The sequence below is a fragment of the Amycolatopsis sp. NPDC023774 genome (assembly GCF_040639695.1).
Taxonomy (GTDB): domain Bacteria; phylum Actinomycetota; class Actinomycetes; order Mycobacteriales; family Pseudonocardiaceae; genus Amycolatopsis.
In genome coordinates, this window is the sequence record NZ_JBFAAJ010000015.1 from 114156 (window position 1) to 171404 (window position 57249).

The 57249-nt window shown below is 71.9% G+C and carries 51 protein-coding genes, 1 pseudogene and 1 riboswitch (2 of these 53 running past the window's edge); of the genes and pseudogenes, 27 read left to right on the top strand and 25 right to left on the bottom strand.

Features of this window, described 5'->3' with window-relative positions; all coding sequences use genetic code 11:
• Window positions 1-409 carry the 5' end (the start) of an MSMEG_0569 family flavin-dependent oxidoreductase gene (locus AB0F91_RS27690; RefSeq protein ID WP_360601964.1) on the bottom strand. It extends 911 nt beyond the left edge of the window, so only the first 409 of its 1320 coding nucleotides appear in the window; its start codon is at window positions 407-409; its stop codon lies off the left edge, out of view.
• Between the two features lie 590 nt (window positions 410-999).
• On the opposite strand from AB0F91_RS27690, the gene AB0F91_RS27695 reads away from it, so the two are divergent.
• A complete protein-coding gene (locus AB0F91_RS27695; RefSeq protein WP_360601966.1) occupies window positions 1000-1260 on the top strand; it encodes a hypothetical protein in 261 nt (86 codons plus the stop codon).
• A 47-nt stretch (window positions 1261-1307) separates the two neighbouring features.
• Here AB0F91_RS27695 and AB0F91_RS27700 read toward each other — a convergent pair whose 3' ends face one another.
• The 5 genes and pseudogenes from AB0F91_RS27700 to AB0F91_RS27720 all read right to left on the bottom strand — a co-directional run.
• Window positions 1308-1523: a ferredoxin gene (locus AB0F91_RS27700; protein ID WP_360601968.1), complete on the bottom strand. Its 216-nt coding sequence runs from the start codon at window positions 1521-1523 to the stop codon at window positions 1308-1310.
• A gap of 2 nt (window positions 1524-1525) precedes the next feature.
• Entirely contained in the window at window positions 1526-2716 is a 1191-nt protein-coding gene (locus tag AB0F91_RS27705) for a cytochrome P450 (protein WP_360601970.1), read from the bottom strand.
• Between the two features lie 165 nt (window positions 2717-2881).
• Entirely contained in the window at window positions 2882-3316 is a 435-nt protein-coding gene (locus tag AB0F91_RS27710; protein ID WP_360601972.1) for a YrhB domain-containing protein, read from the bottom strand.
• A gap of 18 nt (window positions 3317-3334) precedes the next feature.
• Window positions 3335-4063 carry a toxin glutamine deamidase domain-containing protein gene (locus AB0F91_RS27715; protein WP_360602084.1) on the bottom strand — a complete coding sequence of 243 codons (729 nt, stop codon included), beginning with the start codon at window positions 4061-4063 and terminating at the stop codon, window positions 3335-3337.
• Between the two features lie 183 nt (window positions 4064-4246).
• Window positions 4247-5242 (bottom strand): annotated as a pseudogene (locus AB0F91_RS27720) (hypothetical protein); the annotation flags it as partial.
• Window positions 5243-5442: 200 nt separating this feature from the next.
• On the opposite strand from AB0F91_RS27720, the gene AB0F91_RS27725 reads away from it, so the two are divergent.
• Complete coding sequence (locus tag AB0F91_RS27725; RefSeq protein ID WP_360601974.1) at window positions 5443-6111, top strand: TetR family transcriptional regulator; 669 nt, start codon at window positions 5443-5445, stop codon at window positions 6109-6111.
• Here the strand turns inward: AB0F91_RS27725 and AB0F91_RS27730 are convergent.
• Window positions 6026-8821 (bottom strand): FAD-binding and (Fe-S)-binding domain-containing protein, encoded by a 2796-nt coding sequence (locus AB0F91_RS27730; RefSeq protein ID WP_360601976.1) that lies wholly within the window; start codon window positions 8819-8821, stop codon window positions 6026-6028. The genes AB0F91_RS27725 and AB0F91_RS27730 overlap by 86 nt on opposite strands.
• 164 nt (window positions 8822-8985) lie before the next feature.
• Here AB0F91_RS27730 and AB0F91_RS27735 point away from each other — a divergent pair, with 164 nt between their 5' ends.
• Window positions 8986-9267, top strand: coding sequence for a hypothetical protein (locus AB0F91_RS27735; protein WP_360601978.1), 282 nt, complete (start codon window positions 8986-8988; stop codon window positions 9265-9267).
• Window positions 9268-9328: 61 nt separating this feature from the next.
• On the opposite strand, the gene AB0F91_RS27740 is transcribed toward AB0F91_RS27735, so the two are convergent.
• Window positions 9329-9955 carry a YigZ family protein gene (locus tag AB0F91_RS27740; RefSeq protein ID WP_360601980.1) on the bottom strand — a complete coding sequence of 209 codons (627 nt, stop codon included), beginning with the start codon at window positions 9953-9955 and terminating at the stop codon, window positions 9329-9331.
• A gap of 605 nt (window positions 9956-10560) precedes the next feature.
• Between AB0F91_RS27740 and gltB the strand changes: the two genes are divergently transcribed.
• Entirely contained in the window at window positions 10561-15090 is a 4530-nt protein-coding gene (gene gltB / locus AB0F91_RS27745) for a glutamate synthase large subunit (RefSeq protein ID WP_360601982.1), read from the top strand.
• Window positions 15083-16534, top strand: coding sequence for a glutamate synthase subunit beta (locus AB0F91_RS27750; RefSeq protein ID WP_360601984.1), 1452 nt, complete (start codon window positions 15083-15085; stop codon window positions 16532-16534). The genes gltB and AB0F91_RS27750 overlap by 8 nt, the downstream gene beginning before the upstream one ends.
• 161 nt (window positions 16535-16695) lie before the next feature.
• On the opposite strand, the gene AB0F91_RS27755 is transcribed toward AB0F91_RS27750, so the two are convergent.
• A complete protein-coding gene (locus AB0F91_RS27755) occupies window positions 16696-17604 on the bottom strand; it encodes an ROK family protein (RefSeq protein WP_360601986.1) in 909 nt (302 codons plus the stop codon).
• Between the two features lie 213 nt (window positions 17605-17817).
• Here AB0F91_RS27755 and AB0F91_RS27760 point away from each other — a divergent pair, with 213 nt between their 5' ends.
• The 5 genes from AB0F91_RS27760 to AB0F91_RS27780 all read left to right on the top strand — a co-directional run bounded on the left by AB0F91_RS27760 (window position 17818) and on the right by AB0F91_RS27780 (window position 21563).
• Window positions 17818-18033, top strand: coding sequence for a CbtB-domain containing protein (locus AB0F91_RS27760; protein WP_360601988.1), 216 nt, complete (start codon window positions 17818-17820; stop codon window positions 18031-18033).
• Window positions 18034-18048: 15 nt separating this feature from the next.
• On the top strand, window positions 18049-18834 hold the full coding sequence (locus AB0F91_RS27765; RefSeq protein ID WP_360601990.1) for a CbtA family protein: 786 nt from the start codon (window positions 18049-18051) through the stop codon (window positions 18832-18834).
• 215 nt (window positions 18835-19049) lie between these two features.
• Window positions 19050-20150 carry a histidine kinase gene (locus tag AB0F91_RS27770; protein ID WP_360601992.1) on the top strand — a complete coding sequence of 367 codons (1101 nt, stop codon included), beginning with the start codon at window positions 19050-19052 and terminating at the stop codon, window positions 20148-20150.
• A gap of 18 nt (window positions 20151-20168) precedes the next feature.
• Window positions 20169-20810, top strand: coding sequence for a response regulator transcription factor (locus AB0F91_RS27775; protein ID WP_360601994.1), 642 nt, complete (start codon window positions 20169-20171; stop codon window positions 20808-20810).
• A gap of 81 nt (window positions 20811-20891) precedes the next feature.
• The gene (locus tag AB0F91_RS27780) at window positions 20892-21563 is read left to right on the top strand and encodes a DUF4190 domain-containing protein (RefSeq protein WP_360601996.1); all 672 of its coding nucleotides are present in this window, start codon (window positions 20892-20894) and stop codon (window positions 21561-21563) included.
• Window positions 21564-21567: 4 nt separating this feature from the next.
• Here AB0F91_RS27780 and AB0F91_RS27785 read toward each other — a convergent pair whose 3' ends face one another.
• The gene (locus AB0F91_RS27785) at window positions 21568-23049 is read right to left on the bottom strand and encodes a cobyric acid synthase (protein WP_360601998.1); all 1482 of its coding nucleotides are present in this window, start codon (window positions 23047-23049) and stop codon (window positions 21568-21570) included.
• Window positions 23046-23984, bottom strand: a complete 939-nt coding sequence (locus AB0F91_RS27790; RefSeq protein ID WP_360602000.1) for a cobalamin biosynthesis protein — start codon at window positions 23982-23984, stop codon at window positions 23046-23048. The genes AB0F91_RS27785 and AB0F91_RS27790 overlap by 4 nt, the downstream gene beginning before the upstream one ends.
• Window positions 23985-24020: 36 nt before the next feature.
• Between AB0F91_RS27790 and AB0F91_RS27795 the strand changes: the two genes are divergently transcribed.
• From AB0F91_RS27795 to AB0F91_RS27805, 3 genes are all read left to right on the top strand, one after another.
• Complete coding sequence (locus AB0F91_RS27795; RefSeq protein ID WP_360602002.1) at window positions 24021-24626, top strand: bifunctional adenosylcobinamide kinase/adenosylcobinamide-phosphate guanylyltransferase; 606 nt, start codon at window positions 24021-24023, stop codon at window positions 24624-24626.
• Between the two features lie 10 nt (window positions 24627-24636).
• Window positions 24637-25656 carry a nicotinate-nucleotide--dimethylbenzimidazole phosphoribosyltransferase gene (gene cobT, locus AB0F91_RS27800; protein ID WP_360602004.1) on the top strand — a complete coding sequence of 340 codons (1020 nt, stop codon included), beginning with the start codon at window positions 24637-24639 and terminating at the stop codon, window positions 25654-25656.
• A gap of 142 nt (window positions 25657-25798) precedes the next feature.
• The gene (locus AB0F91_RS27805; RefSeq protein ID WP_360602006.1) at window positions 25799-26554 is read left to right on the top strand and encodes an adenosylcobinamide-GDP ribazoletransferase; all 756 of its coding nucleotides are present in this window, start codon (window positions 25799-25801) and stop codon (window positions 26552-26554) included.
• 32 nt (window positions 26555-26586) lie between these two features.
• Here the strand turns inward: AB0F91_RS27805 and AB0F91_RS27810 are convergent, their stop codons facing one another.
• From AB0F91_RS27810 to AB0F91_RS27835, 6 genes are all read right to left on the bottom strand, one after another.
• A complete protein-coding gene (locus AB0F91_RS27810) occupies window positions 26587-27540 on the bottom strand; it encodes a redoxin domain-containing protein (RefSeq protein WP_360602008.1) in 954 nt (317 codons plus the stop codon).
• A complete protein-coding gene (locus AB0F91_RS27815) occupies window positions 27541-28746 on the bottom strand; it encodes an epoxide hydrolase family protein (protein ID WP_360602010.1) in 1206 nt (401 codons plus the stop codon).
• 139 nt (window positions 28747-28885) lie between these two features.
• The gene (cobC, locus tag AB0F91_RS27820; RefSeq protein WP_360602012.1) at window positions 28886-29911 is read right to left on the bottom strand and encodes an Rv2231c family pyridoxal phosphate-dependent protein CobC; all 1026 of its coding nucleotides are present in this window, start codon (window positions 29909-29911) and stop codon (window positions 28886-28888) included.
• Window positions 29904-31244: a cobyrinate a,c-diamide synthase gene (locus tag AB0F91_RS27825; protein ID WP_360602014.1), complete on the bottom strand. Its 1341-nt coding sequence runs from the start codon at window positions 31242-31244 to the stop codon at window positions 29904-29906. Before AB0F91_RS27825 ends, cobC begins: the two co-directional genes overlap by 8 nt.
• A 5-nt stretch (window positions 31245-31249) precedes the next feature.
• Entirely contained in the window at window positions 31250-31864 is a 615-nt protein-coding gene (cobO, locus tag AB0F91_RS27830) for a cob(I)yrinic acid a,c-diamide adenosyltransferase (RefSeq protein WP_360602016.1), read from the bottom strand.
• On the bottom strand, window positions 31864-33840 hold the full coding sequence (locus AB0F91_RS27835; protein WP_360602018.1) for a putative cobaltochelatase: 1977 nt from the start codon (window positions 33838-33840) through the stop codon (window positions 31864-31866). The genes cobO and AB0F91_RS27835 overlap by 1 nt, the downstream gene beginning before the upstream one ends.
• Before the next feature lie 68 nt (window positions 33841-33908).
• On the opposite strand from AB0F91_RS27835, the gene cbiE reads away from it, so the two are divergent.
• Genes cbiE through AB0F91_RS27865 form a run of 6 tightly spaced genes read left to right on the top strand, consistent with a single transcriptional unit; the run spans window position 33909 to window position 41302 of the window.
• Complete coding sequence (gene cbiE / locus AB0F91_RS27840) at window positions 33909-35060, top strand: precorrin-6y C5,15-methyltransferase (decarboxylating) subunit CbiE (RefSeq protein ID WP_360602020.1); 1152 nt, start codon at window positions 33909-33911, stop codon at window positions 35058-35060.
• A complete protein-coding gene (locus tag AB0F91_RS27845) occupies window positions 35057-35818 on the top strand; it encodes an SAM-dependent methyltransferase (protein ID WP_360602022.1) in 762 nt (253 codons plus the stop codon). Before cbiE ends, AB0F91_RS27845 begins: the two co-directional genes overlap by 4 nt.
• Window positions 35815-36825, top strand: a complete 1011-nt coding sequence (locus tag AB0F91_RS27850) for a Gfo/Idh/MocA family oxidoreductase (protein WP_360602024.1) — start codon at window positions 35815-35817, stop codon at window positions 36823-36825. The genes AB0F91_RS27845 and AB0F91_RS27850 overlap by 4 nt, the downstream gene beginning before the upstream one ends.
• On the top strand, window positions 36822-37550 hold the full coding sequence (locus AB0F91_RS27855) for a cobalt-precorrin-6A reductase (protein WP_360602026.1): 729 nt from the start codon (window positions 36822-36824) through the stop codon (window positions 37548-37550). Before AB0F91_RS27850 ends, AB0F91_RS27855 begins: the two co-directional genes overlap by 4 nt.
• On the top strand, window positions 37547-38191 hold the full coding sequence (gene bluB, locus AB0F91_RS27860) for a 5,6-dimethylbenzimidazole synthase (protein ID WP_360602028.1): 645 nt from the start codon (window positions 37547-37549) through the stop codon (window positions 38189-38191). The genes AB0F91_RS27855 and bluB overlap by 4 nt, the downstream gene beginning before the upstream one ends.
• A 30-nt stretch (window positions 38192-38221) precedes the next feature.
• A complete protein-coding gene (locus AB0F91_RS27865; protein ID WP_360602030.1) occupies window positions 38222-41302 on the top strand; it encodes an arabinosyltransferase domain-containing protein in 3081 nt (1026 codons plus the stop codon).
• Window positions 41303-41535: 233 nt separating this feature from the next.
• On the opposite strand, the gene AB0F91_RS27870 is transcribed toward AB0F91_RS27865, so the two are convergent.
• Both AB0F91_RS27870 and AB0F91_RS27875 read right to left on the bottom strand, forming a co-directional pair.
• On the bottom strand, window positions 41536-41778 hold the full coding sequence (locus AB0F91_RS27870) for a hypothetical protein (RefSeq protein ID WP_360602032.1): 243 nt from the start codon (window positions 41776-41778) through the stop codon (window positions 41536-41538).
• Between the two features lie 25 nt (window positions 41779-41803).
• On the bottom strand, window positions 41804-42190 hold the full coding sequence (locus AB0F91_RS27875; protein WP_360602090.1) for a hypothetical protein: 387 nt from the start codon (window positions 42188-42190) through the stop codon (window positions 41804-41806).
• Between AB0F91_RS27875 and AB0F91_RS27880 the strand changes: the two genes are divergently transcribed.
• A complete protein-coding gene (locus AB0F91_RS27880; RefSeq protein ID WP_360602034.1) occupies window positions 42113-42295 on the top strand; it encodes a hypothetical protein in 183 nt (60 codons plus the stop codon). The genes AB0F91_RS27875 and AB0F91_RS27880 overlap by 78 nt on opposite strands.
• On the top strand, window positions 42265-42690 hold the full coding sequence (locus AB0F91_RS27885) for a heme-binding protein (RefSeq protein WP_360602036.1): 426 nt from the start codon (window positions 42265-42267) through the stop codon (window positions 42688-42690). The genes AB0F91_RS27880 and AB0F91_RS27885 overlap by 31 nt, the downstream gene beginning before the upstream one ends.
• Here the strand turns inward: AB0F91_RS27885 and AB0F91_RS27890 are convergent.
• From AB0F91_RS27890 to AB0F91_RS27900, 3 genes are read right to left on the bottom strand one after another with little or no spacing between them, the layout of a single operon-like run.
• The gene (locus tag AB0F91_RS27890) at window positions 42681-44201 is read right to left on the bottom strand and encodes a precorrin-2 C(20)-methyltransferase (RefSeq protein ID WP_360602038.1); all 1521 of its coding nucleotides are present in this window, start codon (window positions 44199-44201) and stop codon (window positions 42681-42683) included. The two genes, AB0F91_RS27885 and AB0F91_RS27890, sit on opposite strands and share 10 nt — an antisense overlap.
• The gene (locus AB0F91_RS27895) at window positions 44198-44821 is read right to left on the bottom strand and encodes a precorrin-8X methylmutase (RefSeq protein ID WP_360602040.1); all 624 of its coding nucleotides are present in this window, start codon (window positions 44819-44821) and stop codon (window positions 44198-44200) included. The genes AB0F91_RS27890 and AB0F91_RS27895 overlap by 4 nt, the downstream gene beginning before the upstream one ends.
• On the bottom strand, window positions 44818-45972 hold the full coding sequence (locus AB0F91_RS27900; RefSeq protein ID WP_360602042.1) for a precorrin-3B synthase: 1155 nt from the start codon (window positions 45970-45972) through the stop codon (window positions 44818-44820). The genes AB0F91_RS27895 and AB0F91_RS27900 overlap by 4 nt, the downstream gene beginning before the upstream one ends.
• 142 nt (window positions 45973-46114) lie before the next feature.
• On the opposite strand from AB0F91_RS27900, the gene AB0F91_RS27905 reads away from it, so the two are divergent.
• The 6 genes from AB0F91_RS27905 to AB0F91_RS27930 all read left to right on the top strand — a co-directional run bounded on the left by AB0F91_RS27905 (window position 46115) and on the right by AB0F91_RS27930 (window position 54345).
• On the top strand, window positions 46115-46975 hold the full coding sequence (locus AB0F91_RS27905; RefSeq protein ID WP_360602086.1) for an ABC transporter ATP-binding protein: 861 nt from the start codon (window positions 46115-46117) through the stop codon (window positions 46973-46975).
• Complete coding sequence (locus tag AB0F91_RS27910; protein WP_360602044.1) at window positions 46975-47856, top strand: ABC transporter permease; 882 nt, start codon at window positions 46975-46977, stop codon at window positions 47854-47856. Before AB0F91_RS27905 ends, AB0F91_RS27910 begins: the two co-directional genes overlap by 1 nt.
• A 6-nt stretch (window positions 47857-47862) precedes the next feature.
• Entirely contained in the window at window positions 47863-48096 is a 234-nt protein-coding gene (locus AB0F91_RS27915; RefSeq protein WP_360602046.1) for a helix-turn-helix transcriptional regulator, read from the top strand.
• A gap of 10 nt (window positions 48097-48106) precedes the next feature.
• On the top strand, window positions 48107-48724 hold the full coding sequence (locus tag AB0F91_RS27920; protein WP_360602048.1) for a hypothetical protein: 618 nt from the start codon (window positions 48107-48109) through the stop codon (window positions 48722-48724).
• Window positions 48725-48789: 65 nt separating this feature from the next.
• A riboswitch (cobalamin riboswitch) is annotated at window positions 48790-48859 on the top strand.
• Window positions 48860-48911: 52 nt separating this feature from the next.
• Complete coding sequence (gene cobN / locus AB0F91_RS27925; protein ID WP_360602088.1) at window positions 48912-52520, top strand: cobaltochelatase subunit CobN; 3609 nt, start codon at window positions 48912-48914, stop codon at window positions 52518-52520.
• 619 nt (window positions 52521-53139) lie between these two features.
• Window positions 53140-54345, top strand: coding sequence for a chitinase (locus tag AB0F91_RS27930; RefSeq protein WP_360602050.1), 1206 nt, complete (start codon window positions 53140-53142; stop codon window positions 54343-54345).
• Window positions 54346-54423: 78 nt separating this feature from the next.
• Here AB0F91_RS27930 and AB0F91_RS27935 read toward each other — a convergent pair whose 3' ends face one another.
• From AB0F91_RS27935 to AB0F91_RS27945, 3 genes are all read right to left on the bottom strand, one after another.
• The gene (locus AB0F91_RS27935; protein WP_360602052.1) at window positions 54424-55530 is read right to left on the bottom strand and encodes a dihydrofolate reductase family protein; all 1107 of its coding nucleotides are present in this window, start codon (window positions 55528-55530) and stop codon (window positions 54424-54426) included.
• Window positions 55527-56759: an aldehyde dehydrogenase family protein gene (locus AB0F91_RS27940; RefSeq protein WP_360602054.1), complete on the bottom strand. Its 1233-nt coding sequence runs from the start codon at window positions 56757-56759 to the stop codon at window positions 55527-55529. The genes AB0F91_RS27935 and AB0F91_RS27940 overlap by 4 nt, the downstream gene beginning before the upstream one ends.
• Window positions 56760-56887: 128 nt before the next feature.
• Window positions 56888-57249, bottom strand: the 3' portion of a protein-coding gene (locus AB0F91_RS27945; RefSeq protein ID WP_220247012.1) for a M50 family metallopeptidase. Its footprint extends 295 nt past the window's final position; 362 of the gene's 657 nt are visible here — the last part of the coding sequence; the start codon falls outside the window, past its right edge — the gene reads right to left on this strand; it ends in the stop codon at window positions 56888-56890.

Here is a 57249-nt window from a genome sequence, read left to right on the forward strand (position 1 = left end):
GGCCGGTCGCCACCACGACGTGGTCGGCCGTCAGCTCGCCCTGCGTGGTGGCCACGCGGAACCCGCCACCGGGCACCTTCGTCAGGCGCGTGGCCTCGACCCCCTCGACGATCGGCACGTCGAAGGATTTCTTGTAGTCTTCGAGGTAGGCGACGATGTCGTCGCGCACCATGAACCCGTCCGAATCGTCGCCCGGGTAGGGGAAACCGGGAAGCCGGCACTGCCAGTTGGGCGTCACCAGGCAGAAGCTGTCCCAGCGGCGTGAGCGCCACTCGTGCCCGGCGCTCTCGCGTTCGAGCACCACGTGCCCGACCCCGGCGGTCGTCAGGCAGTGGGACATCGAGAGTCCCGCCTGTCCGCCGCCGACCACGATCACCGGCCGGTGCAGGCCGTCGAGCTGGAAGTTCATGCCGCACAGTGCACCGCCGGGCGGAGTCCGAACCGTTTCATCCGGAACACCGCCGTGTTACGTGCCCCGCGCAGCGTTACGGTTCGCACGGCTGCGCGTTAACACGATTTCGGTTGGGCGTAACGAAATCGCAGGGCACTGGATCACCAAGAACGGTCAGCACACATCTACCGCAAGGGCAGCGCCAACGGTGTTGCCGTCGCAGTCGCCGGCCTGATGTTGTTCGGTGGCGCCGCGGGCGCCGGAGCGCTCGCAGGTGCGGCGGGCGGAGCCGCCGCGGACGCAGCCGCTGAGTTGCCGGCCGGGAACGCTGCCGCGACGTCGTGGACTCGCTGCCGGGACGCTCGCTGAAGGCCCGAACCAAGTCCGGGCAGGAAAGTGCGCGCACGGGTGATGCCAAGAACGCGTGGAGCCGGCTGAAGTTCAAGGCGCAAGCGCAAGGTCGAACGCAAGCTCGAAGGGGAGGCCGACTGCTTGGTCGCCGCGTCGGGCCGGGTGCGAGAGTTCCTGGCCAAGACCCCGTGCACATCGCTGGACCGGATGCTCTTGGCCTCGGAGACGGCCATGGCAACGCGGCTGTCGTCTCGGTGGTGCGTGTCGGGTTCGACACCAAGACTCAGGCAGGCGAGTTCCGCCAGGTCGAGACCGTGCAGGGCAGCGGGGACGTCCGCCCGTTGGCGGGCGCCGTGACACTCGGACTGGCCGGTGTCCACCTGAGCGGCCTCAACTACTCCGACCGTCCCGAGGGCACCGGCCTGGTCGTCGCCGAAGCCGATCAAGGCACTGGGCACGTGCCGCGTGAAACCTTGAAGGCGCTCGCTGACGTCGCCGCGTACCTGCCGGTGAAGTAAGAAACAGGGCCCCTCAGCTGCCGGCGGAAGGGCCCCGGTTCACCACCTCAAGGCCGCGGCCCCACGACCTCCGCGCCATCCGTGATCGTGATGGCCATCGCCGGGCAGGAGTCGGCGGCGTCGAGGGCCGTTTCGTCCGGGGCGACGGTGTCGGACAGCGGGTGGGCGACCGGGCCGTCCAGGGCGAAGAGCTCGGGCATGAGCGAGGCGCACATGCCCGAGCCGATGCACGTGTGTTCGTCGACTTCCACTTTCCAGGTCATCGTCACCACCCGATCGGCATGGAGCGTGGTCCGCGGACCAGCATCTGGGTCTTCCACACGATATCGCCGGCGAGGTGGAGATCCGGCATTTCGCGCGTGAGAGCCTTCAGCGCCTCCTGCAGCTCCAGGCGGGCGAGCGGCGCGCCGAGGCAGTGGTGCACGCCGTGGCCGAAGCCGAGGTGGTGGGTGTCCTCGCGGTCGAACACGAGGGTGTCCGCGTCGCTGAACTGGAGGCGGTCGCGGTTGGCCGCGCCGATCGCGACGAGCACCGGTTCGCCCTCGCGGACGAGCACGTCGCCGACCTGCACGTCTTCGGTGGCGTAGCGCGCGAAGCCGGCGCCGGCGCCCAGGGGGACGAAGCGCAGCAGCTCCTCGACGGCGGCGTTGATCAGCGACGGGTCCTCGACGAGCTTCTTCCACTGCCCCGGCTGGTCGAGCAGCGCGTAGACGAAGTTGGGGATCTGGCTCGCCGTGGTCTCGTGGCCGGCGATCAGGATCCCGACGCACAGGTCGACGAGCTCCAGCTCCGTGAGCCGGTCGCGCACGTCGCGCGCCCCGATCAGCGCCGTCATCAGGTCGTCCTGCGGCTGTTCGCGGTGCTGCGCGATCAGGCCCGACATGTATGCGCGCAGCTCTTCGCGGTTGCGCTCGAACTCCTCGGCGGTCAGGCCGCTCGAGGTCAGCGCGGCGTCGCTCCACACGCGGAACTTCGGGCGGTCCTCGGTCGGCACGCCGAGCAGCTCGCAGATCACCGCGACGGGGATCGGCAGCGCGTACGCGTCGACCAGGTCGGCGGGCTGCCCGGCCGCCTTCATGTCCTCGATCAGCCCGGTCGCCAGCTCCTCGACGCGCGGCCGCAGCAGCTCCACGCGCCGGACGGTGAACGCCTTGGCGACGAGGGTCCGCAGCCGCGTGTGGTCCGGCGGGTCCATGGTGAGGATGCCGCCCGAACGCCGGTGCGCGGCCATCCGCGGCTCGTCCTTCTGCTCCGACATCGCGCGCGAGAACCGGCGGTCGCCCAGTACGAGCCGGGCGTCGGCGAACCGCGTCGCGAGCCAGGCCGGCTCACCGTGCGGCATCTGCACGCGGATCATGCCCTCGGCGTCGCGGGCGGCGGCGTACGCCGCGTTGAGCGCGAGCCCCGCCTCTTCGTTGAACGGGTACGCAAGCGGCTCCGACTGCGTGGTGGTCATGCGGGGAACTCCCAATCTCACGGAAAGTCCGGTTTGTAAGCAGCTGCTTACAACAACGGTACCGAGCCGGCCCCCGGCTTGTCAGCCGCTGCGCAGCGGGAGATCGACATTACTTTCCGTGACCGCCGATGGGCGCGCTCGAACCCGGGCCAGGTGTGTGCCGAGTTACCGCGGGCCGTCCCCGCGGGTGTGGCCGCCGGTGAAGTTCCCCGTCTCGGGGTCGAGGTGCCCGTGCAGCACCTGCTCGTGCACGCCCGGCGGGATGGCCGGCGGCTCGGGTGCGGTCCCGGTCCACTCCCCCAGGTCGCCTCCGCCGGCGACGACCTCGTCCAGGAACTCCTGCACGGGCAGCGAAGACGGCGGGAGGAACGCCGGCAACCCGTTGCGCGGCACGGCGATGACACTCGGGATGCACGCCTTGTCGAAGTCCCCGTCCTCGAGGAAAGCGACGCTGTTGAACGGCACGATCCACGCCAGCTCGTGCTCCGACACGAACTCCTCTTCCACGACGAGCCGCCCGACCACGGGGTGGATCAGCTCCGGGCCGACCTGGTCGGCGATGAACCGCGTCGCGATCGCCACGGCGTCTTGTTTCTCCATGTGCTCCGCCTGTCCGAATCAGCCGTTGAAGTGCTGGTCTGCCCGGAGCCAGTCCTGGTAGACGTCGTCGATCTTGTTGCCCGCGGCCGGGGGCACCGGGTTCGGCGCGGGCGGCGTCGCCGCGGCCGGCGGGGGCGTCCACCCGGGCGGCGGGCCCTGCGCGCCGTGCACCGGCGGGTCGTAGCGGAAGTACTGCAGGTTGCGCGGGTCGGTGTCCAGCTTGCCGAGCTTGCCCGACTGCCCGTCGAGGAAAACGACGCCCTTGTCCGTGTTGATCACGTTCATCACGTGGGAGCTGCGGTCGTCGCGGTGGACGATGACGTAGCCCTTGCTGCCGGGGTGCTCACTCGCCTTGTCGATGACCTGGTCCCAGCTGTCCAGGTCCTCCGGGCGCCCGGCGTTCGGGTTCTTCTGCCGCAACGGGTGGTTCGGCCCGACCGCCGTGCCGATCTGCTGGTCTTCGGGCAGCTTCGGCGCGGGTTTGACCTTGCCGCCGAGCATCTCGTCGACGGACGTGATGGCCAGCGTGCAGTTCTTCCCGTCTTTGGTCGGGTTCAGCTTGTTGAGGTTCGGGTAGTACTTGCTCGCGAAGTTGCCCGCTCCCAGGGTGTCGGCGTTGATCGACGGTTTCGTCGTGCCACCCGGGCCCGCCGCGGCCTTGACCTTGTTGCCGGGGACGAAGACGCCGCCGACCTTGGTGAAAAACGAGCTGGTCGTGTCGCCGAGGCCGTGCACCGGGGAGTCCACCGGGTCGGGGCTGCGGGGTGGCGGGGATTTCGGGGTGCCGCCGCCGGTGCCGGAGGTGTGGGTGGTGTCGCTCGACTTCGGGGTGCCGCCCCCTGCGCTCGACTTGGATGTGCCGCCGCCTCCGCCCGACTTCGCGGGCGGGGGTGTGAAGTCGGATCCCGAGCCCGTGTAGCCCGAGCTATTGGGCGCGTCGTCGGCCGACTTCGCGGCGGGCGGCGGGGTGTAGTCCTTCGGCGAGCCTTCGTAGCCGGACGCCTTCGTCGAGTCGTCCGCCCCCGATTTGCCCGGTGGTGGGGTGTAGTCCTTCGGCGTGCCCTCGTAGCCGCCGCCCTGGGGCGCCCCGCCGCCGTCACCGGCGGTTTTCACCGGCGGGGCCGTCGGGGTGCTGCTGAGGTCCTTGGTCTTCGGCGGCGGGGCGACCTTGCCGCCCTTGAGGCCCTTCAGCGCCTTGCCCGCGTCTTCGAACAGCGTCCCGGCCTTCTTCAGCAGCGGGACCAGGGCCTTGAGCGCTTTGACCAGCTTCGTGACGAGGCCCGTGATCTGCGACGCCGTCTTCGCGACGGCGCTCGCGACCTGCGGGACCACCCAGGCGAGGCCGATGCCGAGCGTGAACACCACCTGCAACGCCCAGCTGATCAGGTGCCCGATGAGCTCGGAGATGATGTCGCGCACGAGCGTCCGGACGGCAGCGACCACTTCACCCGCGGTCTTGACCCCGGACGACGCGCCCTCGGTGCCCTTCTGCGCGGACTGCAGCAGCGTGCTGATGTCCTGCGCGCGCTGCCGGTACGCGTCCGACGCGGTGCCCGACCACGACTGCAGGTCGGCGTTCACGGCGTCGGTCAGGTCCGAGGCGACGCTGCCGAGCTCTTGGGCGACATTAGCCCAGGTCTCGGACTGCGCCTTGATCTGGTCGGCGTTGCCGGTGAGGCCGTTGAGCGCGTCCTTGAGCGGGCCGACGTGCTCCATGAGCCACGACACACCCGCGGCCAGGATGGCGCCGAACGGGTCCATCGCCACGGACAGCGCGTCGAGCGCGGTTCCCACCGCCCCCATCGCGACCGACGCCCAGTCGCCCGACTCGATGGCTGTCGAGAGGTCGTTCGCGGTCTCCAGCAGGGAAATCCCCGAATACGCCTTGGTCGAATCCACAGTCGGCGCGATCAGCGGATTGCTCATGCGGTGTCTCCTCGGGCCCTGAACTCGATCACATCCCATCACGGCCGCGTGGGCGCGGCGGTTCACCTGCCCTGATGTGTCACTGCGCACAAACCCACCCGAACGAGTGCACGATTGACCCGGCCGGCCCGTGTGACGCTGCGCCACTGCGCCCGCACCGCGCGCACTGCGGTTAACCTCGGGCGCGAACGGGAGGCGCCATGACCGCAGAATCGCACGCCCGGAAACGGGACGCCGCGGCGACGAAAGCGGCGCTGCTCGACGCCGCCGAGCAACTCTTCGCCGAGCGCGGCTTCGACCGCACCACCGTGCGCGACATCGCGAGCCGCGCGGGCGCGAACCAGGCGCTGCTGTTCCGCTACTTCGGCAGCAAAGAAGCCCTGTTCGAGGCCGTCATGACCCGAGGCGGCTTCGCCCAGCTGGAGGCGACCCCGCCCGAGCACCTGTTCGCCGAAGCCCTCCGCAGCCTCCTCCTGGACGACTCCGAACGCCGCGACCGCTCCTTGGAGACCTACCTGCGCTCCACCGGCACCGACGGCGCCGGCGCTGCCCTGCGCGACCAGCTCGGCGAGGAGTACGCCCGCGCGCTCGCCTCCCTCACCGACGAGCCGGACGCCGCCCTCCGCGCCGACCTCGCGCTGGCCTGGCTGCTCGGCATCGGTCTCGTCCGCGCGGTCACCCGCAAGGACCCCCTGGCCAGCGCCTCGCCGGAAGACGTGGCCCGGTTGACGGGGCCGGCGGTGCGGACGTTGCTGGAGCGGAGCGAACAAGCCGAGCCCGGCGTCAGGAACGCAACGCCCGCCGCAGCAGCTCCGCCAGGTGCACCGCCTGCCGGCCCGACTCCTGCGCGATCTGCGTCCGGCAGCTGAACCCGTCGGACAAGACCACGGTGGACTCCGCGGCCTGCCGCACCGCCGGCAGCAAGCGGTCCTCCGCCACCGCCTTCGACACCGCGTAGTGCCCCTTCTCGAACCCGAAGTTGCCGGCGAGCCCGCAACACCCGGAGTCCAGCGTCGTGTTGCGCACGCCCGCCGCCGCCATGGCCGCTTCGTCGGCGGCGAAGCCGAGCACGGCGTGCTGGTGGCAGTGGACCTGCGTGATCGTCTCGACGTCGAGCGACACCTCCAGCGGCTTCGGCGCGTTGGCCAGCAGCTCGGCGAACGTCCGCGTCCGCGAGGAGAGCAGCTCGCCGACGGGATCGCCGGGCAGCAACGCCGCCAGGTCACCCCGGAACAGCGCGGTGCAGCTCGGCTCCAGGCCCGCCACCTCGTACCCGGCTTCGAGATACGGCCGCAGCACCGTCAACGTCCGCTGCAGCACCCGTTTCGCGACGTCCAGCTGGCCCGTCGACACCCACGTCAGTCCACAGCAGACACCGCGGTCGGGCAGGACCACGTCGTACCCGGCCGCGGTGAGCACCTCGGTCGCGGCTTCGAGCACGTCCGGCGTGAGGTAGTTGTTGAACGAGTCCGGCCACAGCACCACCCGCCGCTCGCCCGTCGCCCAGCGGCGCAAGTCACGACGGGCCCGGGTGAACGGCACAGTGGCGAACGAGGGCAGATCGCGTTCCGGGGCGATACCGCCGAGCTTCTTCAACGGCATCGCGGCCCAGCGGCGGCGGGAGAAGAAGTTGGCCACGCGCGGCGCGAGCGACACCGCGCGCAGCCACACCGGCAGCCAGCCCATCGAATAGTGCGACGCCGGGCGTCGCCGCCCGCGGTAGTGCTGGTGCAGGAACTCGGCCTTGTAGGTGGCCATGTCGACGTCCACCGGGCAGTCGGACAGGCAGCCCTTGCACGACAGGCACAGGTCGAGCGCCTCCGCGACCTCCTCGGACGCCCAGCCGTCCTTGATCACCTCGCCGTTCACCATCTCGGCCAGCAGGTGTGCGCGTCCGCGCGTGGAATGTCGTTCTTCGCGCGTCGCGCGATAACTCGGGCACATCACGCCGCCACCGCTGGTGTTGCGGCACTTCCCGACGCCGACGCACCGCCGCATCGCCTGGCCGAAGCTGCCGCGGTCCTCGGGGTAACCGAGCACTGTCACGTCCTCGAGCGCGAGCGGCGCGCGGCGCACGCGCAGGTCGGCGTCCACCGGCCGCGGGTCGACGATGATGCCGGGGTTCATCCGGCCGTCCGGGTCGAAGATCCCCTTGAACCGGGCGAACAACGCCATCATCTCGGGGCTGTACATGCGGCCCAGCAGCTCGGACCGCGCCTGCCCGTCGCCGTGCTCCCCCGACAGCGATCCGCCGTGCGCGGCGACGAGATCCGCGGCCTGTTCCAGGAACTTCCGGAACTGCGCCTTCCCCGGCGTCGACAGCAGGTCGAAGTCGAGCCGCAGGTGCAGACAGCCCTCGCCGTAGTGGCCGTAGACCACACTGCGGCGGCCGTGCTCGCGCATCAGCTCCTTGAACCCCCGCAAGTACGAGCCGAGCTGCTCGGGCGGCACCGCGGCGTCCTCCCAGCCGGGCCAGGCTTCGGCGCCGTCGGCCAGCCGCGTGGCCAGGCCCGCGCCCTCCTCGCGGATCCGCCACAACCGGCGCTGCGCCGCGGGATCGTCGAGCACCACCGAACCTGTGAGCGTGCCACCCAGCGAAACCGCCAGCTCCCGCGCCCGCGAAGCGGCTTCGGCCGGCGAAGAACCCGCCAGTTCCACGAACAACCACGCCCCACCCGGCGGAAGTCCTTGCGCGCGCCCGGGTTCCAGCATCGCGACGAGCTCCGCGTCGACGCCCTCGACGGTCAGCGGCGACCACGGCAGGATCCCCGGCACGGCGTCGGCCGCGTCGATGTCGGACGGAAAACCGAGCACGGCCAGCACGCGGTGCTCCGGCAGCTCGGCGAGCGCGACGGTCGCCCCCAGCACCGTCACACACGTGCCCTCGCTGCCGACCAGCGCCTTGGCGACGTCGAACCCGTTCTCCGGCAACAGGTGCTCCAGCCCGTAGCCGGAGACGCGCCGGGAGAATCCGGACAGTTCCGTGCGGAGCAGAGCGAGGTTGTCCCGCACCAGCGAACGCAGCTCGGTGAACACCCGCCCCTCGGTGCCCGGGCGCGCCGCCCGTGCGTCCACTTCGGACGGTGACGTCGGCCCGACCGTGAGGCGGGTGCCGTCGTAGAGGAGCACGTCGAGCTCCCGCACGACGTCGACGGTCCGCCCCCACGCCACGGAGTGCGAACCGCAGGCGTTGTTGCCGATCATGCCGCCGATCGTGCAGCGGCTGTGCGTGGACGGGTCCGGCCCGAACCGCAGCCCGTGCGGCGCGGCGACCGCCTGCAGGTCGTCGAGCACCGTGCCGGGCGCCACGCGCGCGAGCCGCGTTTCGGGATCGATCCACTCGATCCCGCGCACGTGCCGTGACGTGTCGACCACGATCCCCGGCCCGCATGAGTTCCCCGCCACGCTCGTGCCCCCGCCGCGCGGCACCAGCGGCACCCCGCGCCCGCGCGCCGCCGCGACGGCGGCGACCACGTCGTCCACCGTCTCCGGCAGTACCACGCCGAGCGGCACATGGCGGTAGTTCGACGCGTCGGTGGTGTACAGCGCCAGCGTGGCGGTGTCGCTGAGGATTCGCACGCCCTCCATTCAAGACACGCCGTCCTCAGGGCGGCACACGGGGACCCCGGAAAATCTCGACACCACCCCAGAGAACACGTGAAATGCACGACATCGGGCTCGTCGGGACGGAAACTGTCGGTGGTCCGGGTTCTACTGGAGCAGCGAAGGAAGGAGGCACCGCGATGTCGGATGAACAGTCGAGTGAGCTGAACCACCGCGAGCGGGCCACCCTGAGAGCCGTCGCGTCGGGGCGGGCCGAGATCAGCTGCAGCTGCGAGCCTGACCTGTTCGTCGACGGGTTGAGCTGCTGCGACCAGGCCACCACCCGCCGGCTCGTGCGGCGCGGGTTCATCGAGGCCGCGGCCGTAGGGCCGTGCGGCGAGCTGGTGCTGGCCGTGCTGACCGCGGCCGGGATGGTGGCGCTGAACGAAGCCACTTCGTCCGGGGCGGTCACCGCCGCTTGACCCGGTCGCGCACCGAGCGCGATTCCTGGCACCCCACGGCGGTTCCGCGCGGGGGCGCCCGTCAGGAACGCACCCATTCTTCCCCGAGTTCGACAGCCTCCGCCGTCCCGCCGGTCAGATCGGCGAGCCAGGCGGCGAACGCGGCTTCCTGACCGGGCGCCAGGCCGACCTCGAAGTGGGCCGACGCCTCGAACCGCGTGTCGTGCAGCACATACGTCGAAGCACGCAAGTCGTTCTCCAGCCGGCCCGAGCGGGTGTAGTCCACTTCGACTTCGAACAGCCGCAGCCGCCGGTACTCGACCACGGAAGCGGCGTCCAGCGCGTCGGACACCGCCTGCCCGTACGCGCGGATCAGACCTCCCGCGCCGAGCAGCACCCCGCCGAAGTGCCGCGACACCACGGCGACCGTGTCCGTCACCTCGCGGCGGCGCAGCACCTCCAGCATGGGGACTCCCGCGGTGCCGGCCGGTTCGCCGTCGTCACTGGAGCGCTGGGTACGGCCGTCGGCGCCGAGCACGAAGGCGTGGCAGTGGTGGCCCGCCGCCGGTTCGGCCTTGCGCCGGGCCGCGATCACGGCCCGCGCGGCGGCCTCGTCGGCCACCGGAGCCAGCGCGCAGACGAACCGGGAGCGCTTGATCTCGATCTCGTGCAGTACCGGGCTCGCCACGGAGAGATAACGATCAGCCATCGACGGTTCGCCTCATTCGTCCAGTCAACCAGCTCCGCCCGTGGCACAAACCGCGACCCGTGCAGGCGTTTGCGCAGGTCAGCGAGGCTACTGACCAGTGCTCGGGAGACGTGGCCCGACATATGGTCATACCCCGGAGGCCGTCAACGTAAGCGTGGCATTTCCCACCCGCGCGCAACGACATATGTCGAACACAGCGAATTCACACTATCGTCATAAGACCCGGCGAACCCGGGAGTAACACCACGCGCCCGGCCGGCCCCCCACCACACAGGCTGACCGAACCGCGCGTGCGCAGCCGCAGCGAACCGCTGCACCACCGAAAAACTGCTGCACCGACGAGGACAACAGCGCTGATCGTCAGAGATCACACTGGCGGAAAACGCAGCGCTGACGTAACTTGTGGCCGCCCAGTGCCGTGCGGCTGTACACCCGGAACCGCCCCTGCCGTAGCCCGGTCGACGTCGACCGAGCCGGCTTCTAGGGCGGTTCCCCCCTTCTCGACTGACCATCGCGGTTCCGGACCACTTCGTTAACCGGTTCAGTGTCGAACCACCCGATGGAGTGAGTACCGGTCGCGCCAACGCCTTGGGAGGCGGCCAGCCGTGACCCACCGTTCCACTGCCGGTTCCACCGGTTTGTACGACCCCGCGTATGAGCACGACGCCTGCGGAGTCGCCTTCGTCGCCGATCTCGCCGGTCGCCGAGATCATCAGATCGTGGCGAAAGCCCTGGTCGCACTGCGGAACCTGGAGCATCGCGGGGCGCGCGGCGCTGAACCCGACACCGGCGACGGCGCCGGACTGCTGATCCAGGTACCCGACGCGTTCTTCCGTGAGGTCGTGGACTTCCCGCTGCCCGAAGAGGGCGCGTACGCCGTCGGCACCGCGTTCCTGCCCCGCGACGAGAAGCGCCGCGGGCGCGCCATGACCACCATCGAGCGGATCGCCGCCGAGGAGGACATGCGCGTGGTCGGCTGGCGCGAGGTGCCCGTGGACACCGCGCACTGCGGCCCCACCGCCGCCGAGACGCGGCCGCACCTCACCCAGCTGTTCCTCGCCGGGCGCCGGCACAACCGCGACGGCCTCGGGCTGGAGCGGTCCGCCTTCTGCGTGCGCAAGCGCGCCGAACACGAGCTCGTGGACGACGAGGTGTACTTCCCGTCGCTGTCCTCGCGCACCATCGTCTACAAAGGAATGCTCACCGAGGACCAGGTCGAGCGGTTCTTCCTCGACCTGCAGGACGAGCGCGTGACGAGCGCCATCGGCCTCGTGCACTCCCGCTTCTCCACCAACACCTTCCCGTCGTGGCCGCTCGCGCACCCGTACCGCTACGTGGCGCACAACGGCGAGATCAACACCCTCAAGGGCAACCGCAACTGGATGGACGCCCGCGAGGCCCTGCTGGAGACGGACCTCATCCCCGGCGACCTCAAGCGCATCTACCCGGTCATCACCCGCGGCGCGAGCGACTCCGCCTCGTTCGACGAGGTGCTCGAACTGCTGCACCTCGGCGGCCGCTCGCTCCCGCACTCGATCCTCATGATGATTCCCGAGGCGTGGGAGAACCACCAGGAAATGGACCCCGCACGGCGGGCGTTCTACGAGTTCCACTCCACGCTCATGGAGCCGTGGGACGGACCGGCGCTGGTGGCGTTCACCGACGGCGCGCAGATCGGCGCGGTCCTCGACCGCAACGGCCTGCGTCCGGGCCGCTACTGGGTCACCGACGACGGCCTCGTCGTGCTCGCCTCCGAGGTCGGTGTGCTGGAACTGGACCAGTCGACGATCGTGCGCAAGGGCCGGCTGGAACCGGGCCGCATGTTCCTCGTGGACACGGTCGAGGGCCGGATCATCGAGGACGAGGAGATCAAGGGCCAGCTCGCCACCGCGCACCCGTACGACGAATGGGTGGAGAACGGCCTGCTGCGCCTGGAAGACCTGCCCGAACGCGACCGCGAGGTGCCGCTGCACGCCGCGCTCGTCCGGCGTCAGCAGTCCTTCGGCTACACCGAGGAAGAGCTCGAGACCATCCTCGAGCCGATGGCCCGCACCGGCGCGGAGCCGATCGGCTCGATGGGCAACGACTCCCCGCTCGCGCCGCTGTCGTCGCGCTCTCGGCCGTTGTTCGACTACTTCATCCAGCTCTTCGCGCAGGTGACGAACCCGCCGCTGGACGCCATCCGCGAGGAGCTCGTGACAGCGCTCGGCACGCAGGTCGGCGCCGAGCCGAACCTGCTCGCAGCCGACGCGGCGTCGTGCCGGCGCATCGTGCTGCCGTTCCCGGTGCTGGACAACGACCAGCTCGCCAAGCTCGTGCACGTCAACGACGACGGCAACCTGCCCGAGTTCCAGGCCGTCACGGTGCTCGGCCGCTACAACGTCCACGGCGGCGGCGAGGCGCTCGTGCAGCGGCTCGACGAGATCCGTTCCGAGGTGTCGGAGGCCATCGAGGACGGCGCCCGGCTGATCGTGCTGTCCGACCGCGGCGTCGACGAGAACCACGCGGCCATCCCGTCGCTGCTGCTGACCGGTGCCGTGCACCACCACCTCGTGCGGGAGAAGACGCGCACGCAGGTCGGCCTCATCGTCGAGGCCGGTGACGCGCGCGAGGTGCACCACATCGCGCTGCTCGTCGGGTATGGCGCGGCCGCGGTCAACCCCTACCTCGCGATGGCGACGGTCGAGGAGATGGCCCACCAGGGCCTGATCCCGGGCGTCACGGCGAAGCAGGCGACTGCGAACCTGATCAAGGCGCTCGGCAAGGGCGTGCGCAAGACGATGTCCAAGATGGGCGTCTCGACGGTCGCGTCCTACACCGGTGCGCAGATCTTCGAGGCCGTCGGCTTGGGCGCCGAGATCGTCGACACGTGCTTCACCGCCACGACCTCACGGCTCGGTGGCGTCGGGTTCGACACGATCGCCGACGAGGTCGAGCAGCGCCACCGCCGCGCGTTCCCGGCCGACGGCGTCCGCGCGACCCACCGCGAGCTGGAGACCGGCGCGGACTACCAGTGGCGCCGCGAAGGCGAGCCGCACCTGTTCAACCCGCAGACGGTGTTCAAGCTGCAGCACTCCACGCGCAGCGGGAAGTACGAGGTCTTCAAGGAGTACACGAAGGCCGTCAACGACCAGTCCGAGAAGCTGCAGACACTGCGCGGACTGTTCGACTTCAAGACCGGCGAGCGCCCGCCCGTGCCGATCGAGGAGGTCGAACCGGTCTCTGAGATCGTGAAGCGCTTCGCGACCGGCGCCATCTCCTACGGCTCGATCTCGATGGAGATGCACCAGACGCTGGCGATCGCGATGAACCGGCTCGGCGGCAAGTCCAACACGGGCGAGGGCGGCGAGGACGCCGAGCGGCTCTACGACCCCGAGCGCCGTTCCGCGGTGAAGCAGGTCGCTTCGGGCCGGTTCGGCGTGACGAGCGAGTACCTCGTGAACGCCGACGACATCCAGATCAAGATGGCGCAGGGCGCGAAGCCCGGCGAGGGTGGCCAGCTGCCCGGCGCGAAGGTGTACCCGTGGATCGCGAAAACGCGGTACTCGACACCGGGTGTCGGCCTCATTTCGCCGCCACCGCACCACGACATCTACTCGATCGAGGACCTCGCCCAGCTGATCCACGACCTCAAGAACGCCAACCCGGCCGCGCGCATCCACGTGAAGCTCGTGTCGGAGGTCGGCGTCGGCACGGTCGCGGCGGGCGTGTCGAAGGCGCACGCCGACGTGGTGCTCATCTCGGGCCACGACGGCGGCACGGGTGCCTCGCCGCTGTCGTCGATCAAGCACGCGGGCGGTCCGTGGGAGCTGGGCCTGGCCGAGACGCAGCAGACGCTGCTGGCCAACCGGCTGCGCGACCGCATCGTGGTGCAGACCGACGGTCAGCTCAAAACCGGCCGCGACGTCGTGATCGCCGCGCTGCTCGGTGCCGAGGAGTTCGGCTTCGCGACCGCTCCCCTGGTGGTTTCGGGCTGCATCATGATGCGCGTGTGCCACCTCGACACGTGCCCGGTCGGCGTCGCGACGCAGAACCCGAAGCTGCGCGAGAAGTTCAGCGGCAAGGCCGAGTACGTGGTGAACTTCTTCGAGTTCATCGCCCAGGAGGTGCGGGAGTACCTGGCGGAGCTGGGTTTCCGGTCCATCGCCGAGGCCGTGGGCCACGCCGAGGTGCTCGACAAGCGCAAGGCCGTGGACCACTGGAAGGCGGCCGGGCTCGACCTGTCGCCGATCTTCCACGTGCCGGAGCTGGCCCCGCGCGCGGCGCGCCACCAGACCGTGAAGCAGGACCACGGGCTCGACAAGGCGCTGGACAACACGCTGATCCAGCTCGCCGAGGGCGCGCTTTCCTCGGGTGACAAGGTGCGGCTGGAGCTGCCGGTGCGCAACGTCAACCGCACCGTCGGCACGATGCTGGGCTCGGAGCTCACGAAGAAGTGGGGCGGCGAGGGCCTGCCGGACGACACGATCGACGTGACGTTCACCGGTACGGCCGGCCAGTCGTTCGGCGCGTTCGTGCCGAAGGGCATCACGCTGCGGCTCATCGGCGACGGCAACGACTACGTCGGCAAGGGCCTCTCGGGCGGACGGCTGATCGTGCGGCCGCCGAAGGAGGTCTCGTTCGCGGCCGAGGAGCACATCATCGCCGGCAACGTGATCGCCTACGGTGCCACGAGCGGCGAGATCTTCATCCGCGGCAAGGTCGGCGAACGGTTCTGCGTGCGCAACTCGGGCGCGCTGGCCGTCGTCGAGGGCGTGGGCGACCACGGCGGCGAGTACATGACGGGCGGGCGCATGGTGGTGCTCGGCGCCATCGGGCGCAACTTCGCGGCCGGTATGTCCGGCGGCATCGCCTACGTGCTCGACCTGCCGGCGCACCGCGTGAACCCGGAGATGGTCGACATCGACCCGCTCGACGCCGACGACACCGACTTCCTGCGCGAGACCGTGGAGAAGCACTACAACGAAACGGAGTCCGCGGTGGCGCGCGAGCTGCTCGCCGACTGGGACTCCGCCGTCGACCGGTTCGGCAAGGTCATGCCGAAGGACTACAAGCGCGTGCTCGCCGCTCAGGTTCAGGCCGAGCGCGACGGGCGGGACGTGAACGAGGCGATCATGGAGGCCGCACATGGCTGACCCCAAGGGCTTTCTGACCACCACCCGGGAAGAACCAAAGCGTCGTCCGGTCGATCTGCGGCTGATGGACTGGCGCGAGGTCTACGAGGACTTCGCGTCGACCAAGCTGGAGAAGCAGGCCGGGCGGTGCATGGACTGCGGCATCCCGTTCTGCCACCAGGGCTGTCCGCTCGGGAACCTGATTCCCGAGTGGAACACACTGGTGTGGCGGGAAGACTGGCGCGAGGCGGCCGAACGGCTGCACGCGACCAACAACTTCCCGGAGTTCACCGGCACGCTGTGCCCGGCGCCGTGCGAGACCGCGTGTGTGCTCGGCATCAACGACGACCCGGTGACGATCAAGCGCGTCGAGATCTCCATCATCGACCGGGCCTTCGCCGAAGGCTGGGTCACGCCGCAGGTCCCGGTGGCGAAGACGGGCAAGAAGGTCGCCGTCGTCGGCTCCGGGCCGTCCGGGCTGGCCGCGGCGCAGCAGCTCACGCGAGCGGGCCACAGCGTGGTGGTCTACGAGCGGGCCGACAAGATCGGCGGGCTGCTGCGCTTCGGCATCCCCGAGTTCAAGATGGAGAAGTTCCGCCTCGACCGCCGGCTCGACCAGATGCGGGCCGAGGGCACCGAGTTCCGGACGTCGGTGAACGTCGGCGTGGACGTGACCGTCGAGGAGCTGCGCTCGAACCACGACGCGGTGGTGCTCGCCGGCGGCGCGACCGCGTGGCGCGACCTGCCGATCGACGGCCGCGAGCACGACGGGATCCTCCAGGCGATGGAGTTCCTGCCGCCGGCCAACCGCGTCGCGTCGGGTGACCTCGACGCGGTGCCGTACTCCGCCGAGGGCCTCGACGTCGTGGTCATCGGCGGCGGCGACACGGGCGCGGACTGCGTCGGCACGGCGCACCGCCAGGGCGCGCGTTCCGTTACGCAGCTGGAAATCATGCCGCGGCCGCCGGAGTCCCGTTCGGACGCCCACCCGTGGCCGACGTACCCGATGATCTACCGGGTGACCTCCGCCCACGAGGAGGGCGGCGAACGCCTGTACTCCGTGAACACGCAGGAGTTCCTGGCCGACGCCGACGGTCGCGTCCGCGCGCTGCGCCTGGTGGAGGTGCGCAACGAGGGCGGCAAGTTCGTGCCCGTCGAGGGCACCGAGACCGAGCTGCCCGCGCAGCTCGTGCTGCTGGCGATGGGCTTCGTCGGCCCGCAGCGCTCAGGTCTGCTGGAGGACCTCGGCGTCGACCTCGACCAGCGCGGCAACGTCGCGCGCGACAAGGACTTCCGCACGAGCGTCGACAACGTCTTCGTCGCCGGCGACATGGGCCGCGGCCAGTCGCTGATCGTGTGGGCCATCGCGGAGGGCCGCTCGTGCGCCGCGGGCGTCGACGCCTTCCTCACCGGCCGGGACTTCCTCCCGGCCCCGATCGCGCCGACGGACCGGCCGATCGCCTGACCCCGTGGTGGGCGCACCAGCGTTGCTGCGCCCACCACGACCCTCCCGGGCTGCAGGCGGGTGCGGCAACGGCGCCGCACCCGCCCGTTTTCGTGCGAGGGCCTGCGCGGCAGCGGCGGCGCCGAAGACCCCGCCGCCGTGCGGCTGCACGTTACGAGCCGTCAGCGGTCGTGCAGCAGGTCCAGCGCCAGCAGACCGGCACCCAGCCGCCCGGCTTCGTCGCCCAGCGAAGCCACCCGAAGTTCCGGCATCCGCTGAAAAGTCAGCGCCGAAGCCAAGTAGTCCCGCACCGGATCGAGCACGTAGTCGGCTGCGGTGAACAACCCGCCGCCCAGCACGATCACCTCCGGCGCGAGCAACGTCAGCAGCGTCCGCAAGCCGTGGCCGAGTCCGTCGAGCGCGTCGGAGACGACGGCGACCGCGGCTTCGTCGCCGTGGCGCGCGGCGTCGACCACGGGTTGCGCGCCGTCGGCCGGGCGGCCGGTCCGTTCGGTGTAGCGGCGCGCGATGGCCGACGCCGACGAGATCGCCTCGAGACAGCCCGTGGCCCCGCAGCCGCAGACAATGCGGTGGCCCACGTCGATGTGGCCGACTTCGCCGGCCAGCCCGTGGGCCCGGTAGAGGCGCCCGTCCAGCAGCAACGCGGCCGCGATCCCCGTGCCCACGGCGATGAACGCCGCGTCGGTGCAGCCCTTCCCCGCGCCCACGCGGAACTCCGCCAGCCCACCGGCGCTCACGTCGTGGCCGAACGCCACCGGCAGCCCCAGCCGGTTCTCCAGCAGGTCGCCGAACGGCACGTCACGCCAGTCGAGGTTGGCCGAGAACCGAGCGACGCGCGCCTCCTCGTCGACGATGCCCGGCACCACGACGCCGACCGCACCCGGCGAACCCGTGCCGGCCTGCTCCGCGAGCGAAGAAACCACGTCGGCCACCTGCTCGGCCAGCGCCGTGCCGTCCGCGCTCCTCGCCGTGGGCACCCGGGTCGTCGCGAGCGCGTTCAGTTCCGCGTCGAGCAGGGCCGCCTTCACGGTCGTGCCGCCCACGTCCAATGCCGCCACCAATTCAGCCATACCGCGATTCTCACATCGGGCACCTCACATCGATGTGACATTGACTGCCGGTAGCACAGGGACCTACGCTCGGTCAGCCAGACGACGAGTTCCGGAACGCGGTGAGAATCCGCGCGGTCGCGCCACTGTGACTCTTCGAGCACCTTCGAGGGGAAGCCAGACCCGGACCGTCGTGCCGCTCCCGATGAGGCCGCGAAAGCCCGAGGAGGCACAGTGACCACCCCCGCAGCACCCGCCGTCGCCACACCGATCCCCGTCCGGATTCCCGTGCGCCAGATCGTTCCGTGGGCCGTGCTGGTGGGCCTGCTCGCCCTCATCGCCCTCTACTTCGTGAGCACCGAACAGGGCGCCGCCGCGGTGTTCGCCAACATGTACGTGCACGAATTCGTGCACGACGGCCGGCACTTGCTCGCGTTCCCCTGCCACTGAGGCGGGCGAACCACCGTGATGAGGTCCTTGCTGGTCCGCGGCATGCTCGCGGGCCTGATCGCCGGCGTGCTCGCGTTCGTCTTCGCCTACCTGTTCGGCGAGCCGTCGGTCAACAGCGCCATCGGCTTCGAGGAGGCCGGCTCCGCCGAGCACTCCCACACCCACGACCCGGCCGCCGGGCAGGCGCAAGACCCGGGTGACGAGGCACAACAGCCCGAAGCAGAGCTCGTGCCGCGTGACATCCAGAGCACCGTCGGCCTGCTGACCGGCGTGCTCGTCTACGGCGTCGCCATCGGCGGGCTGTTCTCGCTGGCCTTCGCGTTCGTCCACGGCCGCATCGGATCGCTGCGCCCCCGGGTGACCACGGCTCTGCTGACCGCGGGCGCGTTCGGCGTGGTGTTCTTCGTGCCGTTCCTCAAGTACCCGGCCAATCCGCCCGCGGTGGGTCAGCCGGGCACGATCGGGGCACGAACCGAGCTGTACTTCGGGTTCGTCGCCGTCTCCCTCCTCGCGGGCATCCTCGCCACCGTGTTCGGCCGCAAGCTCGCCGACCGCCTCGGCGCGTGGCGCGGCGGCCTGCTGGCCTGCGCCGGTTACCTCGTGGTGATGGCCGTGGTCGCGTGGCTGATGCCGGTGATCGACGAGGTGCCGCCGACGTTCCCGGCGTCCACGCTGTGGAGCTTCCGCACCGCGTCGGTCGGCACGCAGGTGACGCTGTGGCTGACGCTCGGCCTGTTCTTCGGTTTCTTCGCGGAAAGGGTCCTGAAGCCCTCCCAGAAGGCCACCGCGCCAGCCGTCTGAGTCACCAGTCCAGGTCGCCGGTCATCTCACTCCTTCCAGCCGTTCGCCCGCACTGAGCGCGCAGGCAGCCGCGGGATCAGCCGTGGCTGCGGTCACGGTGGCGGCGGCCGGCCGCGGTTTTCCGGTCGTTTTCGCCACGGGGCCAACCTTGCCGAGCCCGCCGTCGTTCGCGCATCGGCCGGGCAGCTCGATCGGACTAACCGGAAAGTCGTACGGTGATCACCGTGCGACTGCTGCTGCTCGACGCCTGCCTGGCAATCGCGGTCGCGGGCGCGCTCGTGCTGGAGACGCTCAACGGCGTGACCCGGCCCCCGCTGTGGCAGCTGACGATCGTGGCCGTGCTCGTGCTGTTGCTGCTGCGGCGCCGGTTCCCGCTGGTCACGCTGCTGGCGATGGCGGTGCTGGCCTGGTTCGCGCCGACGGCGCAGCTCGCCATGGTCTTCACGCTCTACACGGTCGCCGCGCATCGGGGGCCGAAGTGGCCGACGGCGGTCGCCGTGGGCGCGGACCTGGTGCTGGCGTTCGCCACCTACCGGCCCGGCGACCTCCAAGACTGGGAGGTCGTCGGCTTCGTCCTGGCCCTGACGCTGCTCCTGCCGCTGCTCGCGGGTCTGTGGATGCACCAGCGCGCCGTGCTGGTCGACGCCCTGCACGACCGCGCCGACCAGGCCGAACGCACACGTGACCTGCTCGCCGAACGCGCCGTGACGGCCGAGCGCCGGCGGATCGCGCGCGAGATGCACGACGTGGTGGCCCACCGTGTGAGCATCGTCGCGCTGCAAGCGGGCGCGTTGTCGGTGCGCGCACCCGACGAGGAGACCGCCCGGCTCGCCGAGGTGATCCGCGAGTCGAGCGCCGCCGCGCTCACCGAGCTGCGCGACATCCTGGGGGTGCTGCGCGAGGAGGAGAACGAACCGAAGGCGCTGCCGAGCCCGACGCTCGACGGCGTCGCGCAGCTGGCCGGCGACCTCGCCGCTGCGGGCGCGAACGTCGACACCGAGGTGCCCGAGCCCCTGCCGCAGGTGCCGGAGAAGGTGGGCCGGGCGGCCTACCGGATCGTGCAGGAAGCGCTGACCAACGCGGCGAAACACGCGCCGGGCGCACCGATCCGCGTCCGGCTGTCGCTCGACAGCGGCAAGCTCGTGGTCGAGGTGGCCAACGCGCTCGGCGCGTCGGCGGGCCTGCCCGGCGCGGGGTACGGCGTGATCGGTATGCGTGAGCGCGTGACGCTGGCCGGCGGCGTGCTGCGCGTCGGTCCCGACGGTTCGGGTGACTACGTGGTGCGCGCGGTGTTCCCGCTCGCCGCCGACGCGTGAGATGAGGAGGACGCTGCGGTGATCAAGGTCGTGCTGCTCGACGACGAGGTGCTCGTGCGCAGCGGCATCCGGATGATCCTCGAGTCGGACCCGGAGATCCGCGTGGTCGCGGAGGCGGGCGACGGCACCGGCGTCGCCGAGCTCGTCGCGCGGCATCGGCCCGACGTCGTGCTCACCGACATCCAGATGCCCGGTGCCGACGGCCTCGAGGTGACCCGTGTGGTCACGGCGCTGCCCGAGGCGCCGGCGGTGGTCGTGCTGACCACGTTCGACCTCGACGAGTACGTGCACACCGCGCTGCGCCGCGGCGCCACCGGGTTCCTGCTCAAGGACACGCCGCCGCGCGACCTGGTCAGCGCCCTGCACGTGGTGCGCCGCGGCGAGGCGATGCTGTCACCGACCGTCACGCGGCGGCTGCTCGGCGAGTTCGCGTCCGGGGGCGCCACCGAGACCGCGAAGGCGCGGCTGGCGGCGCTGACCTCCCGCGAACGCGAGGTCGCGGTGGCCGTGGCCGAGGGCTCGAGCAACGCGGTGATCGCCGCCAAACTCGGCGTCAGCCAGGCCACCGTGAAGGTCCACCTGGGCCGCATCATGTCCAAAGTGGAAGCCTCCAACCGGACGCAGGTGGCCATCCTGGTGCACGACGCTGGTCTTGCCTGAATTGTTGTCGCGCAAGCGGTATCGCACCGGTTAGGATCTTCGTCGGGTCGGGGGATTCCACGAAGAATTCAGGGGACCCGTATGTCCGAATCTGTCCTGCCGCCCAAGCCGACGGGGCCGAGCTACCAGGACGCGCCGCTGCCGCCACCGCCGCCGCGCGCGGCCGGCAAGACCAACGGCTTCGCCATCGCCTCGCTGGTGCTGGCGTTCCTGCCGATCAGCGTGCTGCTGAGCGTGATTTTCGGTGTCCTCGCGCTGAGCCAGACCCGGCCCACCGGCCAGCGTGGCCGTGGGCTGGCGATCGCGGGGCTCTGCGTCAGCGGGGCGTGGCTGCTCCTCATCGCGATCGCCGTCGCGATCGGTGGCTTCGCGCCCGCCAGCGACGATGTCGCCGTCGGGGGCGACAGCGTCTTCGCGGCGCAGAAAGGCCAGTGCTTCACCACCTACGACGAACTGACCAGCAACATCGCCAAGGTCCCGTGCGACGAGCCGCACCACTCCGAGATCTACGGGCTGGTCGCGCTGCCGGGTGGGGACACGGACGCCTACCCCGGCGACTCGACGCTGTCGGCGCAGGCCCGTGACTACTGCGAGGCCGAGCAGCGGAACTTCTTCGCGACCACCACGCCGCCTTCGGACCTGGTCATGGCCGTGTACTACCCGGATGAAGGGTCGTGGCAGCACCGCCGGCGCTCGGCGGTCTGCACCTTCGAGTCCGAGAACGGCGCGCTGACGGCCCCGGTGGTGCACTAGCGGATCACGGCGCGCCGGGCGGAACGAACGGCAACCCGGCCGGCGCACCGTTTTCCAGCAGCTCCAGCAGTTTCTCTGTGTCCACTTCGGCCTCGATGGCGTCGGCCAGGCGCTCCAGCATGCCCTCGCGCAGCGAGGCGAACCCCGGCGCGCCCTCGGCCGGCGCCCAGTCGACGCCGGCCTGAGCCGCCACCTCCGTCAGCCAGGCACGGCGGAAGCCGTCGTTCTCGAAAGCGCCGTGCCACGTCGTGCCCCACACCGAGCCGACGCGGTGACCGTCCAGAAAGGACTCCGCGTCGGCGCTCGACGCGGTGCCGTGGTGGATTTCGTAGGCCTCGACCCGGTGGCCGCGCCACTGGCCGGTCGGGCGACCGAGCACCTTCTCCCCCGCGAACGTCACTTCGGTGGGCAGGAGGCCGAGCCCGTCGACCGTGCCGGCGCGCGACTCGACGTCGTCGTGGATGGTGGCGGCGAGCATCTGGTAGCCGCCGCAGATACCGAGCACGGGACGGCCGGCGGCGGCTCGGGCGGTCACCGCGTCGGCGAGGCCACGCTCGCGCAGCCAGCGCAGGTCGTCCACGGTGGCGCGGGAACCGGGCAGCACCACGAGATCCGCGGCGGCGACCGGGTCCGGGTCGGCGGTGAGGCTCACCGTCACGCCGGGTTCGGCGGCCAGCGCGTCGACGTCAGTGGCGTTCGAGGCGCGCGGGAAGCGCACCACGGCCACCCGCAACCCACCGCCGCTCGGGGCCTCGCGGCGCCAGCCCGCGGCGGCCAGCGCGTCTTCGGAGTCGATCCACACGCGGTCGAGCCACGGCAGCACCCCGAGCACGGGCCGGCCGGTCACGTCTTCGAGGCTCTTCAGTCCCGGGCGCAGCAGGCCGACGTCGCCGCGGAACTTGTTGACCACCCAGCCCGCGACCAGCGCCTGGTCCTCCGGTGACAGCAGCGCGAGCGTGCCGAACATCGCCGCCAGCACGCCGCCGCGGTCGATGTCGCCGACCACGAGCACCGGCAGCGAGAACCGCCGCGCCAAACCCATGTTCACGTAGTCGCCGCCGCGCAGGTTGATCTCCGCGGGGCTGCCCGCACCCTCGCACACGACCACGTCGAAGCGGAAGCTCAGGTCTTCGAAAGCGCCGAACGCGATCTCCGCCAGCCCCGCGCGGCCGGTCGCGTACTCGCCGGCTTCCAATGTGCCGAACGGTTTCCCCAACGCGATCACGTGGCTGCGCCGGTCGCTGCCCGGCTTGAGCAGCACGGGGTTCATCGCCGCTTCGGGCTCGACGCGCGCGGCGCGGGCCTGCAGCCACTGCGCACGGCCGATTTCGGCACCGTCGGCGCAGACCATCGAGTTGTTCGACATGTTCTGCGACTTGAACGGCGCCACCCGCACACCGCGGCGCGCGAGCCAGCGGCAGAGTCCGGCCGTGACCAGGCTCTTCCCCGCGTCGGACGTCGTGCCGGCGACCAGCAGCCCGTTCATCGCGCCACCGCCACCGCCGCTGCCACCAGGGCCGCGGCCGCGCCGGCCACGCGCGACAACCGCACCGCGCGGCGCAGGTCGACGGGCTGCGGCGCGCGGCCGTCACCGAGCGTGCCGCGGGCCTCGATCTCGCCGCCGTAACTGTTGGTGCCACCGAGGCGCAGGCTGAGCGCGCCGGCGAACGCCGCTTCGACCTGGCCGGCGTTGGGGCTCGGGTGGTGGGAGCCGTAGCGCCGCCACGCGCGCAGCGACGCCCGGACCCGCCCGCCGGCGAGCGGCGCGGACAAAGCGGTGAGCACGGCGCCGGCCCGTGCCGGGACGAGGTTGACGACGTCGTCGAGCCGCGCCGCCGCCCAGCCGAAGTTGCGGTGGCGCGACGAGCGGTAACCGACCATCGCGTCGAGGGTGTTGAGCGCGCGGTAGCCGAGCAGGCCGGGGATGCCGGCGACGGCGCCCCACAGCAGCGGCGCGACCACGGCGTCGGACGTGTTCTCCGCGATCGACTCGGTGGCCGCGCGCGTGAGCTCCGCGGAATCGAGCTCCGACGCGTCGCGCGCGCAGAGGTGCGAGAGGCGGGCGCGAGCGGCGAGGACGTCGCCGGCGTCGAGCAGCCGCGCCATCTCGCGGCCCTCCGCGGCGAGCCCGCGACCACCGAGCACCACCCACGTCGCGGCGGCGGTGAGGGCGAAGCGCGCGAAGGGGCGTCGGCGCGTGCTCAGCTGAGCAGCCACGCCCAGGCCCGTCGCCGCTCCCGCGCAGACCGCCGCGTACGCCGCTCCGCGCGGCTTCGAGTCGGCCCACCAGCGGCGTTCCAGCGCACCGGCCCAGCTGCCGAACACCGCGACCGGGTGCCCGCGGCGGGGGTCACCGAAGAGTGAGTCGGCCGCGTATCCGGTGATCAGGCCGGCCGCTGTGACGGCTTGTCGGAGTGGCACGTGGCGAACGGTAGCGCGTGCACGAGAATGCCGGGTATGACCAAGCTGACGCACCGGCTCGCCGGGTATCTCGAGACCCTGGCGCGGACCCTCCGCCGGTACGGACGCGACGACGGCAAGGTGCTGGTCCTCGGCGGCGTCCGCTCGGGGAAGTCGAGGCACGCGGAGCGGATCGTCGCGCACCACACGCACCTCGTGTACGTGGCCCCCGGCCTCCCCCCGAGCGACGACGACCCCGAGTGGGCCGCCCGCGTCGCCGCGCACAAGGCGCGCCGCCCCCGCCACTGGACCACGGTGGAGACCACGGACCTGGCGACCCTGCTGCGCACAGCGACGAGCCCGTTGCTGATCGATTGCCTCGGCACGTGGGTCTCGCGTGTGCTCGACGAGGTCGGCGCATGGGCGGGCAAGCCCGGCTGGGAACGCCGGCTCGACGACCGGCTCGAAGACTTCCTGGCCGCGTGGACCCAGGCGCGCGTGCCCGTGGTGGCCGTGAGCAACGAGGTCGGCAGCGGTGTGGTGCCCGCTACGTCGTCCGGACGGCTGTTCCGTGATGTGCTGGGCGCACTCAACAACCGGGTGTCCGCCGAGTCCGACCGGAGTCTGCTGGTCGTCGCCGGGCGGGTGCTCGAACTGCCGTAAGGAGTCCGCCGTGCCGCGATTCGACATCCCCGTGCCCGACTCCGCCGCCCGCGCCGCCGCGCAGGAGCGCCTCGACGGCCTGGTGAAGCCGCTCGGCGCGCTGGGCCGGCTCGAGGAGTTGGCCGCGTGGCTCAGCGCTGCCCACGGCGTGGTGCCGCCGCGCCCGCTGGACGACGTGCGGGTGGTCGTCTTCGCGGGTGACCACGGGGTGTCGGCGCAGTCGGCCTACCCGCGTGAGGTCACGGCGGCGATGGTGCGGGTGTTCCTGGCCGGGCGCAGTGGCGTCACGGTGCTCGCCGCGCAGGTCGGCGCTCGCGTGCGCGTGGCGGACATCGCGGTCGATGAGGACGCTTCGGATGTTCCGGCTTCCGTGACCGCGCACAAGATCCGCCGTGGCTCGGGCGCCATCGACGTCGAAGACGCCCTCGCCCCGGGTGAGGCACTCGCGGCGTTCGAGGCCGGGCGTGCCATCGCGGCGGAGGAGGCGGACGCGGATCTGCTCATTCCGGGCGACATGGGCATCGGCAACACCACGATGTGCGCGGCCCTGGTCGCGGCCACGCTGGGCCTGCCCGCGGCGGACGTCGTCGGCACGGGCACCGGTGTCTCCGGTGCGGCGCTGGACGCGAAGACGGCCGTGGTCGAGGCCGCGGTGCAGCGCGCCGCGGGGCGGGTGGCCGATCCGTTCGAGCGGCTGACGGCGTTGGGCAGCGCCTGTGTCGCGGCCACCGCGGGGTTCCTGGTGGAGGCGGCCGTACGGGGCATCCCCGTGCTGCTCGACGGCGTCTTCTCCGGCGCGGCCGCGCTGGTCGCCCGGGACATCGCTGCGGGTGCCGAGCAGTGGTGGCTCGCGGGGCACCGCTCGACGGAGCCTTCGCAGGCGTTCGCGTTGAAGGCACTGGGCCTGACGCCGATCCTCGACCTGGGCCTGCGGCTCGGTGAAGGCAGCGGCGCCGTCCAGGCCGTGCCGACGCTGCGGGCGGCGCGGGCGATCATCGCGGACATGGGATTGCTGGCGGACCTCGCGTGAGGGCTGCCCGCGAGGACCTGAGGGCCGCCGGAGCGTGGCTCGAAGGATTCGGGTGGTCGTCTGCGGCGGTGCGGCGGGGCGCTGCGAGGACGTCGGCCGCTCTCGGGTGCCACGGTTTCGCAAGGCTGCGAATGGGGAGTCGGTGAAGCTCGGCGACGCGCTGCGGCTGGCCGTCGGCACCCTGACCACCGTGCCCGTGCCGGCCCCGCGCGTCATCGATCGCGGGGTGGCCGGGGTGGCGATGGTGCTGGGCCCGGTTGCGGCGGTCCCCCTCGCCGCGGCCGCGGGCCTGGTCGTCGCCGGCGGCGTGGCCGTGGGACTGCCCGCGCTCGCCGTCGCCGCCCTCGCGCTGGGAGTGGTGGCTCTGGGCAGCCGCGGCCTGCACCTCGACGGGCTGGCCGACACCGCGGACGGGCTCGGCGCCTCCTACGACCGCGCCAAAGCCCTCGACGTCATGCGGCGCGGCGACTCGGGCCCGACCGGCGTGGCGACGCTCGTCTTCGTGCTCCTGGTGCAGGTCGGCGCTTTGACCGGGGCCGTGTCGGCGGGCCACGGCGTCGTGGCCGCCGTGGTCTCCGTGCTGGCGGGCCGGTGCACGCTGTCGATGTCGTGCGCGCGCGGCGTGCCGTCGGCCCGGCCGGACGGGCTCGGTGCGACGGTCGCGGGATCCGTGCCGCGGGTGGTCGCGGTGGCCGTCGGTCTGGTAGCCGCCGCGCTCGCCGCACTGGTGCCCGGCTTGCCGTGGTGGCAAGGGGTGGCCGCGGTCGGCGCTGGGTACTTCGCCGCGGCAGCCTTGCTCGCCCGGTGCGTCCGGCGCCTGGGCGGAATCACCGGTGACGTCCTCGGCGCCGGGGTCGAAGTGGGGGTGGCGGCGGCGCTGCTCACGCTCGCCGGCTGAGCCGCACCCGGTGCCGGTCGACGACGACGGGGCTAGCCGAACGTGAACACGTACGCCCCGGCGCCAGGTTCGAGGAAGGTGATCTCCAGCGTCCGCTCGCGGACCTCGTCGTGCTGGCGCACGAGCTGGTACAGGCGCGCGTCTCGGAGCAAGCCGTGCCCGTCCGCGTCGACGTCCACACCGTGTGCTGGGCCGGGAGCCGCGCCGTCGAGCGCCACGCGGAAGGGAATCGGCGCTCCCCCACCGCGAGCCAGCACGAGATGCGCGTCGCGCGCGTGGAATCGGTAGGTGATGCTCCCGCCGGCCTCGGCGACCACGACGCTCTCGGGCCCGATCGTCCACACACCGGAGAGGGCCCAGGTGCCGAGGCGCACGCCCTGCGGCGGGAGCTCGTAAGTGCGTCGTTCGTCGAACCCGACCCGGCCCGGCGACGCGAAGTGCTCACCACGCGCGTAGCCGAGATACGTCTCGAGCGTCCGCAGGTGATCCCAGTCGGCCGCGGCCTCCACGCCCTGCCCGGCGACGGAGACGAGCTCGCGCTCGACGCCGAGCAGTCGCTGGATGACGCGCTCCGACTGCTCGTAGCGTCCTTCACCGAAGTGGTGGTCGCGGATGACGCCGTGGGCGTCCACGAAGTAGAGCGCCGGCCAGTAGTGGTTGTCGAACGCACTCCAGATGACGTAGTCGTTGTCGACAGTGACCGGGTAGTCGATTCCCCGTTCGGTCGTCGCCTGGCGCACGCGGTCGATCTCGTGCTCGAACGAGAACTCCGGCGTGTGGACGCCGATGACGATCAACCCGTCGTCCCGATAGGCCCGCGACCAGGCGCGGACGTACGGCTCCTGGCGCAGCCAGTTGATGCAGGTCAGCGTCCAGAAGTTGACGACGACGACGTGGCCGGCCAGCTCGGCGGGGCCCAGTGGCCCGGAGTTGAGCCACTCGGCGCCGCTGAGTGCGGGCATGCTCGTGCGCGCGGATACCGACATCTACCGCACCGACCGCAGTCCGGCGCGGACCTCGGAGGCGAACAGCTCCGGCTGCTCCCAAGCGGCGAAGTGCCCGCCCTTGTCGAGCCGGTTGTAGTGGATGAGCCGGGGATAGGCCTCCTCGGCCCAGGTCCGCGGCACCTGGTAGAGCTCGTCGGGGAAGACGCTCACCGCCACCGGGACGGAGACGCCCTTCGGGTCGAAGAAGCCGAGCGTGTTCTCCCGGTAGAGACGTCCCGAAGAGACCCCCGTGTTCGTCAACCAGTAGTGGGTGATGTTGTCGAGCACGTCGTCGCGGGTCAGTCCCTCGGACTGTCCGTCGAAGACCCGGGCGATCAGCGCCAGACTGGCCGAGTCGTGGTCAAGCATCCAGGCGGCGAGGCCGATGGGGGAATCGGCGATTCCGTAGAGCGTCTGCGGGTGGGTCCCCATCTCGAGGGCGTAGGCCACGTCTGTCGCGAAGAAGTCCCTCAGTTTTTCGTAGAGGCGTGTTCCCTCCTCGGACAGATCGGGCGGCGCCGGGCCGCCGGACTGCACGGCCTGGGCGACGTCGGGGCGGACGGCGCCGGGGAAATTGGTGTGGATGCCGACCAGGCCCACCGGCGCCTGCGCACCCATCAGATCGACGATCTGCCCGCCCCAATCGCCGCCCGAGGCGACGTAGACGTCGTATCCTAGGCGCTTCATCAGCTCCGCCCAGGCGCGCGCGATGTGCTCGGGGCCCCAGCCGGTGACGGCGGGCTTGCCCGAGAACCCGTAGCCGGGCATCGACGGGATCACCAGGTGGAAAGCGTCCGCTTCGCTCGCGCCGTGGGCCGTGGGATCGGTGAGCGGGCCGATGATCTTCAGCTGCTCGATGACCGAGCCGGGCCAGCCGTGCGCGACGAGGAGCGGCAACGCGTCTTCGTGTTTCGAGCGAACGTGGACGAAGTGGATGTCGAGGCCGTCGATCTCGGTGATGAAGTGCGGGAGAGCCTTCAGTCTCTCCTCGCACCGGCGCCAGTCGTACTCCGTCGCCCAATAGCGGGCGAGCGCCTGCATCGTCTCGAGCTGCACGCCCTGCGAGATGTCCGAGACGGGTTCCTTCTCGGGCCAGCGAGTGGCCAAGACACGCGCACGCAGATCTTCGAGATCCGCATCGGACGTCTCGACCGTGAACGGCCGGATCGCTTGATCGTGCGCTGCCCCTTCAGTCGTGACAGACATGCGTCTCCTTGGCGGGATGGGTGCGGTGGTCGAAGTCGCGTTCGCCGGACAAGACGGGAAACTCGGTACTGTGCCACCGGACCACCGGCGGTTCCTCACCCGAAACGAGTGATACGCACGGTCTCCTCGTGCTCGCCGGCTACAACGAGCGGGACAGTGCCGCGATGAAGCCGTCGGTGACTTCGCGTGAGCGGACGGCCAGCCGCAGGTGCCGGGAGCCGAGGCCGGGGAAGGTGTCGCCGCGGCGGACGGCGTAGCCCGCCTCGCGCAGCCGGCTCCGGAGGCCGTCGTCGGGGCCCTCGACGAGCACGAACGGTCCCCTCGGGTCGCCGAGCACGGCCAGGCCCAGGTCCGCGAGGCGGGAGACGAGGTAGTCGCGGTCGGATTCGGCGGCAGTGGCGAGTTTTTCCGCTTCTTCGAGAGCGGCCGGGCGGCAGCAGGCGACCGTGGCGACGGCCGCGAGCGTCGAGACCGACCACGGTGGCTGGACCGAGCGCAGGCGGGCGAGGAGGCCGGCCGGGCCGAGGACATAACCCGCGCGCAGGCCGGCGAGACCCCACGTCTTCGTGAGGCTGCGCAGCACCACCACGCCGTCGAGCGACGAACCCGCAAGGCTCTCGGCTTCGCCGGGAATCGCGTCGAGGAAGGCCTCGTCGACCACGAGCAGGCGGCCGGGCCGGATCAAGGCCCGGACAACGGTGGCGGGATGCAGCACGGACGTCGGGTTCGTCGGGTTGCCCACGAAGACCAGGTCCGCTTCGTCCGGAACCGCCGAGGGGTCCAGCACGTAACCGTCCGAAGCGGACAGGACCACGCGCGAGACCTCGTGCCCCGCGGCGCGCAACGCGGCCTCGGGTTCGGTGAACTGCGGATGCACCACCACCGCGTGCCGCGGCTGCAGAGCCGAGGCCAGCAAGGTGAACGCCTCGGCCGCCCCCGCCGTGACCAGCACTTCAGGCACCGGACGGCCGTGCCGCGCGGCAACCGCAGCCTGGGCCGCCGACGAATCGGGGTACGCGGCGAGACTGTCCACAGCGGACACCAGCTCCCGCCGCAGCCACTCGGGCGGGCGGGGCAGCCGGACGTTCACCGCGAGGTCCACCAGCCCCGGCCCGACCTCGCGATCGCCGTGGTGGTGGAGGTCGTAATGAGCGGAGTCAGCCACGCGAGGCCACCTGGGCAAAGGCGCGCACGTGGGCGGCGAACCGTTCCGCCAGCTCCGGGTACCCGGCCCAGTGCACGTGCAGGTACGACGCGTGCAGAGAAGCCGAGGCGAACCCGTCCACCGTCCGTTCCCACCCCCATGCCGGCGACGGACCGGCCCCGGGCGTGAGCTCGGTCCGGTGGAACTCGTGTCCGGTCACGCGCTGACCAGCGACAGCAAGCACGTTGTCCGCCAGTGAAACCGCCGTCCGGTACCCGAGCTTCCCGCGCCCAGTCATCACCGCCGCCGCGTCGACGACCCCGGCCATCGGCATCCCGTCCAGCTCACGGCTCAGGTACAGCAGCCCCGCGCACTCCGCGCTCACCGGCATACCCTGCCCGACCGCGTCCGCCACCGCCGTGAGCAACGGCTTGTTCGCCGACAGCTCCGCGGCGTGCACCTCGGGGAAGCCGCCGCCGAAGTACAACCCGGCGCAGCCTTCGGGCAACCGCTCGGCCCGCAGCGGATCCACGTCGACGACGTCCACGCCGAACGAGGCCAGCAACTCGACGTTCTCCGTGTACCGGAACGTGAACGCCGGCCCGGCCGCGGCGGCCACCACCGTCCGCGGCCCCTCGAAGTCGCCGGGCGGTGTCCACACGGGACCGGCCAACGGCGGCGCCGCCCGTGCGACCCGAACCACGGCCCCGAGGTCCACCCCGCTGGCCACCCACGACGCCAGCTCCGGCAGCACCTGCTGCGAGTCGGCGGCGCGCTCGGCCGCGGGCACCAACCCGAGGTGGCGGCTCGGCGCGTGCACGTTCTCGTTGCGCCGCAACGCACCCAGCAGCGGAACGCCCGTGGCTTCCAACGCCGATGCGATCTCGTCCTCGTGACGCTGCGAACCGAGCTTGTTGAGGATCACCCCGGCGAGGCGCACGCGCGTGTCGTAGTTCGCGAACCCGAGCACGGTCGCCGCGACGCTGCGCGAAGCGGCCGAAGCGTCGACCACCAGCACCACCGGCGCGTCGAGCACCCGGGCGACGTGGGCGGTCGACGCGTACCCCTCCGTGCCGAGCGCGCCGTCGAACAGTCCCATCACGCCTTCGATCACGGCGATGTCCGCACCCTCGCAACCGTGACGCAGCAGGGGAACCAGCCGGTCCTCACCCTGCAGGAACGGGTCGAGGTTGCGCGCGGGACGGCCGGTGGCCAGCGCGTGGTAGCTCGGGTCGATGAAGTCGGGCCCGACCTTGTGCCCGGACACGCGGTGCCCGGCCGCGCGCAACGCCGCCATCAGCCCCGCGGCGATGGTGGTCTTGCCGTGCCCCGAGCCGGGCGCGGCGATGACCACCCGCGCTACCACTCGATCCCCCGCTGTCCCTTCTGGCCCGCGTCCATGGGGTGCTTGACCTTCGTCATCTCGGCGACCAGGTCGGCGGCCTCGACGAGCTCCGGCGGCGCGTGACGGCCGGTGATCACCACGTGCTGGTGCCCCGGCCGGGAGACCAAAGTGGACACCACGTCGTCGACCTCGAGCCAGCCCCACTTGAGCAGGTAGGAGAACTCGTCGAGCACGTAGAAGTCGTGCGTCTCGGCAGCGAGGCGGCGCTTGATCTCGGCCCAGCCCTCGCGCGCGTTGGCGGCGTGGTCCTCGTCGGAGCCCTGCTTGCGGGTCCAGCTCCAGCCCTCGCCCATCTTGTGCCACTCGACGGGCCCGCCCTCGCCCGTCTCGTCGTGCAGCTTCCCGAGCGCGCGGAACGCGGCCTCCTCGCCGACGCGCCACTTCGCCGACTTCACGAACTGGAACACCCCGATCGACCAGCCCTGGTTCCACGCGCGCAGCGCCATGCCGAACGCGGCGGTCGACTTGCCCTTCATCTCGCCCGTGTGCACAGCCAGCAGCGGGCGGTTGCGCCGCTGGCGCGTGGTGAGCCCGTCCTGCGGGACGACGGCCGGTTTCCCCTGCGGCATCAGGCAGCCCTCCCGGTGCGTTCGCGGACGGCCGAGGCGAGTGTCTCGGCCGCGACCTCGGCGAGCGGCACGTGCTCGGCGCCGAGGTGCCCGGCCAGCTCCGCCGCGAGCCCGAGGCGCATCCGGCCGCTCTCGCAGTCCATCACGATGGTGGTGACGCCGGCCAGCAACCCCGCCGCGGCCTGCGACCGCGCGACGGCGTCGGCTCCGCTCGTGGCCCGCCCGTCCGTGACGAGCACCACCAGCGGACGACGGCGCGGATCGCGGATCGCCTCCACGCGCAGCACGCGCGCGGCTTCCAGCAGCCCTTCGGCGAGCGGCGTGCGGCCACCCGTCGGCAGTCCTTCGAGCCGGGCCGCCGCGGCCTCGACACTGATCGTCGGCGGCAGTGCGAGCTCGGCCGAGTCACCACGGAAGGTGACGAGCCCGACCTTGTCACGCCGTTGGTAGGCGTCCAACAGCAGCGACAGCACGGCCGTCTTGACTTCGCGCATGCGCGTGCGCGCGCCCATGGAGCCCGACGCGTCCACGCAGAACAGCACGAGGTTGCCTTCGCGCCCTTCGCGCAACGCGAACCGCAGATCCTGCGTACGCACGAGAAGTCCGGGACCGCTGCGACCCCGGGACCGCTGGTGCGGCGCGGCAGCCCGCATCGTGGCGACGAGGTGCGGGCGGCCGTCGCGGACACTCGGCGGCTGGACCCCGATCGTGCGCCCGGTGTCGGTGATGGCCCGCGACCGGCGGCCACGCTCGCCTTCACCGGTGCCCTTGACGCGGAACACGCGCGCCCGGAACGTCTCGCCGGAGCCGACCGTGCGCTGCGGTCCGGAACCCGTCCCGTCGCCGGGCTGCGGCTGCTGCTGCGGCGCGGGCTGGTCCCCCGGCGGCTGCTCACCCTCCGCGGCCGGCGGCTGCCCACCCGAGCCGGGCCCGTCGTCCTCCGGACCGGGACCGGGATCGTCGGGCGGCTGCGCGTCCTGCAGCGCCTGTTCCAGCTGCTCCTCGGAAATCCCCGGCGCGTCGAACGGGTTGCGGCGGCGCCGGTGCGGCAACGCGAGCCGCGCGGCCACGCGCACGTCCTCGGTGGTCACCTCGTTGCGCCCGGCCCACGCCGCGTGCGCGACGGCGGTGCGCGCCGTGACGATGTCGGCCCGCATCCCATCCACCTCGAACGACGCGCACACCTCGGCGATCTGCCGCAGGGCGTCGTCGGGCAGCTTCACCGCGGGCAGCAGCCGTTGTGCCGCCTCGATGTCTTTCGCCAGCGCCGCGTCATCCGCGGCGTACGCGCTCGCGAACCCGTCGGGATCCGCCTCGTACGCGAGCCGCCGGCGGACCACCTCCACGCGCTGCTCGGGTTCCCGGCTGGACGCGACCTCGACGGTCAGCCCGAACCGGTCCAGCAGCTGTGGCCGCAGCTCGCCTTCCTCGGGGTTCATCGTGCCGATCAGCACGAACCGCGCCGCGTGCGACACGGACACGCCTTCCCGCTCCACGGTCGCGCGGCCCATCGCGGCGGCGTCGAGCAGGGTGTCGACGAGGTGGTCGTGCAGCAGGTTGACCTCGTCCACGTAGAGCAGGCCCCGGTTCGCCGCGGCCAGCAGCCCCGGCTGGTAGTCCGTGACCCCTTGCGCCAGCGCCTTCTCCAGGTTCAGCGAGCCGACGACCCGGTCCTCCGCCGCGCCGACGGGCAGCTCCACCAACCGCGCCGGCCGCCGGTGCGCGGGCGCGCCCGTGGGGTGCGGACCGTCCGGGCAGACGGGGTCGGGCGCGGCGGGATCGCACGAGAACCGGCAGCCGTCCACCACGTCGAGCTGAGGCAGCAGACCGGCGAGCGCGCGCACCATCGTCGACTTCGCCGTGCCCTTCTCGCCCCGCACCAGCACGCCGCCCACGGCGGGTGAGATCGAGGACAGGATCAGCGCCAGGCGCAGGTCCGGCATCCCGACGACGGCGGTGAACGGGTACGGCTTCAAGAGCTCTCCTCGTGGTCGGCGTCCGGCCGATCATCGCACAGGAAACGCGTCGTCTAGCGTGGGTGAACGTGCGCGAAAAATCACCCCTGCTCGTCGTCGGTATCGGGGCCGACGGCTGGTCGGGATTAGGCGAGAAGGCGCGAACCGCCGTGCTCGAAGCCGAGGTCGTGCTGGGCGCGCCGCGGCAGCTCGCGACGCTGCCCGCAGGCGTCCGCACGCAACCGTGGCCGAGCCCGCTGCTGCCCGTGCTCGACGATGTCCTCGCCGAGCACGCCGGGTGCCGGATCTGCGTGCTGGCCAGCGGTGATCCCCTGCTCTCGGGCATCGGCACCACGCTGCGCGACCGCGGGCACGAGATCGAGGTGCTGCCCGCGCTGTCGTCGGAGACGCTGGCTCGCGCGCGGCTGGGCTGGTCGTTCGAGGAGACCGAGGTCGTCACCGTGGTCGGGCGGGCGGTCCACCGCGTGGCCCGGATCCTGGCGCCGGGCCGGAAAGTCCTCGTCCTGGGCGCGAACGCCGAAGAACTGCGCGAGCTCCTGCGCACCCGCGGCTACGGCGACTCCACCCTGACCAGCCTCGAAAACCTCGGCGCCCACGACGAACTCCGCGCCGACGGCTGGACCCACGACCCCGGCCCGCTCACCGTGTTCGCCCTGGTCTGCGCCGGCCCCGCGCTGCCGCTCACCGGCCTGCCCGACAGCGCCTTCGAGCACGACGGCCAGCTGACCAAACGCGACGTCCGCGCGTCCGCCCTGGCCCACCTCGCGCCCGTGCCCGGCGAGCTGTTGTGGGACGTCGGCGCCGGCGCGGGCAGCATCGGCATCGAATGGTCGCGCGCACACCCGCTCAACCGCGCCATCGCGATCGAACGCGACCCCGCCCGAGCCGAGCGCATCACCCGCAACGCCGCCACGCTCGGTGTCCCGGAGCTGCGGGTGGTCATCGGCCCGGCCCCCGACGCCCTGGCGGCCCTCCCCCGCCCCGACGCCGTCTTCATCGGCGGCGGCCTCACCGTGCCCGGCGTGCTCGACGCGTGCCTCGACACCGGCGCCCGCGTGGTCGCCCACGGGGTCACGCTCGAAGCCGAACGGATCCTGGCCGACACCTACGCGAGCCGGGGTGGTGAGCTGACGAGGATCGCCGTCGACCACGCGCAGCCGCTCGGCGGGCTCACGGGGTGGACCCCGTCGCGCACCGTGACGTCCTGGAGTTCGAGATGACCGTTCACTTCATCGGCGCCGGCCCCGGCGCGGCCGACCTCATCACCGTCCGTGGCCGCGACCTGCTCGCGCGCTGCGGTGTGTGCCTCTACCCGGGCAGCATGACGCCGACCGACCTGCTCGCGTACTGCGCGCCCGAGACCGAGCGCGTCGACACCGCCAACCTGAGCCTCGACGAGATCGCCGAACGCCTGATCACGGCTCACCGCGCGGGCCACGACGTGGCGCGGCTGGTTTCCGGCGACCCGTCGCTCTACAGCGCGGTGGCGGAAACCGTGCGCCGCCTCGACGTCGCCGGAGTGCCCTACGACATCGTCCCCGGCGTGCCCGCGTTCGCCGCGTCGGCCGCCGTGCTGGGCCGTGAGCTGACCGTGCCCGGCATCGGGCAGAGCCTCGTGATCACGCGTGCCCAAGCACGGTCGACGGCGTTGCCCGAAGGTGAGACGCTGGCGAACTTCGCCCGCAGCGGCACCACCCTCGCGCTGCACCTGGCCATCAACCACATCGAGCGCGTCACCGAGGAGCTCGTGCCGTTCTACGGCGCCGACTGCCCCGCGGCCGTCGTGGCACTGGCGAGCCAGCCGGGCGAGACCGTCGTGCGCGGCACGCTCACCGACATCGCCGCACGGGCGCGCGAAGCCGGGATGACGCGCGCCGCCACCATCTTCGTCGGCCAGGTCCTCGCCGCCGGCGGATTCCCCGACAGCTTCCTGTATTCGAGCACCCGAGACCGCGCGAGCCAACCGGAGTCACTGTGACCGAACTACGCTGGGGCCTGGTGGCCGCCGGATCGATCGCCGCGGATTTCGCGGCCGGCGTCGAACGCAGCAAACACGGCACACTGGAAGCCGTCGCCGCCCGCTCGGCCGACCGCGCCCGCGAGTTCGCCACCCGCTTCGACATCCCGAAGGCCTACGGCGCCTACGCCGACCTGCTCGCCGACCCGGACGTCGACGCCGTCTACATCGCCACGCCGCACCCGATGCACGCGGAGTGGGCGGTCCGCGCCGCCGAAGCCGGGAAGCACGTGCTGTGCGAGAAACCGCTCACGGTCACGGCCGCCGAGGCCGAGAAGGTGATCGACGCGGCGCGCCGCCACGACGTCTTCCTCATGGAGGCGTTCATGTACCGGCTGCACCCGCAGACGCGTCGGCTCGTCGAGCTGATCTCGTGCGGCGCGATCGGCGAGGTCCGGGCCGTCGACGTCTCGTTCAGTTTTGACACCGGCGCCAACGACGCCCCACGGCTGGCCGACCCGGCGCTCGGCGGCGGCGGAATCCTTGATGTCGGCTGCTACTGCACTTCGCTCGCGCGGCTCGTTTCACAGGCGGCGACCGGCATCGACGTCGTGGAACCCACCACCGTCACCGGGATGGCGCGGCTGACCGACCGCGGCGTCGACGAGTTCGCGATGGGCCTGCTGCGGCTGCCGGGCGACATCATCGCGCAACTGTCGTGCGGCTACCGGCTCACACAGGACGACCACATCCGGATCTACGGCACCACCGGGCAGATCCACGTGCCGAAACCCGCGTGGCTGCCGCAAATGCGCCGCGCGACGTCGTCGCAGATCGTGCTGACGTCGGCGGACGGTGAGCCCGAGGTGATCGAGATCGAGGCGACGCAGAGCGTGTTCGCGCGCGAGGCCGACCACGTCGCCGCGCACGTCGAGAACCGGCAGGCACCCGAGCTGACCTGGGCCGAGACGCTCGCGAACATGCGCACGCTCGACCGCTGGCGCGCGGCCGTGGGATACGGCGGATGACCGTGCTGGTCCTCGGCGGCACGGCCGAGGGGCGAGCGCTCGCGGCCGAGCTGCACGCGCGCGGGGTCGCCGTGGTGTCGTCGCTCGCCGGACGAGTCGCGCGGCCGCGGCTGCCGGTCGGCGAGGTCCGCGTCGGGGGTTTCGGCGGGGTCGACGGGCTGTCCGCGTGGCTGCGTGCACACGAGGTGGCGGCGGTGGTCGACGCGACCCACCCGTTCGCGGAACGCATCGGTGCCAACGCTTTCGCCGCCACTTCGGCCGTCGGCGTGCCCCTGCTCCGGCTCGCCCGGCCCGGCTGGCAGCCCGCGGAAGGCGACCACTGGCACTGGGCCGATGACCTCGGCAGTGCCGCCGAACTGCTGCCCGGCCTCGGCTCCCGCGTCTTCCTGACCAGCGGCAGACAGGGGCTCGCCGCGTTCGCCGAGCTCGACGCGTTGTGGTTCCTCATCCGCTGCGTCGACCCGCCCGAGCCGCCGTTGCCGCGGCAGCACGAGATCCTGCTCAACCGCGGACCGTACGAAGTGGACGGAGAACGCGCGCTGCTGGCCGAGCACCGCATCGACGTCCTCGTCACCAAGGACAGCGGCGGCTCGATGACCGCCGCGAAGCTCACCGCCGCCCGCGAGCTGGGCCTGCCGGTGGTCGTCGTGCGCCGCCCGCCGCGTCCGGCCACTGCCGAGGTCGCGGGGGTCGCCGAAGCCGTGGAATGGGTGCTGCACCGATGATCGACGAGTTCTACGAAGTGCTTCGCCGGCGCCGCGACGTGCGCGGCGAGTTCACCGGCGAGCAGATCGACGACGCCGTGCTCACGCGCGTCCTCGAAGCCGCGCACACCGCGCCGAGCGTGGGCCTGAGCCAGCCGTGGGACTTCGTGCTCGTGCGCGACCCCGCCACGCGCGCGGCGTTCGCCCAGCACGTGCGCGACGAACGCGACGTGTTCGCGGCCGAGCTGGAAGGCGAACGCGCCGACACATTCTCCCGCATCAAGATCGAGGGCATCCGCGAGTCGACGCTCGGCATCGTCGTCACCTACGACGCCGAACGCGGCGCGCCCGCCGTGCTCGGCCGGCACGCGATCGCCGACGCCGGGCTGTACTCCGTCTGCCTCGCCATCCAGAACCTGTGGCTGGCCGCGACCGCCGAGGGCCTCGGCGTCGGCTGGGTGAGCTTCTACCGCGAGCCGTTCCTCGCCGACCTGCTCGGCATCCCCGATGGCGTTCGGCCGGTCGCGTGGCTGTGCGTCGGCCCCGTGACCGCGCTGGCCGAGGTCCCGGATCTCGAACGGCATGGTTGGCGCACTCGCACGCCGCTGGCCGCGGCCGTGCACCTGGAGCACTTCACACCACGGACCCAGGGCCCTGCCTAACCCCTTCGGCCGACCGGATAGCTTTCCCGGATGCGTCCGATTGCCGTAGCGCTGGGGTTGCTTTCGGCGCTATGCGCCCTGGCCTATCCGTTCCTGCCCGTCGTGCAGGACACCGCGCAGGTCGGCTGGCCGACCGGCTCCGACACCCGGTCCGTCAACGCGCCCTTGACCGGGTACTGGGCCCAGGACCTCGAGGTCGAGATCCCGTGCGGCACGGTCAAGTCGCTCGACGCGCGCACGAACGGTCCCGCGCTGCTGTTCGCGACGGTGCCGGACGGGCGGACCGACCCACGGGCCGGCAACGGCGTCGGGTTGCAGCTGCGTGTGGACAACGGCGTGCTCCTCGCGTCCAGCCAGGGCCAGCAGATCGCGCAGCAGCCGCTGCCGCCGACCGGCTGCACGGTGACGCTGAAGTCGGACGCCACGCAGATGACGCTCGCGGTCGCGGGCACGACGGTGTTCCACACGACCGGCGACGTCCGCCCGCGCGTGGTCGGCATCTACTCTTCGATCAGCTCCGCGAAGGACCCGATTTCGGGCCTGCACGTGACAATGGTGCCGGACACGCGCTACCAGACTTCGCCGACGGCGTTGAAGCTCGGCGTCGGCATCCTCGGCGCGCTCGCGTTCCTCGCCTGCCTGATCGCGGTGTGGCGCATGGACTCCGGGTTCGCCCGCCGCGCGCCGCGCTGGGCCCCGGTGGGCTGGTGGCGCCTGACCGGGCGCGACGCGACGGTGATCCTCGCGCTCGGCGCGTGGGTGTTCATCGGACCGGTGACCTCGGACGACGGCTACATCCTCACGATGGCCCGGGTCACCGAGTCCACGGGGTTCCTGACCAACTACCACCGCTGGTTCGGCGTCGCGGAAGCGCCGTTCGGCTGGTTCTACCACCTCTACGAGCTGATGACGCACGTCAGCACGGTGCCGCCGTGGATCCGGCTGCCCTCGTACCTGGTGGGCGTGATCAGCTGGCTGCTCATCAGCCGCGAAGTGATGCCCCGGCTGGGCACGCAGGTGCGCGGCAGCCGCGCGGCCGGCTGGGCCGCGGCGGCCGTGTTCCTGGTCTGGTGGATGCCCTACAACAACGGCGTGCGGCCGGAACCCGTGGCGGCGCTGGGTTCGCTGCTCGCGATCTGCGCCGTGGAACGCGCGTTGGTGACGCGCCGCCTGTTGCCGCTGTGCCTCGGCCTCACCGCGGCCGCGTTCACGCTCGCCGCGACGCCGACGGGGCTGATCGCGGTGGCGCCGTTCCTGGTCGCCGCGCGGCCGTTGTTCAAGCTCGTGCGCCAGCGCGCGGCGGGCGGCTGGCTGCCGATCCTGGCGCCGATCGCCGCGTCCGGGCTGCTGGTGCTGGTGGTCGTGTTCGCGGACCAGACGTTCGCGACCGTGCAGGAGGCCACGCGCATCCGCACGCAGGTGGGGCCGAACCTGTCGTGGTTCCAGGAGCTCGCGCGCTATCAGCTGCTGTTCGAGAACCTGCCCGACGGGTCGGCGCCACGACGGTTCCCGGTGCTGCTGGTGGTGCTGTGCACCGTGACGTGCCTGGTCGTGCTGCTGCGGCGCGGCCGGATCCCGGGCGCCGCGCTCGGGCCGAGCCGGCGGCTGATCGGCACCACCGCGTTGTTCTTCCTGCTGCTGGCCCTCACCCCGACGAAGTGGACGCACCACTTCGGCGCGTTCGCGGCCGTCGGGGCGTCGATGGCGGCGTTGACGGCCTTGGCGACGAGTTCCACCGTGTTGCGCTCGAACCGCAACCGGGCCACGTTCCTGGCGGGTCTGCTCGTGGTGGGTGCACTGGCTGCGACGGGACCCAACACGTACTGGTTCGTCTCGCGCCTGGGCGTGCCGTGGACCGGGCTGGCGCCGTCGATCGCCGGGATCCCGCTGTCGACGATCCTGCTCGTGGCCGCGGCGGTCGCGGGGATCTACGCGTTCGTGGAGAACATTCGCGCCCACCGGCCGGGAGCGCCCGCGCCGCAGGAAAAACGCGGCCGGTCACTGCGGCTGGGCTCGCTGTCGCTCGTGGTGGTGTGCGGCCTGGTCGCGGCAGGCGAGTTCTACACGATGGCGGCGGCGATCTACATCCAGCGGGGCAGCTACAGCCTGGGCGCCGCGAACGTCGGGCACCTGTTCGGCAAGAGCTGCAACCTCTCCGACCACGTGATGGTGGAGACCGACGCCGCCAAGAGCGTCCTGCACCCGCAGACCGAGCAGCGGACCGTGCCCGTGAAGCAGGAGGACGAGTCGCCGCTGCCGAACCCGGACCCGGACAACGGCCAGGTGCAGACCGGCTTCCACACGCGCCCCGGCGAAGAGGACGACCCGCTTTCCGAGCCTCCGCACGGTTTCACGCCCGACACCGTGCCGATGTGGAGCAGCTTCTTCGAGCAGAACCGCGCGGGCCGGCTGCGCAGCGAGTGGTACGCGCTGGCCGACAAGCCCGCCGACGGCCAGATCGTGATCGCGACGGCGGCCCAGCCCCGCCGCCCGGCGTCGGTGAGCCTCGACTACGGCGTGGTGACGGCGCAGGGCGTCAAGGTGCTGCGCAGCCAGTTCGCCCTCCCGCCCGGCGCGGGCACCGGCGGCTGGAACGACACGCGCATCAACCTGCGCGACCTGCCGCCGCAGACCACGTCGGTGCGCGTGGACATCGTCGACAACGACCTCACCGAGGACGGCTGGATCGCCGCGTCCGCCCCGCGCGTGCCGACCTTCACCACGCTGACGGACAAGCTCGTGGGCAAGTCCGTGTACATCGACTGGCCCGCCTCGTTCGTCTATCCGTGCGCGAACCCCGTGACCTCCCACGACGGCATCTCGCAGGTCCCCGACTACCGCATCACGGCCGGCGCCGTGGCCGACGAGGCGCAATGGGCGACGGCCACCAACGGCGGCCCGATCGGCTGGCTCGAGGAGGTGGCGAAGGAACCCGAGGTGCCCAGCTACCTGATCGGCCAGCCGAGCCAGTCGTGGGGCCAGCTGCTGCAGGTGGAACCGTTCAGCGAAGGCATCGCGCCCACAGTGCAGCACGGCCGGAAGACAGTGTGGGGCTGGTGGTCGCCAGGCCCCGGACCGGCGCAGCCGAACGGGAAGGACCCGACGCGCTGAGCCTCACACCTTGGCCGTCTCCTGTGGACCGTCCGCGTGGTGCGGCTCGGTCAGCCCGCGGACCGCGACCACGGCCAGGACCGGCAGCACCGTCCGCGACCGCAGCGCCCACTGCAGGCCCGCTGCGTTCGCGAGCCCGCCGACCGCGGGTGCGGCCGGCCCCGCCGACGCGCACGGCGAGGCCGAGCGTGACGCCGCCGGCCGGGCCGTGGCGGTGGGCCACGTAGTCCTCGTTAAGCGTCACGTGCGGGGACATAGTTGGCCACGGCGGCCGGCGCCACCAGCCCGTACACCGCGGGCCCGGGCACGAGCGCGATGCCGGCGACAGCAGGGATCGCCACGCGCAGGGGGCGGATCCGGCCCCAGCGCTCGGCCGGCACACCGCCGAGCAGGGTGCTCGCGGCACCAACGCCGACCAGCACGACCAGCGCGGCCTCGCCCGCGGCCGGCCCGCCGCCGACCAGCGCGGACGTCACTTCGAGCGCGCAACGACCACGATCGTCAGCCGGGCGAACTGCCACCAGTCATCTCGGCCGGCCGGAGCAGCGTGGCTCGCGGCAGCGCCAGGAGCGTCTGCAGCACGGCGACGGTGGGCGGGCCCGCGGCGGCCGCCGGAACCGCCGGCAGCGGGGTCGCGCCGAGCCCGCCGAGGTGCAGCACGGGCCTGACGAGGATCGGGTCGAGTGCGAAACCGCTGTGGGTTCCGGCGGGCACCCGTGCGCGCCGCGCGTACGGCGTCCCGCGGATCCACCTTGGCGCACCCAGCTGTGGCTCCACCACGCGCTGGGGCCGCTCGCGGAGGACACGCCCGTGACCACCGTCGCGCGCGAGTGCGGCTTCGCGACGGCGAGCGCGTTCATCGGCGTGTTCCGGCGGTCGCTCGGGCACACCCCGGGTCCTTCCTGCGCTGCTGAGGGCGGGCCGGGTGGACGGCCGGAGCCGATCGCGGCTAGGTTCGAAGCGTGTCTGATACTCCCCGCCTGCCCGGGTTGACGTTGGCCGAAGCGGACGAGCTGGTGAACACGGCGCACGCCGTCGCCGCCGAGCGAGGGTTCGCGCCGCTGGCGGTGGCCGTCCTCGACGTCACCGGCGAGGTGATCGCGCTGAAGCGCGCCGACGGCGGCAAGCCCGTGACCAGCCGCGTCGCCGTGGCCAAGGCCCGCACCGCGCTGCGCATGCTCCAGCCCTCCGGCGAAGTCGCCCTGCCCGCCGAGGTCGTCGGCCCGCTCCAGCACTCCTACGGCGGCGACTTCGTCGCGCGCGCCGGCGGCATCCTCATCACCGACGGCGACGTGATCGTCGGCGCCATCGGTGCGTCGGGTGCGCAGAGCGCGCAAGACGAAGAAGCCGTCCGCGCCGCCGTCGAGCGCCGGCCAGCTCAGGCGTAGGTGCGCGGGGTCCAGACGACCGTCGTGCCGTCCGGGCCCTCCTGCGCCACCGTTTTCGACGAGCCCACGATGAGCAGGCAGCGCATGTCCACAGTGGACGGATCCAGCTCGCCCAGCGTGGTCACCGTGATCCGCTCCTCCGGCCCGCCCACGTCCCGCGCCACGACGACCGGGGTGGCCGGCTCGCGGTGGCGCAGCAGGACTTCCCGCGTGGTGGCGAGCTGAGCCGTGCGCGTGCGCGAAGCCGGGTTGTACAGCGCCAGCACCAGATCGGCCGAGCCCGCCGCGTCGAGGCGGCGTTCGATGACGTCCCACGGCTTCAGGCGGTCCGAAAGGGACAGCACGCAGTAGTCGTGGCCCAGTGGCGCGCCGACCCGGGAAGCGGCGGCCTGCGCGGCCGTCACCCCGGGCACGATGCGCACGCGCACGCCGGCGCCGCGCCCGGCGGCCACCTGTTCCAGGACCGCGGATGCCATCGCGAACACGCCCGGGTCGCCCGAGGAAACCACGGCCACCCTCGCCCCGGCAGCCGCCAGCTCCAGCGCTTCCACCGCCCGGTCGGCCTCGACGCGGTTGCCCGACGCGTGCCGCTCCTGGCCGGCGCGCTGGGGCACGCGGGCGACGTACGGGCCGTAGCCCACGATGTGCTCCGCCGCGGCCAGCTCGGCCGACGCTTCCGGCGTCAGCCACTCCGGGCCGGCCGGGCCGAGGCCGACGACCACGACCTCGCCGGTGCCCGAAACCGGCTTCGCCGCCGGAGCAACCACCGCCGGCTCACCGTCCACCCGGGACGCATACGCCGGGCTCGGCAGCAACGCCAGCGAGAAGTACGGCACAGTCGACGGATCGACGTCGGCGAGCGGCTCGATCCGCTGCTCGCCCCACGTGGCGCGCTCGACGTACCACGCGTCGTCCAGCTTGCCCGCCTCCGCGAACGCCTCACGGACGGCGCCGAAGGTGCGTCCCAGCTTCAGCACGGCCGCGGCCTGCGTGTCGGCCAGCCGGCGCGCCAGCTCGGGCGCCGGCAGCGTGCCCGGCAGGACCGTGAGAACTTCGTCGCGCTGCACCAGCGGGCGACTGAGCACCGACGACGCCGCGCTCACCGACGTCACGCCCGGCACGACCTCGGCTTCGAAGCGACCGGCGAGGCGCTCGTGCATGTACATGTAGGAGCCGTAGAAGAACGGGTCGCCCTCGCACAGCACCACGACGTCGCGGCCGGCGTCGAGGTGCTCGGCCAGCTTTTTCGCGCTCAGCTCGTAGAAATCGGCGATCGCGCCCTCGTAGCCGCCGGGATGGTCCGTGGTCTCCGTGGTGACCGGGTAGACCAGCGGCTCCTCCAGCTGGCCCTCGCGCAGGTACGGTGCGGCCACCGAACGCGCGATGCTGCGGCCGTGGCGCGCGCTGTGGTAGGCGATCACATCGGCCTCGCCGATCAGCCGCGCGGCCTTCACCGTCATCAGTTCCGGGTCGCCGGGGCCGAGCCCGACGCCGTAGAGCCGGCCGGTCATTCGACCACGCTCGCCATCGCGTTGACGGCCGCCACGGCCATCGCGCTACCACCCCGGCGCCCCTGCACCACCAGGTACGGGGCGGGCGCGCGCTTCACCAGCTCCACTTTGGACTCGGCCGCGCCCACGAAACCCACCGGCACACCGATGATCGCGGCGGGCGCCCCGACACCCTCCTCGAGCAGCTCCAGCAGGCGGAACAACGCGGTGGGCGCGTTGCCGATCGCGACCACCGAACCCGGCAGCCGGTCGCGCCACAGCTCCAGCGCCGCGGCCGAACGCGTGGTGCCCATCCGCTCGGCGAGCCCCGGCACGCTCGGGTCGTCGAGCGTGCAGACGATGTCGTTCGCCGCGGGCAGCCGCTTGCGCGTGATGCCGCTGGCGATCATCTTCGCGTCGCACAGCACCGGCGCGCCCGCCTCGAGCGCCGCCCGGCCCGCCTCGACGACGTCGAGCGAGTAGCGCAGGTCGTCGACCAGGTCGACCATGCCGCAGGAGTGGATCATCCGCACCGCGACGCCGGCGACGTCGTCCGGCAGGATCGCCAGGTCCGCCTCCTCGCGGATCGTGGCGAACGAGTGCCGGTAGATCTCGGCACCGTCGGCCAGGTAGTCGATCACGGGTTTTCCTTCCTCACCAAGGATTCCGCCAGGCGGGACGCCGGTAGGAGGCGTCCGCCGACACGGTAGCCGCCGGCTTCGGCGACCACGTCGAGGTGGGGGGCCGACGGCCGCCCGCAGCGCCGTGCACAGCCCGCCACGTGGGCCCGGACCCCGGCCGGGACCAGCCGCGCGGCGTCGGCGCGCACGTCGGCCAGCGATTTCGCGCAGCCGGGGCGGCCGATGCAGGCGGTGATCTCCAGCGCGGCGGGGTCGGTGCTCAGGCCGGCCGCGTGCAGGCGCGCGACGGCGTCCGGCGCGGCGTCGGGCAGCACGACCGACCGCCACGGCGTGACGACGGCGTGGCCGGCGTGGCCGGCGAGGTCGGCGTGGCCGGCGAGGCTGGCGAGAACCCGCAGCTGCGCGGCCGTGAGCTGCCCGAACCGGGGCGCGACACCGACGCCGCGGTCGCCGAGGGGCCCGACCGTGGGATCCACGCGAACCGGGCGATCCACCGGTTCCGACCGCGGTCCCCGGGGCAGCACCGCCGTGGAATCGGCGAGCTCCGCGATCCGCCAAGCCGTCCCCCGCTGCGCGGCGAACTCCCGCGCGACAGCCAGCAACGCGGCCACGGCTTCGCCACGCGCCACGGACCAGCCGGTGTCCACCCCCGCGAGCAGCACCGTGCCGGCGTCAGACGTCACCGCGCGCCAGCACACATCGGCGCCTTCACCCGCGACGTCCCCCCGGCCGTCGTCGAACGCGAACAGGAAGCGTCCCGGCAGCTCGGCCAGCTCCGGCTCGGCGCACAACGCCACGTCCAGCTCCCCCGCCAACCCGCGGACGTCGGCGGTCCCGCCGTGCACCCCGCTCAACGGCGACGCCAGCACGTTGCGCACCCGCTCGTGCGTCGGCGAAGGCAGCAAACCGGCGGCCGTGAGCCTCGACGCGAGGCCGGGCCGCGTCACCCCACGCAGTTGGACGTTGCCCCGCGAGGTGAGGTGCACGTCGCCGTCACCGAGGTCTTCGGCGCAGGAAGCCAGCACCCGCAACCGCTCCGCGGAGACGACCCCGCCGGGCAGGCGCACGCGGGCGAGCGGTCCGTCCGCCGCGTCGTGCGTGGCGAAGACCCCGGGGCAGGCGTCGGCGCGTATGCGGGCAGGGCTGGACATGCCGCTCACTGTAGCTGGCTGCGGATTCAGCAGGCTTGCGACCAAATGTAGCACGTGTGCTACATTTCGTCGCACACACACGATGGGGGTGGATTCGGTGAGGAATCCAGAGGAAGCCGTGCTGCGGGTCGAGGGCTTGCGCATGAGATACGGCACCAACGACGTACTCCACGGCGTCGGCTTCAAGGCCTACCGCGGCGAAGTGCTCTGCCTGCTCGGGCCCAACGGCGCCGGGAAGACGACCACGATCGAGATCCTCGAGGGCTTCCGGATGCGCTCGGCCGGCGAGGTAGAGGTACTCGGCACCGATCCCGCGCGCGGCGGTGAGGACTGGCGGGCACGGCTGGGGGTCGTGCTCCAATCCTGGCGGGACCACGGGAAATGGCGTGTCCGCGAGCTACTCGCGCACCTCGGCGAGTACTACGCGCCTTACTCGACCGGCACGATCCGCCGACCGTGGGACACGCGCGAGCTGATCGACGCCGTCGGGCTCACCCCGCACGCGGACAAGAAGATCCGGCAGCTCTCCGGCGGTCAGCGGCGCCGGCTCGACGTCGCGATCGGCATCGTCGGCCGGCCCGAGCTGCTCTTCCTCGACGAGCCGACTGCGGGCTTCGACCCGGAGGCGCGGCGCGAGTTCCACGACCTCGTGCACCGCCTGACCGACGCCCACGACACGACGATCCTGCTCACCACCCACGACCTCGACGAGGCCGAGAAGCTGGCCGACCGGATCCTGATCCTCAACGGCGGCCGGATCGTCGCCGACGGCTCGGCCGACGAGCTCAGCCGCCGGATCTCCGGTGAGGCCGAGGTGCGCTGGTCCGTCGACGGGCAGCACTTCGTGCACTCCACCGCGGAGGCCACGAAGTACGTGTTCGAGCTCTTCAAGCAGCACGGTGAGGCCGTGGCCGACCTGGAGGTCCGCCGCGCGTCACTGGAGGACACCTACATGACCCTGGTGCACCGCGCCGAGGCCGGGCTCGTGGAAGCGGGTGTGTGATGAGTGCGATGACCACGCCGATGGCGGTCGCCGCGGCCGCGAAGCGAAAGGCCCTGCGCACCGGGGCCCGCCGCGGGCTGACCGAGTTCCGCCAGCAGTGGACCAACCGCGACGACGTGCTCGGCCAGGTGGTCTGGCTGGTCCTGATCCTGACCACGCTGTTCTTCATGCGCAACGCGCACCTGCCCGGCACGTCGTTCTCGCTCGGTACCGCGACCGTGCCGAGCGTGCTCGGCGCCGGGATCGTGTTCAACGGCCTCTCGGGCGCGGCCGGCCAGCTCGTGATCGACCGCGAGGACGGCACACTGCTGCGGGCCAAGGCCACGCCCAACGGCATGCTCGGCTACCTCCTCGGCAAGATCGTGTCGCTCTCGCTCATGCAGGTGGCCGGTCTGGTCGTGGTGCTGGTGCCGTGCCTGTTCCTGTTCTCCGGGCTGGCCGCCGACGGCGTGTGGTCGTGGCTGAACCTGCTCTGGGTCCTGGTGCTCGGGCTGCTGGCGACGCTGCCGCTGGGCGCGGCGATCGGCTCGCTGATCCGCGACCCGCGGGCGATGGCCCTGGTCATGCTGCCGGTCACGGGACTGACGGCCATCTCCGGCATCTTCTACCCCATCACCGCCCTGCCGGTCTGGGTGCAGGACATCGCCCAGGTGTTCCCGATGTACTGGCTCGGCCTCGGCATGCGCTCGGCGCTGCTGCCGGACGCGGCCGTGGTGGTGGAAATCGGGCAGTCGTGGCGGCCCTGGTGGACCCTCGGCGTGCTGGCCGTGTGGGCCGTGATCGGATTGGCGCTGGCCCCGGTGCTGCTGCGGCGCATGGCGCAGCGGGAGTCCGGGTCGTCGGTGGCCGAACGACGGGAGAGGGCACTGCAGCGTGTGTGATCCGCGGTGAGCGAGAACGTCTACAACCGCATCGCGGTGCTGCGCGCCGAGCGTGGGATCTCGCGCCGGCAGCTGGCCGACGCACTCGGCGTGCACTACCAGACGATCGGGTACCTGGAACGCGGCGAGTACAGCCCGAGTCTCCACCTGGCCCTGCGGATCGCGCAGTTCTTCGAGGTGGCCGTGGAGGTGCTCTTCTCCACCGAGCCGTTCCCGCGGATCGGCGACCGGTCGGCGTAGAACGGATGGGGTGATCGCCCACCTGCACGCCGCCGAGGACCTCATCGACCACCTCTCGCCGGAGACCAACCGCTACAAGGCCTCCGGCGAGCCCGACGTCGTGAGCTGGACGCGGCCGTGGCGCAACCACACGCAGTGCGCCTCGTTCCAGACCCAGCTGCTCAAGCACGTCTACGACTGGGCCGACGACGAGTTCTTCACCACCCACTTCCGCTCGGTGAGCCCGCCTTCGCGCACGTACCGGTGGGTCTTCGAGCAGCGGCAGGTGCCGCACTTCGCCCGCGTGGACACCGTCGCCGACCTGCGCCCCGGTGATCTTGTCGTCGTCGACTACGGGCACCGCCGGCCGACGAACACGGGGCACATCGCGCTGGTGCGGGGCACCTCTGTCGTGGATGAGGACAAGGCCTACATCGTGCCCGTGGCCGACTGCACCGCCGACCCGCACGGCACGTCGCCCGACTTCCCCGACAGCCGCTCCCCCGCAGGTCAGGGCGCCGGCTACGGGCACCTGGTCTTCCACGCGTCGCCGGAAACGGGCGGGTTCGCGGGTTACGCGTGGAGCGTCACCGCGCAGCGGTCCTACCCCGTGACCGAGCGGCCGATCGTTGCCGTGCGCGTGGTCTGAGACGTCACCTTGACGCGGGCTCACGCGCCCGTGAGAGTGAGGAGCGAACCACGCGTCGGCAGGTGGAGGAACCCGGTGAGAGTCCGGGACGGTCCCGCCACTGTGACCCGGAGTGATCCGGGGAGCCAGGAACTCCCGCCGCCGCGACCGACGACCCGGGGCGCGGACACCCCGAGTGAGGAACGCCGTGATCCTGCTGCTGTCCACTTCGGACACCGACCTGCTCAGTGCCCGGGCTTCACAGGGTGAGTTCCGGCTCGCGAACCCGGCCCGGCTCGACGTCGCGGACCTGCCGGAGCTGGTGGACGGCGCGCCGATCGTGGTGGTCCGGATCCTGGGCACGCCGCGGTCGTGGCAGGAGGGCCTGGACACGCTGCGCGCGTCGGGCTCGCACGTGGTGGTGCTGGGCGGTGAGCAGACGCCGGACGCGGAGTTGATGAAGCTCTCCACCGTGCCGGCGGGCATCGCGGCCGAGGCCCACGCGTACCTCGCGCAGGGTGGGCCGGAGAACCTCACGCAGCTGCACCGGTTCCTGTCCGACACGCTGCTGCTGACCGGCGACGGGTTCGAGCCACCCGCGCAGCTGCCGTCGTGGGGGGTGCTGGAGCGTGCTTCCTCGGGTCCGGCGGCCGGGCCGGTCGTCGGGATCCTTTACTACCGCGCGCACCACCTGTCCGGCAACACCGCGTTCGTCCACGCGCTGGCCGACGCGATCGAGGCCGCGGGCGGACGGGCGCTGCCGATCCACTGCGCGTCGCTGCGCAACCGGGAGCCGGAGCTGATGGCCGAACTGGGCCGCGCCGACGCGCTGCTGGTCACGGTGCTGGCGGCGGGCGGCACGCGACCCTCGGAAGCCGGCGCGGGGGGCGACGACGAGGCGTGGGACGTCGCCGAGATGGCCGGGCTCGACATCCCGATCCTGCAGGCGCTGTGCCTCACCAGCGACCGCGCGACGTGGTCGGCGAGCGACGACGGCCTGTCGCCGCTGGACGCCGGCAACCAGATGGCCGTGCCGGAGTTCGACGGCCGGCTGATCACGGTGCCGTTCTCCTTCAAGGAGTTCGACGAAGACGGCCTGCCGCGGTATGTCGCCGACGCCGAGCGTGCTTCCCGCGTGGCCGGGATCGCGCTGGCGCACGCGCGGCTGCGCCACACTCCTCCTGAGTCGCGGCGTATCGCGTTGCTGCTCTCGGCGTACCCGACGAAGCACTCACGCGTCGGCAACGCCGTGGGGCTAGACACGCCGGCATCGGCGATCAAGCTGTTGCGGCTCATGCGTTCGCAGGGCTACGACCTGGGCGCGGAGGCGTTCCCCGGCGTCGAGCCGACGGGCACCGACCAGCCGGACGGCGACGCTTTGATCCACGCGCTGATCGCCGCCGGCGGGCAGGACCCGGAGTGGCTCACGGAGGAACAGCTCTCGGGCAACCCGATCCGCGTCCCCGCGGCGCGGTACCGCGCGTGGTTCGCCGCGCTGCCCGCGGAGCTGCGGGAGGCCATGGAGGAGCACTGGGGTCCGGCGCCGGGCTCGCTGTATGTCGACACATCGGCAAATCCCGAGGGCGACATCGTGCTGGCGTCGCTTCAGTCGGGCAACGTCGTGATCATGATCCAGCCACCGCGCGGGTTCGGCGAGAACCCCGTGGCGATCTACCACAACCCGGACCTGCCGCCGAGCCACCACTACCTCGCCGCGTACCGCTGGCTGGAAGAGGAGTTCGGCGCGCACGCCGTGGTGCACCTGGGCAAACACGGTTCACTGGAGTGGCTGCCGGGCAAGACGGCGGGCCTTTCGGCCTCCTGCGCGCCCGACGCCGTGCTGGGCAACCTGCCGCTGATCTACCCGTTCCTCATCAACGACCCGGGCGAGGGCGCGCAGGCGAAACGGCGGGCCCACGCCACGATCGTCGACCACCTGATCCCGCCGATGGCGCGCGCCGAGTCCTACGGCGACCTCGCGCGGCTCGAGCAGCTGATGGACGAGCACGCGAACATCGCCGCGATGGACCCGGCCAAGCTGCCGGCCATCCGCGCGCAGATCTGGACGCTCATCCAGGCGGCCAAGCTCGACCACGACCTGGGCGTCGCCGAGCGCCCGCACGACGCGGAGTTCGACGACTTCCTCCTGCACATCGACGGCTGGCTCTGTGAGGTGAAGGACGCGCAGATCCGCGACGGCCTGCACATCCTCGGCGAGGCGCCCGTCGGCGAGGCGCGCGTGAACCTCGTGCTGGCGATGCTGCGCGCCCAGCAGATGTGGGGCGGCAAGCAGGGCGCGGTGCCGGGACTGCGTTCGGCGTTGGGGCTGAAGGAGAACTCCGACGCCCCAATGTCCGAAGTGGACGCGATCGAGACTTCCGCGCGTTCGCTGGTCTCCGCGATGGAAGCTCGCGCGTGGTCCGCGGCCGCCGTGCCCGCCGTGGTTTCCGAGGTGCTGGGCGCGCCGGACGCCGAGGTCTCGCGCGTGCTGACCTTCGCGGCGTCGGAGATCGTGCCGCGACTCGCCGGGACTTCCGGCGAGGTCTCCGCCGTGCTGCACGCGTTGGACGGCGGCTACATCCCCGCCGGGCCGAGCGGTTCGCCGTTGCGCGGCCTGGTGAACGTGCTGCCGACCGGGCGGAACTTCTACACCGTCGACCCGAAGGCCATCCCGAGCCGCCTGGCGTGGGAAACCGGCCAGGCGCTGGCCGACTCGCTGCTGCGCCGCTACCGCGAGGACACCGGCTCGTGGCCGACGTCGGTCGGGCTTTCGGTCTGGGGCACCTCGGCGATGCGCACCTCCGGCGACGACGCGGCGGAAGTGCTGGCGCTGCTGGGCGTGCAGCCGGTGTGGGACGAGGCTTCGCGGCGCGTCACCGGCCTGGAAGCCATTCCGCTGGCCGAGCTGGGCCGTCCTCGAATCGACGTCACCGTGCGCATCAGCGGCTTCTTCCGCGACGCCTTCCCCCACGTGATCACGTTGATGGACGACGCCGTCCGCCTCGTGGCCGCTTTGGACGAGCCCGCTTCGGAGAACTTCGTCCGCGCCCACGTCTCAGCGGACTTGGCTTCCCACGGTGACGCCCGCCGCGCCACCACCCGCATCTTCGGCTCCAAACCGGGTGCCTACGGTGCCGGCCTGCTGCCGTTGATGGACGCCGGCAACTGGCGCGACGACAAGGACCTGGCCGAGGTGTATGCGGTGTGGGGCGGCTTCGCCTACGGCCGCGACCTCGACGGCCGCCCCGCGCGCGAGGACATGGAGCAGTCCTACCGGCGCATCGTCGTGGCCGCCAAGAACACCGACACGCGCGAACACGACATCGCCGACTCCGACGACTACTTCCAGTACCACGGTGGCATGATCGCCACCGTTCGCGCGCTCACGGGCTCTGCGCCCGCCTCGTACATCGGCGACAGCACCACCCCGGACGCCGTCCGCACGCGCACCCTCGGCGAAGAGACGGCCCGCGTGTTCCGCGCCCGCGTGGTGAACCCGCGCTGGCTCGCGGCCATGCGCCGCCACGGCTACAAGGGCGCCTTCGAACTCGCCGCCACGGTCGACTACCTCTTCGGCTTCGACGCCACCGCCGGCGTCGTGGGCGACTGGATGTACGAGAAGCTGTCCGAGTCCTACGTCCTCGACGCCGAGAACCAGGACTTCCTGCGCCAGGCCAACCCGTGGGCCCTGCGCGGCATCATCGAGCGCCTCACCGAAGCCGCCGACCGCGGCCTCTGGTCCGAGCCGGACCCCGACCTGATGGCCCAGTTGCGCGACGTCTACCTGACGTTGGAAGGCGATCTGGAGAGCGAGTAACCGCCCTCCACCCCTACCCCGACGGCGCGGCCTTCACCTACCGCTCCGTCGGGTCGGGCCGTCCCCTGGTGCTCCTCCACGGCTTCACCGCCGGCGCCACCCAGTGGCTCGGCTTCGGCCCGCGGCGCACCTCGCCTCCGCCGGCCACCACGTCATCCTCCCCGACTTCCGCGGCCACGGTGCCGATTCGGGCCCCAGCCTCCGGATCGGGCCCAGCCACCGGATCGGGCCCAGCCACCGAGGCTGGGTCCAGTCAGCCACCGGATCGGGCTCCAGGCCCAGCTCCGGATCGAGTTCCGGAGCTGCTTCCGCTTCTGGCCCAGGTTATGCCGCGGACCTGGCTCCGGCTCTGCTTTCGGGCCCGGGCCCATGCCCATGCCCGCCCTCCCGCCCGATGTCCTCACCGACGACATCGACTCCGGGTGGCCGCAGTGGGCCAGCGGAGCGGTTGGTCCGCGTCCGGCCGAGGGGCGGGCAGGTTGGGCCGCCAGGGTGAACACCGGGGGCCCATACCGGCATTTCGCCCGTAGGAGCCCGCCGATCGTCGGGTAGCGGGTTGACTTCGTATTGGTCTAGTCCAATGCTGGAGCGTGCACCCCGCTCGTCAGCTGGAGGACAGATGCAACGAAGCAGACTGGCCGCCGTCGGGCTCGCCGCCGCCGTGCTCGGGACAGCAGCGACCCTGACCGCAACGGCCGACGCCCAGCCCGCGGCCGCCGCGGCCCTGAGCAACAACTGGTACGCCTCGGCGCCGTACCTGATGCCCGTGAGCAACAACCCACCCGACCCGGTCACGGTGATGAACGCGACCGGGCAGAAGGCGTTCCAGCTGGCCTTCATCCTCGCCCCCGACGGCGGCGGCTGCAGCCCGACGTGGGACGGCAAATCGGCCGTGTCCTCCGACACCGCGGTCGCCGGCGTCGTGAACCGCGTCCGGGGCAACGGTGGTGACGTCTCCGTGTCCGTCGGCGGCTACGGCGGCACGAAGCTGGGCCAGACGTGCGGCACCGTCGACGCGACCGCCGCCGCCTACCAGCAGGTGGTGACGAAGTACGGCCTCAAGGCCATCGACTTCGATCTCGAAGAACCCGAGTACGAGAACACCGCGGCCGTCGCCAACGAGCTCGGCGCCGCCAAGAAGCTGCAGGCCGACAACCCGGGCCTGTTCGTGTCCGTCACGATGCCCGGCACCTCCGCCGGCACCGGCTGGTTCGGCACGCAGCTGCTCGACCAAGCCAAGTCCATCGGCTTCACACCCGACAACTTCTCGATCATGCCCTTCGACGGCGGCTTCAACGGTTCTTCGGCGCAGGTCTCCGCGCTCGAGAACTTCCACGGCCTGCTGGAAAGCCACCTCGGCTGGGACAGCGCCACCGCCTACTCGCACGAGGGCTTCTCCGGCATGAACGGCCGTTCCGACAACGCGGAGATCTTCACCCTCGCCGATTTCCAGACCGTCTACGACTACGCGACCAGCCACCACCTCGGCCGCTTCACGTACTGGGCCGTCAACCGCGACCGCCCGTGCACCACCACGACGGACAACGCCGTGTGCTCCAACGTCCCTCAGAACGACTGGGACTTCACCAAGTTCACCACCCGCTTCGCCGGCGCGACGCCGCCCCGGACCGGCCCGTCGACGACCCCACCCACCAACCCGCCGGGCACCTGTACTGCGCCCGAGTGGCAGAAGGCGTCGGTCTACGTCGGCGGCAACTCCGTCTCCCACAACGCCCACCAGTGGACCGCCAAGTGGTGGACCCAGGGCGAAGAACCGGGCGCGGGCGGTCCCGACGGTGTCTGGTCCGACAACGGTCCCTGCTGAGCGCGTTCCCCTTTGCCGCCGGGTGGTCCACGGCGAATCCACTGTGGACCTTCCGGTGTGCCACGTTCGGCGACGGGGTCAGGGGCGGATGCCGGGCAGGTGGGTGTTGGCGCGGCGGACCTCGGAGGCCAGCGCGGGCACCTCGACGACCTTGCGGCCCGCGGTGGTGAGGAGCTCGACGCCCTCGGCTTCGACGAAGAGGGAGGGCTCGCGCCACGCGATGACGACGCGCGGGATGGGCGTTTCGAGGATCAGCTGTGTGCAGCTCTTCGGATGGGATGCGCGGGAGCTGCAGGGTTCGAGCGAGCTGTACATGGTCGCGGTGGCCAGGCGGGGGTCGTCCGCGCGGAGCTTGGCCAGGGCGGCTTCCTCGGCGTGGTTGTGCGGTTCGCCCTCACCGGAGTGGCCGGTGGCGAGCACAGTGCCGTCGGGCGCGGCGATGACGGCCCCGACGCGGAACGTCGAGCTGGGCGGGCATTCGTCCGCCAGCGCAATCGCCTGGCGCAGGCGCAGGACGTCGATCGGTGTGGGTTCGGCGGCCGCGCGGTAATGGAGGACCGCGACGTTGCCGAGCTGGCGCAGTTCGGCCAGCTCCAGCGGTCGCGGGAACGCGCCCGGGCCGAGGAAACGCGGCGCGCGCGGGTCGCCGACCACCAGCGGTGCGATGGCGAGGCGCAGCTCGTCGGCCAGGCCGGCTTCGAGGAACTGCGTGTGGACGGCGCCGCCACCCTCCACGAGGAGCCGGCGGACGCCGCGTTCGCCGAGGTCGTCGAGAATGCGCTCGAGCCGGGGCGGGGTGCCGGCGTCGATGATCGTCGCGACGTCGCGCAGGCCGTCGACCGCGACCGGCGGCGCGTAGACGAGTTTCGGCGCTTCGCCGACCGTGAAGAAGCGCGACGCCGGATCCAGCTTGCCGCTGCTCGTCACGGTCACCTTGATCGGCTGCTCCGCCCGCCCCGCCGCGACGCGCTCGCTGCGCAGCGCCGCCGAACGCACGAGCAGCCGCGGGTTGTCCGCGCGCACCGTGTTGGCGCCGACGAGGATCGCGTCGGCGTCGGCGCGCAGGCGGTCGACCTCGGCGAAGTCGTCCGCATTGGACAGGATCAACCGGGTGGTGCTCGCGTCGTCGAGATAGCCGTCCAGCGACTGGGCGGCGGACAATACGACGTGGGGGCGCCCGCTCATGCGGGTTGGACCGCGTATTGCCGGACGTACAGGTCGGTGTACGTCACCGGCCCGCGCGGTCCCGGCACGCGGTCGAGGTTGATCCCGGTCTCCGGCACGGCGAGCAGCTTGAAACCGTCGAGCAGCCGCGTCGGCGCGTTCCAGAAGACGCCCGTGCCGGTGTAGCCGTCGAAGAACGCGCCGGCCGCCGCCTCGTCCTCGGTGGCGATGCCCGCCGCGAGGCCCGAGGTCCGTTCGTTCGCGATCTCTACGGCCTCGTCGAGCCCGCTCACGCGCTCGACCGTGACGGTCGCCTCGCGGTCGGAGTCCAACGCCCACTCGTAGCCGATGGCGTGCTCGTGCGGCGCCAGCGACGGCGTGACCCCGCGCTCGGCCAGCGCGGCAGTGATCGACGGCCACACGGCGTCGTGCACCTCGTCGTGGATGAGGAGCAGGTTGAGCCGGTTGCACACGCCGAGCCGGTCGAGGCTCGCGGACACGAGGTCGCGCACCTTGCCGGCGTCGGCCGCCGCGTCGACGTACAGCACGCCGCCGCCGTCCGCGTGTGCCAGCGTGCGCACGCCGTGCACGGCCGCCTCGGTGGCCAGCGCGCGGGTGCTGTCGCCGCTGCCGCGCAGGATGACCAGCGGCACCAGCCCCGGCAGCCGCACCAGCGCCGACGCGGCTTCTCGCTCGACGCGCGGCACCAGCTGCACCACGTCCGGGTCGATCCCGGCCTCGGCCAGCGCCGGCGCGATCACCGTGTCACGCAGCCGCTGGGCCGACCCCAGAGCGGCCGACCCGGTGCGCAACACCCCGGCGTTGCGCGACTTCACCAGCTGCGACGCCACGTCGACGGTCACGTTCGGCCGCGCCTCGTAGTTCGCGCCGATGACGCCCACGGGACGCCGCCGCTCGATCAGCCGCAGTCCACCATCCAATGTGGACACCTCGACAGACCGCTCCTGGTGCGGCGCGCCGGCCAGCAGCCGCAGCTGCTCGGCCATGCCGTCGAGGCGCTCGGGCGTGATGGTGAGCCGGTCGAGCAGACCCGCGCTCATCCCGTCCGCGCGCGCCTTGGCGACGTCGGCCCGGTTGGCGTCGAGCACCTCCTCGCGGTGCGTCTGCAGGCGCTCGGCCATGCCTCGCAGCGCCGCGTCCACGGCCTCCTCAGTGGCCCTGGCCAGCGACGGCGCGGCCAGCTTCGCCGCTCGCGCGCACTCCTCGACGGCCTTCGCGACCTCGTCCATCGTCGTCTCCCTCCGCGCGTTCGGCAGAGGACCAGTTTGCCGCACCGCCCACATCCGGGGACGACTGGCTCACCACTCGGGACGCCCGTCACACGCCCTCGGCCGATCCCCAGGCCGAGCGCGCACGCTCAGGCGACGACCGGCTCCAGCAGCCACAGCGCGCCGGCCAGCAGGCAGCTCACCGTGAGCACCACGAACACCAGCACCCACAGCACGGCGGGCACCGCCGTGAGGCGGCTGAGCTGGTCGGCGTCGGAGTCGCGCGCCTGGCCGCGGTGGCGCTTGACCTGCAGCTCCACCACCGGCCGAACGCCCCCGAACAGCAGGAACCACGTCAGCAGGTACGCGAACGGCGCCTGCACCACCGGCGGCGCGACCAGCGCCACGAGCCCGAGCACGACCGCGCTCGCGACCACGGTGAACACGCCGTACGCGTTGCGCACCATGATCAGCACGCCCAGCAGCAGCAACGCCACCAGCACCAGCACGG

What these genes read in the sequence shown, in the direction of transcription:
- AB0F91_RS27700 (WP_360601968.1), bottom strand. Translation starts at nt 1,523, where the DNA reads ATGACCTGGAAAGTGGAAGTCGACGAACACACGTGCATCGGCTCGGGC.
- AB0F91_RS27705 (WP_360601970.1), bottom strand. Translation starts at nt 2,716, where the DNA reads ATGACCACCACGCAGTCGGAGCCGCTTGCGTACCCGTTCAACGAAGAG.
- AB0F91_RS27710 (WP_360601972.1), bottom strand. Translation starts at nt 3,316, where the DNA reads ATGGAGAAACAAGACGCCGTGGCGATCGCGACGCGGTTCATCGCCGAC.
- AB0F91_RS27725 (WP_360601974.1), top strand. Translation starts at nt 5,443, where the DNA reads ATGACCGCAGAATCGCACGCCCGGAAACGGGACGCCGCGGCGACGAAA.
- AB0F91_RS27735 (WP_360601978.1), top strand. Translation starts at nt 8,986, where the DNA reads ATGTCGGATGAACAGTCGAGTGAGCTGAACCACCGCGAGCGGGCCACC.
- AB0F91_RS27740 (WP_360601980.1), bottom strand. Translation starts at nt 9,955, where the DNA reads ATGGCTGATCGTTATCTCTCCGTGGCGAGCCCGGTACTGCACGAGATC.
- AB0F91_RS27750 (WP_360601984.1), top strand. Translation starts at nt 15,083, where the DNA reads ATGGCTGACCCCAAGGGCTTTCTGACCACCACCCGGGAAGAACCAAAG.
- AB0F91_RS27755 (WP_360601986.1), bottom strand. Translation starts at nt 17,604, where the DNA reads ATGGCTGAATTGGTGGCGGCATTGGACGTGGGCGGCACGACCGTGAAG.
- AB0F91_RS27780 (WP_360601996.1), top strand. Translation starts at nt 20,892, where the DNA reads ATGTCCGAATCTGTCCTGCCGCCCAAGCCGACGGGGCCGAGCTACCAG.
- AB0F91_RS27785 (WP_360601998.1), bottom strand. Translation starts at nt 23,049, where the DNA reads ATGAACGGGCTGCTGGTCGCCGGCACGACGTCCGACGCGGGGAAGAGC.
- AB0F91_RS27795 (WP_360602002.1), top strand. Translation starts at nt 24,021, where the DNA reads ATGACCAAGCTGACGCACCGGCTCGCCGGGTATCTCGAGACCCTGGCG.
- AB0F91_RS27810 (WP_360602008.1), bottom strand. Translation starts at nt 27,540, where the DNA reads ATGTCGGTATCCGCGCGCACGAGCATGCCCGCACTCAGCGGCGCCGAG.
- AB0F91_RS27815 (WP_360602010.1), bottom strand. Translation starts at nt 28,746, where the DNA reads ATGTCTGTCACGACTGAAGGGGCAGCGCACGATCAAGCGATCCGGCCG.
- cobO (WP_360602016.1), bottom strand. Translation starts at nt 31,864, where the DNA reads ATGCCGCAGGGGAAACCGGCCGTCGTCCCGCAGGACGGGCTCACCACG.
- AB0F91_RS27845 (WP_360602022.1), top strand. Translation starts at nt 35,057, where the DNA reads ATGACCGTTCACTTCATCGGCGCCGGCCCCGGCGCGGCCGACCTCATC.
- AB0F91_RS27855 (WP_360602026.1), top strand. Translation starts at nt 36,822, where the DNA reads ATGACCGTGCTGGTCCTCGGCGGCACGGCCGAGGGGCGAGCGCTCGCG.
- bluB (WP_360602028.1), top strand. Translation starts at nt 37,547, where the DNA reads ATGATCGACGAGTTCTACGAAGTGCTTCGCCGGCGCCGCGACGTGCGC.
- AB0F91_RS27865 (WP_360602030.1), top strand. Translation starts at nt 38,222, where the DNA reads ATGCGTCCGATTGCCGTAGCGCTGGGGTTGCTTTCGGCGCTATGCGCC.
- AB0F91_RS27890 (WP_360602038.1), bottom strand. Translation starts at nt 44,201, where the DNA reads ATGACCGGCCGGCTCTACGGCGTCGGGCTCGGCCCCGGCGACCCGGAA.
- AB0F91_RS27900 (WP_360602042.1), bottom strand. Translation starts at nt 45,972, where the DNA reads ATGTCCAGCCCTGCCCGCATACGCGCCGACGCCTGCCCCGGGGTCTTC.
- AB0F91_RS27905 (WP_360602086.1), top strand. Translation starts at nt 46,115, where the DNA reads ATGAGATACGGCACCAACGACGTACTCCACGGCGTCGGCTTCAAGGCC.
- AB0F91_RS27910 (WP_360602044.1), top strand. Translation starts at nt 46,975, where the DNA reads ATGAGTGCGATGACCACGCCGATGGCGGTCGCCGCGGCCGCGAAGCGA.
- AB0F91_RS27930 (WP_360602050.1), top strand. Translation starts at nt 53,140, where the DNA reads ATGCAACGAAGCAGACTGGCCGCCGTCGGGCTCGCCGCCGCCGTGCTC.
- AB0F91_RS27935 (WP_360602052.1), bottom strand. Translation starts at nt 55,530, where the DNA reads ATGAGCGGGCGCCCCCACGTCGTATTGTCCGCCGCCCAGTCGCTGGAC.
- AB0F91_RS27940 (WP_360602054.1), bottom strand. Translation starts at nt 56,759, where the DNA reads ATGGACGAGGTCGCGAAGGCCGTCGAGGAGTGCGCGCGAGCGGCGAAG.